The sequence below is a fragment of the Desulfofundulus sp. JL263-se genome (genome assembly GCF_056316025.1).
Genome location: NZ_CM149993.1, coordinates 2,510,515 through 2,567,395 on the forward strand (window position 1 = coordinate 2,510,515; position 56,881 = coordinate 2,567,395).

A 56,881-nucleotide genomic window follows, 5' to 3' on the forward strand; every position below is an offset into this window, starting at 1 on the left:
AGTAGGGTTAAGACTATCTGTCCAATTCAATTAGGGGGCTAAATAGATTCCTTATAGGTAGGCTACAAACTTCGCGAATGCCAGAGCATTCTGCCGGAGCGGTTCCGGTTTCAATTCCTTATAGGTAGGCTACAAACGGTGAGCCAAAAAATTTTTTATGTCTCAGTTTTTCTAGTTTCAATTCCTTATAGGTAGGCTACAAACTCCTCGTATTCCTATATCTATAATATATCAAGCTCTGTTTCAATTCCTTATAGGTAGGCTACAAACTTATTTGGTTTTTGGAGGAATTGACTTCCTCCGAGGTTTCAATTCCTTATAGGTAGGCTACAAACCTATCTGGGGCATGACAATATGGGGAATAAGTCCCAGTTTCAATTCCTTATAGGTAGGCTACAAACGCCCAATTCAATTCGAAACCCGCAGTCCGCGGTAAAGTTTCAATTCCTTATAGGTAGGCTACAAACAACCTACCCTTACTACCCATAGGACGATTAAACTTGTTTCAATTCCTTATAGGTAGGCTACAAACCATATCTTAAAAGCTGTATGTGACCTTGAGCTGTACTGTTTCAATTCCTTATAGGTAGGCTACAAACCATATCTTAAAAGCTGTATGTGACCTTGAGCTGTACTGTTTCAATTCCTTATAGGTAGGCTACAAACATGCCGTTCTGGAATACGACCCGGAAGAATACGAAGGTTTCAATTCCTTATAGGTAGGCTACAAACAAAAAAACGTATAAAGGAAATCGTTCGGCCGTTTTTTGTTTCAATTCCTTATAGGTAGGCTACAAACTTTTTTTTGAGCACTTCGTTCTCGAAAGATAACTGCTGTTTCAATTCCTTATAGGTAGGCTACAAACCAGCGGATTCGTCTGCCTGGCTCCGCGGAGCGGGTAAATGTTTCAATTCCTTATAGGTAGGCTACAAACGGTGTTTATGTAGCTTCTGGCTGCTGCATTTTTGCCGGTTTCAATTCCTTATAGGTAGGCTACAAACCTGCTTGACTTTATCCCCATCCCTCCACTGGATATGTTTCAATTCCTTATAGGTAGGCTACAAACCACTCCTGAAAAGCTGCGAAGATGGTGCCATGATATGTTTCAATTCCTTATAGGTAGGCTACAAACCGGATATATATTGCCAATTGCTGGTCATGCAGTATCGTTTCAATTCCTTATAGGTAGGCTACAAACTCTTAACAAAGAAAAATTACGTTTTGCGAAATAACCTGTTTCAATTCCTTATAGGTAGGCTACAAACTTTAATGTCACTTCTGATTATCTTCTTGGGCTTTCAGAGTTTCAATTCCTTATAGGTAGGCTACAAACGAAAGTTGAAGAGATAGCAAATGACCTTGAAGAGTAGTTTCAATTCCTTATAGGTAGGCTACAAACGCTTTTCAAGCCACTTTGTTATCCACCTACCAGCGGGTTTCAATTCCTTATAGGTAGGCTACAAACGCCCTACATCGGCGGGCGCAGCGCCAGCGGGGACGGGTTTCAATTCCTTATAGGTAGGCTACAAACCGCCTGGACCGCTTCGGCCGCCTTGATGGTTTCGTTGTTTCAATTCCTTATAGGTAGGCTACAAACGTGTCCTTGTGCACCCACCCGAAGATACTGCCCAGGAGTTTCAATTCCTTATAGGTAGGCTACAAACTGGCTATCCTGCTGGCTATCGCCTGCAGTAGTGTTGTGTTTCAATTCCTTATAGGTAGGCTACAAACTCTTTGCACTTACGTGGCTTCGGCGCTCGGTCAGAATGTTTCAATTCCTTATAGGTAGGCTACAAACCCCAACTAGGCATACCCAGACCCCCTTACAGATTTCAGTTTCAATTCCTTATAGGTAGGCTACAAACCTGATGCAATAATAAATGGTCATGCCGGCAAAATAGTGTTTCAATTCCTTATAGGTAGGCTACAAACCCTAGTTGGGAGCAGGAGAGGAAAAAGGTCTGGGGAAGTTTCAATTTCTTATAGGTAGGCTACAAACATGGTGGAGAAGTGGTTAAGGATGTGCATATAAAGACGGTTTCAATTCCTTATAGGTAGGCTACAAACCACCCCTGGCTTACTCAGTAACTCCTTTTCCGCTACCCCGTTTCAATTCCTTATAGGTAGGCTACAAACTATGGGGTGATATTGTGTCTGTTTATAGTGTAGGAGTTTCAATTCCTTATAGGTAGGCTACAAACGGCAAAACAAATTATTATTTATTCGCCGCTCTAAACGGTTTCAATTCCTTATAGGTAGGCTACAAACATGGCTGCAAGGCCGGGCATAGGGGCATGAAAATACGTTTCAATTCCTTATAGGTAGGCTACAAACAAACGTGGCTAAGAAACTGCCGGAAGTTTTAGACCGGGTTTCAATTCCTTATAGGTAGGCTACAAACGGGCGGGCGTTGATGAGTACCCCACACGGGGGCACCTGTTTCAATTCCTTATAGGTAGGCTACAAACCATATCTCCCAACCCAACTCATCCGCTATCAACTGTAGTTTCAATTCCTTATAGGTAGGCTACAAACGGGTGTGGTGTGGTGTTGATGATGTTGAGCATGTGTAGTTTCAATTCCTTATAGGTAGGCTACAAACGTAACCCGGTCGGCACCAGGCCGGGGAAGGGAAACTAGTTTCAATTCCTTATAGGTAGGCTACAAACGAATACCGAAAATGTGTATTTTAGGCATTCTATAGCCGTTTCAATTCCTTATAGGTAGGCTACAAACTCGGATTCGGGGATAATTTCGCGTTCCCGAATCCCGTGTTTCAATTCCTTATAGGTAGGCTACAAACGCTATTAGTGTATCTGTCTCCCTACCAGCAGGCATGTGTTTCAATTCCTTATAGGTAGGCTACAAACCGGGTTTACAGGGGCGGTCGCCTATACGGCGATCCGTCGTTTCAATTCCTTATAGGTAGGCTACAAACTACAATGTGCGGGCCGGGGAATAACAAAGGAGGTAAGTTTCAATTCCTTATAGGTAGGCTACAAACAAACACAAGGTTATTAGAACGCGGTATTTATCATTAGTTTCAATTCCTTATAGGTAGGCTACAAACAACCGATCAGCCCTGTTATACCAGCTCCAGCACCGAGGTTTCAATTCCTTATAGGTAGGCTACAAACCGGAAAAGCCGGAAACTGAAGGCGCGCTCCGTGAAGGTTTCAATTCCTTATAGGTAGGCTACAAACGAACGGAAACTACGGCGTTCAGCGGTGGAATCAGCCAGGTTTCAATTCCTTATAGGTAGGCTACAAACTTATCTCACCCTCCGTTCATCTTTGTTATTTATATTTGTTTCAATTCCTTATAGGTAGGCTACAAACTAAGTTTTTCGTGAAATTCAATGCCTTTTTCTATTAAAGTTTCAATTCCTTATAGGTAGGCTACAAACTGCTTGCTATAGCTAACTTTATTGCATTAAACCTCATGTTTCAATTCCTTATAGGTAGGCTACAAACATAGCAAGGCTAAAACCGTTGGTGCAGTTTTGATAACGTTTCAATTCCTTATAGGTAGGCTACAAACTTTATCGTGGTAGATGTGTAGTTCGTATTCCAAGTCGTTTCAATTCCTTATAGGTAGGCTACAAACCTAAATAAAGAAGTTAAACAAAAAATTATGGAATGGGTGTTTCAATTCCTTATAGGTAGGCTACAAACCAATAATCCTGTATCCGGACAACCCCAAATATGAGCCGGTTTCAATTCCTTATAGGTAGGCTACAAACGGTCAACCCCTTCATCGGCAAAAAACACAACCAAACGAGTTTCAATTCCTTATAGGTAGGCTACAAACTTTTGTTGAGTAACATCAGGCCCACCTATTCTAAAGCGGTTTCAATTCCTTATAGGTAGGCTACAAACTAAAAGAGTGGGAGCCGACGGCATAGGGATTTACCAGTTTCAATTCCTTATAGGTAGGCTACAAACCTACACTAGCCCGGCGCCGCTCTTCGCGCAGCGTATGTTTCAATTCCTTATAGGTAGGCTACAAACGACTTTTGGGCACCAATTTGGCACCAGTGCCTGCGGGTTTCAATTCCTTATAGGTAGGCTACAAACTATAATCCCGCGAAATTTCAACCGTAAGTTTCAGGCATGTTTCAATTCCTTATAGGTAGGCTACAAACGCTCATATTTTCGAATGGCAGCCACAATGCGGGCAGTGTTTCAATTCCTTATAGGTAGGCTACAAACAAAATGATCGGCGGATGGCTCAAATCGGCCCGCCGGGTTTCAATTCCTTATAGGTAGGCTACAAACCCATACTGGCCATGGACTTGGCCGAGCAGGGACGGAGTTTCAATTCCTTATAGGTAGGCTACAAACCCCCCATGGAGCAGACGAACACCATTCTGGGCTTGCGCGTTTCAATTCCTTATAGGTAGGCTACAAACTCATCGAAAAGGCGCGGGCCCGTGATATCCTTCCAGTGTTTCAATTCCTTATAGGTAGGCTACAAACGCCTTGATTAGCTCGCCTGCCATGTGCAGGTGGAGGTTTCAATTCCTTATAGGTAGGCTACAAACGCAGTATAAACATCACCAGCACCGGCACCCTGGCCAAGTTTCAATTCCTTATAGGTAGGCTACAAACTGGGTTTGTCGTTCCACCCGTTTCACCTCCTTGGCATCGGTTTCAATTCCTTATAGGTAGGCTACAAACTCGGCGGCCTCCTGGAACACACCCTGGGGGTGGTTAGTTTCAATTCCTTATAGGTAGGCTACAAACCCTGTCCGCCGCCCGGTGGGTCCCGTAGCCCACCCTGGTTTCAATTCCTTATAGGTAGGCTACAAACCCCGGCCCATGCAAATAACCTCATCCGGCGGAGGGCGTTTCAATTCCTTATAGGTAGGCTACAAACGACCAGAACATGGAGATGAAGCCGAGTGGCCGAGGAGTGTTTCAATTCCTTATAGGTAGGCTACAAACTCAGCCTGGCCAGCGCCGGGGAATGCCCCTCCTAAGTTTCAATTCCTTATAGGTAGGCTACAAACGATAGAGCCGGTCCTGCGCACCCGGTACCCATCCAGAGTTTCAATTCCTTATAGGTAGGCTACAAACGTGATCATTGCTTTGGACGGAACGTGGCACAGGCCTCGTTTCAATTCCTTATAGGTAGGCTACAAACTGGTTTCGCAGCACTCCACCACGGCTCCGTTTACCTGCACATCGAAGAGTTGTTTCAATTCCTTATAGGTAGGCTACAAACGCTTGGAGCGGGAAAAACCTTACGAGGCGCAAATTAGTTTCAATTCCTTATAGGTAGGCTACAAACCCATACTGGAGCCGGTCAAGTTCCCCGGCCTGGCGCTGTTTCAATTCCTTATAGGTAGGCTACAAACTTGTTATCCGGTATTTTGGCTTTTATTTTTCTTCCGGATGTTTCAATTCCTTATAGGTAGGCTACAAACCTTTGGTAAACTAAGTATAACAGTTTCCAAATTTCTGTTTCAATTCCTTATAGGTAGGCTACAAACGTCGTTTGAGAATTTAGATTCGAAATAGTTGTACTTGGTTTCAATTCCTTATAGGTAGGCTACAAACTTTTTAACTAAATGCCGATTTTAAGGCCCTAATGAGTTTCAATTCCTTATAGGTAGGCTACAAACTTTATAGTTATCAGGGCACTAAAATCGGCATTCAGTGTTTCAATTCCTTATAGGTAGGCTACAAACTTACAAAGGCCAGGAGCGGCCAAACTGATTTAAAAAGGTTTCAATTCCTTATAGGTAGGCTACAAACCCGTTTAAAGCTCATTTTGGGGGTTATAAAGATCGATTTTTAGGTAGAAAATCACTAAACAATATGCTTTTTGGGATTTTTTATACCTATAATTCCCCCAAAAACCATCAAAAAATATATATTTTTTTCCGTCGACCTCCAGGGGTTTTTGCATTATTGGGGGTCGACGGAAAAAATTTCTATAAGAAAATTTCTTCCCCGCCCTTTTTCACACCCATGGTTTCACGACTTGAATACTGGAGCGTTCGAAACACATAAATAATTATGGAGTCTTCCTTAATATTTATTACGCGGCGGAGCTCGGTTTTTAATTTTTGATAATTGGCCTTGGAAATTTCACCTTCCAGCACAGAGTTCTGAACCCAATGAAGATATTTGCGAGCGGTTTTTAAAACTTTTGATACACGTTTTACATTAACATCATATACCAAAATTACAAACATGTCTACCCCCGCCTCGATATTGGTCCGTGTCAAGATTCAGTAGGTATCTTTTAACATGAGACCTCACCGCTTAAAACATTAGTTTTACGGCGGCGGCCTTGACAGCCACCCCGCATGTGATATAGTTTCAGTACCGACGGGGCGGTTCCGGGGAACATGCTGCATACTTTAGCATACCCCGCCGGCTTGTACATTTTATCACATGCGGGGACCCCGGCTGTCAAGGCTACCCTCCGGCGCCGCCTGAAAACCTCAAAGGCTCTCCAAGAAACATGCTTTTACAAAAGAGCAGAAAAGCTGGGACGGCTAAGTTCACGTAAAACATACTTAATCCACAGCCGGTCAGCAAAAGGACCCTTTAAAGCCGGAACAGACGCCTGCAGCCATTTTTCCACATCCTCTGTTTTTTGTTTTTCGACTGGCTTTAACTGCGCAATTTCTCTCAATTTCCGGTGTTTCACCGGCCAGCGCAAAGTATAATTGCTAAGCTCCCCGTTTGCCTTAGCAGCCAAAACACGGGCCATCCGGTCTCCTCCAGGGATTGTCCACCTGGCTCCCAGGCGTTTCATCCGCCGGGCCACGTTGTGTTGAATCTGCCCTTCAATGGTGCCCAAACGTTTTGCTCCCGGCGAGGCAGCGATCCCCGCCCAGTTTTCCTCAAGATAATGCAGAAGTTTGGTGATCCTCTTCTTCCGGTTGCCCCTGGTGTTTTTTGCTGCTTCCGTAAGAACTCTTTGGGTCTCCTCCCAGTTACCCTGGGAAACGGCCAGGGCCACCTTCCGGTAGGTTTCTTCGTCGTACCAGAGGGCCTCGGTTAAATGCCTGCTCAGGTGGTATGGGTCTAAGCGATACACAGCGCCGGGAAAGTAATCAATTCCCTGCTTGGACCAGTCTGCCCCGTCGCCGCCGATGAAGATCCTTTCGGTTTGGCTCAGGTCCCATTTTCCCCCGGCTACGGCATAGTTTTCTTCCCAGGCTGCCTTACCGTCATTTAGGCTGCTTAAAACAAGCTTGTTTTTCAGGGCGAAGCGACCTTGGCCAATTTGTTCCTTCCCTTCGTAGGCGACCATATGCTTAATTTCTCCTCTTTTCTCTTTTGTCTTCTGCAGGCGGATTATCACTCCGTCGGCTTCGATACACAGCTCCGGGGTTACCTCTTTTCCGCCGGGAGCTTCGCCCTTTTCAAAAACCGCTGCCCTTTTTTCTTCTCCTTCTTGCTGCAAGACTTCTCCCACTTCTTGGGTAGCCTGCCAGACGGTCATGGGACTTAGGCCGGAAACAAGGTGGTTTAAGATCTCGGCGGCACGGGCAAAGGAAAGTTCGGTGCTTAGTTTGACGGCCAGTTCTTTTAAACGGGGGGTGATCTTGGCCCGGGCTGGCCAGCCCAGCAGCTCGTCTAAAAAGAATTTGGTTTCCCCGGTTTTTTGTTCCTGTACAGGCGCCTTTTGAAGAGAAATTCCCCAAAGGTGCTTACTGCTGTTTTAGCCCGAAAGCCGACCACTTCCCAGGTGCTCCGGTCACGTTCATTCATCAGGCGGGTATCGATCTGTTCCAGGGCCCAGGTGAAAATTTGGTTGCAGACTGCCTGGCACAGCTCATGGATGCCTTTTTCAAGCTCATAAAAGTCTTTGCACTCGCCAATTAATTTAGTTAGGCCAGAATCGAATAGAAGGACTGCCCCCACTATGTGGCGAATATTTAACATGAGACCTCGCCTTCCTTTAATTTCCGTTGGAGTGTTTTTGGGGTGTTTTTGGGGTGAGGTCTCATTTCTATTTCTAGGAGGTTGATTTCCTTCTGGTGCCTACTGAAATTTTACACGGCCGGAGAGCGTACAGTGCTGACGCACGAAATATTTTATAAAGTCCCTCAGGTCCTTTTTCGACACCCGGCAGTATAGTACGCAGGCAAAGAAATGTTTTTTACTGTAAACCTGGCAGTGGTCTGGATATTTATGTGATTGCCTGGATAGAATTGACCCAAGCAGGATTAGGCGAGGTGGCCCTCCCCTGAAGTGGTTTTTTGTTTGGCAGGTAACTCGCGTGACTAAATTACCAGACGAAGCTGAGCTGGTTTATCGCGCAACCTGCTCAATCTGGAAATATCGAGTCATTTGCCCGTGAATGTCTGCCGTAAAAACCGCAGAGTGCCGCGCATGCCCAACGTTTGAACAGTATCCCATAAGGCTACGGTGTGTAAGGTGAGAATATTTATCAGATGGGCCAGGCGCATCAGGGCATGCCACTCCTTCAAAGCGTTCCAGTTATACGAAAATGGATGTTCATAGTTGTATCTGTGGCGTTTTTCAATCAGGAAATTCTTTTCAATGCCCCACCGGTGGCGGGCAGCCCGGTTGCAGTGGTTGATTACGTTTTTCCGGGTAATCGGGGTGCCCGACACCCACGCCCAGGTAGCCTGGCGGACCTGTCCATTTTCCTCCCATATCTCGGTGCAAACCACAAAATGGATCAATAGGCGGTGATGCTGATTCCCGGCATCCCGCCAAACGTAACTAATGTCGTTAGCCCACCAGAAGACCTGCATCCGGTCGCCCCACTGGTGAGTCCGGGTTTGCTCCGGTTCCAGTTGATGAATTCCTAAAGCATCCTCCCAGACCGATTTAAGACAGTTCGAGGGCAGAACGATCATGAAATCCCATTTGTTCTTCCGGCATATCTGCATTACTGGGCCGTTGGGGTAAAGACCGTCAGCCACGATCAGAAGAGGAAGTTTGCCCATCAGTTGCTTGATCCGGGGAGCTAAACGTCGAAAGGCCTTTAATTCGCAGTCCTGTTTTTCTTGTGAATTTTAGCCGGCCTGATTTTCACAAAATTCAGCCAGCAACGGAATGACAATCCCTTGCGGACTCACCAGGGCGGCTTCTAAAAGGTAAACGCTGTAGTTTACTTGGTCATCCCCACTCTTCTTGCGACGAAGTGCTTCCGCTGCAAAAGGAATAGTCCGGGTGAACTTTTGGGTACCATCAATGGCAACCACATAACGTTTCTCTACCAAAAGCGCTTGCAGCTTCTTCGACCGCAATAGCTTACGAACGGTGATGCCTAAAATATCTTCAATCTTGTCGGCTGGAATCCTCTCCAAAAGCCGGGCCAGGGTGTCCATATGGGGAATACTGTCTATTTCAGGAAAGATGGTCTGTAGTGTGTCTAAAATACCTGGACGGGTCAACTCCCGGTTGGCTTCGCGCCGGGAATTATACTGAAAGATAAACAAAAGCAGACCAAAAACCATGAGCACGGTAAGTTTGTGCCTTATACTCCCAGGCCGGCGGGGGTCCTTTATACGGGCAAACTTTTCCAGCAAGCCGGGCAAGATCGCTCGCCAGGCATTCACTTGTGCCTCCACGGTCGACTGCCGGGCTTCTTGTTCTTCCTCCACCGTCTTCCAGGGGCTTTTGCAGTTGGGCAAGGTAGCCGAATTTATTGCCTCCGGATTACGCATCAATCTCATCTCCCTCACCTGCCACCGGCGCCGGCGCGCAAAGCTCCGCCCGCCAGTCCCGAACCAAAGGATAAACGAACATCATTTTGACCACAGGATGACTTTTTTTCTTCCGGGGTTCTCTGCCCAGGCCGGCTGTTTCGCCTATGTACTCCCAGTTGGCCGCCCGGTAGCAGGTCCCCCGGTACGGCGGGGTTACAAAGGTCTCTAAAAGCACCGGGGCGTAACCGTACCGTTTTTGCCAGTCCGCCCGGATGCGCCGGGCCACCAATGCCAGGGCATGGCTGGCCAGGTGCGGAATTTGCACTCCCGGCAAAATGAGAAAACGGCTGTTGTTGACGATCCGGTAACGAAACCGGTTGCATTCCAGCGCCGTCCACCCAATCCAGGCTTCCCGAACCGCTACCTTTCTGGCCGACGCTGCAAACAGCATGGCACCTAAAACCCGTACTTCTCCTCCAGCCCGGCTGTGAATCCAATAACGCTGGTGGGCGCCAAAGGGCTGGCGGTAACCAAGCGGGTGATAAGCCGCTATCGTTGCGTTCCAAAGAGGTTGTTCTTTTAGCGGTACCGGATCAACCGTCACCGGAAGATACTGTTTTAAAGAACCTTCCATGGAAATGCATGGTAATGGCGCAGCCTTCTTTGCGTTTCTTCTGGGCGGATTCTTTTTGGGGGGCAGTTCAATTAAACCTGAAGCCTCCATCTGTTCCAGTAACAAACGACATGCATCCAATTTCAATTTACCGTTCGGTGCTTTCCAGGGCAGGTTCTCGCAAATCGTGGCGAACAACTCCCGGCGACTCAGCCGCTTGAACTGCCGGACAGTTTCTTTGATTAACGCCAAATCCTCTGCCGTAAAAAGACGATCACCAATCCAAAAGGGTGGGTCCCATGAACGCAAAAATATCGCCATCCTCTCTTTATTCATTCCCACCCTATTATCTCATAACGCCCTGTGCATTGTTCACCCCTATTTGCAACGAAATTTTCTTCCTTGTGCCCCCAATCGTTGGATTGACGGGGGGTCTTTTATTCATGCGTCAGCACTGTCGATATTTACCAATGAGCAACAAAGGGCTCGTAGGTTTGTTCGCCAATAAGGTGTTTTTCCAGCTTGTACAGTTCCATTCGGATGATTCTACGGTAGGAAACCGGACGTCCTATTCCTTTATGCTTAATGGTTGTTTTTAATTTAGAATCAAGTTCTTGTACAAAAATCTTCCTGGCCCGTTCTTTCATCATTAAACCTTCTCCCACTGTCTCAAAATCGTTTACATTAATCATCTTCTTACCCAGGACGTTAAATATTACCCGGTCAACAATTATAGGTTTAAAAATTTCTGCTAAGTCTAGGTTTAAAGAAAATCTTCGGAAATTGGTTGCATGAAGAAAACCTATTCGTGGATCCAAGTGAGTTTTATATATTTCACTTAAGGCAATAGTATACATCAGGCTGTTTCCAAAACTTATTAAAGTATTTAAATGGTTCCGGGGCGGGCGTCTGGACCGTTCTTCAAAGGGGAAATCAGGATTACGGGTTACTCTATCGAAAACTTTGTAATAATGATCTCTAATGTTACCTTCTGCTGCCATCAACTTGTTAATATCATTGTAGTCATCCAACGTCATTATGATTTCGTCTATCCTCTTCAGGGTTTCACTTAAGCCGCCCACCCGGTTATTGTAATAGCGAAGCACCTGTCTTATATTCCTGGCAGCCCCACTAACAATTTTACGAGCAATGCGAATTCGCTTTTCTTCATCCAAGTAATGCTCGGCCTGCCTTAAAATCATAAAACCTGAATTTAAGTGTTCCCTGGGATAGAAAGTACCCATATAATAACCGTAATAACTAAAATAGTGAATGATAATTTCCTTTTGGGACGCAAATTCCAGAAATTTTTTATTCAGGGTAACCTCACCGAAAACCATAATTTCCCCGACATCTTCCACGGGAAGGTATTTTTGTTTCTCCTCGGTCTCAAAATATAAAGTGTTTCCCTTACGCTTAAGCTGGCCATTATTAAATATATAGATAGTTTTTTTCAATCTTACCCCTCCTTAAGACCAACAAAACTCTACATAAGCACAATTCCGGCAAACATTCTTTTTTTCAGCTTTAGGAGGGATGGGCTCATATATAATCCGCAATATGTCCCTTTTTGCCTGCTCCAATTCGTTAATCAACTCACTGTCTAACTCCAGTAGTTCTCGTCTCTTTTCTTTCGGAAAGAGAAGTTCTCCCCTGGCGGTGATTCCCTTCTTTTGTAGTTCCAACAAGTAAAAAGCCAACTGCATCCTGGCGCTCTTGATGTGTTTGCTACTCTTTTTGACTTCCGCCACCACTAAACCATGCCGGTCTTGCCTAACCACATCGAATTTCATGTTTCCCAATGCCACTTCTTTTTTATCCCTGCTATATGACTGCTGAGCAAAAAAGCGGCCCAACACAACATTCGGATCGTCTTCATCAGGGGTAATTTGACGGCCCATTAGCCAAACTTCACGTTTACAAACATAGTAATACCAGATGAGGGTTCCGCCAATATGAATGTCATTATCCGGCATAAAAGTCCCCTCCAGTAGTTTTCAACAAAAGACTGCAAACTTACAGACAGCAATCAAAAAACTCATCTTCCCCATCCCCGTTTACATGGGCAAGGCCGGTTTCCTCCGAGTAGATATCGGGATCGACCAGGCAGGGAATAGGAGCATTAGTCAAAGAAGCAGCTAATTTAATTGCCACTTTATCACTTACCGGAACTGTAAAGTATTGTAAAAGGGCCAAAAACCTTTTTTTATCCAAAAAGTTTAACTGTAAGTGCTCCCGGGCAACAAATTTTTCATAGAGTTGTTCTGCCCCATTAGGAGCAAATTGGTATAAAAGCCTGGCTAAAGTTTCTTCCATATATTCCTCCCCCCACGGTACGAATAGGTTAACATGAGGAATATCCGCACCGAAGGGACTTATACCGGAAATGGCAGACCAGTTTCCGCAGGCTGCCTCAATCAAAGCGTCCATGGTTGCCGTTTGGGTGTTTCGGGCGAGACAATTTTTATAGAATTCTTGTACCAGTTGTGTTGTTGCGGGTTCTTCCCATGAAGGGCAGCGTGAAATACACAAATCGGTTTCTTCCCTTGGTATACTGGCCTGGTATACGTAGCGACGAGTATCGTTTTCTCCATCCCGAAAAAAAGGGAAAATAATGACCCTGGCTCTTGCCCCTTCGGCGTGCCTGTTAGCCCTTCCCGCAACCTGGGCAATAGAAGGCATTACAGGCAGAGCCCTCATCAAAGTGCGAAAACTTAAATCAACCCCGGCTTCAAGAATTTGGGTACAAACTACCACCGTGGGCTCGCCGGACCGGAGTTTATCCGCAATTTCCCTAATCCTCCGGCCCTTATGTAAAGGAGTCATGGAGCCGGAAAGGTTATAACAGTGTATTCCCAAAGGAACTAGATTTTTAACTTCGTTATAAACCAGCGCGGCATCGCGAATGGTATTCATTACAACTCCCACTGAGGGTGATCTCATAATTTCCTCCAATACCATTTTCGCAACGTCATACTGGTCCAGCGGCTCCTTAAGGGAAGCTATTTGATAACGATTGGGAGTGTCAAACTTGGGGGCCAGAGGAATAAGATTCTCCGGTAAGCCCATTTCCACCGGCGGGAGAGTAGCCGTGGTAAATAGCACCTGAAGGTCATATTCTTCGGCAGCGGCAGACAGCATTTGCAAAAACACGTTCCAAACGGCCCCATCGATAATTTGAGGTTCGTCGATAATAACAAATGCCCTTTCCAAACCCTTTAATCTCAAAGTATGTTGGGCCCGCCTGGGGAAAAGGGCCCGGAAAAGCTGATTAAACGTAGTGGTTATTACCGGGGCGGCTTGCCAAGCATCCAGGGCCAGGTAAAATATTTCATTGGCATGGTCATCCCCCCTGGTATCATCCATAACCGAAAGATGATGATGTTGAACCACTTCTAGCCCTGTAAAGGCCTTGATTTCGGCGGTAGCCTGGGACAGTATGGAAAGGTATGGTGCCACATATATTATTTTTTGGCTGCGCCCCCCGGCACAAGACGCTAGGGCCAGTTTGAGTGATGTTAGCGTTTTCCCCAATCCAGTGGAAAGTAAAAGGCTAAAAAATTTTGCCTCCCAATTCCTTTTATAGTTCTCAAATACGGCATCCTGGAGCCACTGCCTGAGCTTTACTAAATCGCGGGAAGCACTACTTAAGCGGATCGCTTCCCTTCCCTTGGCTTTACACAGTAAGTTCAAGTTCTCCAGGGCCTGCTGTGCCTCACCGGCGGCCAAAAAAGTGGCACGCAGGCCGGAAACATGATACCGGTCGCCAGCTATCAGGCCGGAAGTGGCAGAGCGCAGGGCCTCTCGGGCCGCTGCAGAATATTTATTACTTCCCTTTTCCAACCTTCGCTTAATAAAACCAGACAACTTATGGTACCAGCGCTCCCAAATGGCAGGAAACTCCCTTAACCACTGTTTAAAACCTTCCTGACCGGGATTACACACGGGAACATAACGAGCAACCAAGGTAAGAAGCCCGGGCAAATCAATCTCACTGAAAAAATCGTAAGATAAAGTATTAGCCCACGGCACTTCCTGCTCAATATTATCCAGGGTGCCATGATGATCATAAATATCCCTGGCCAAACGCATTATAAGAAGCCGCAGTTTCCTTAATTCTTCCCCCCGCGGACACCATTTTTCCATCAAGTCTACAGCACAATAACAAAAAAGGGCGGCACCGGCAGGAGAGTGCGCCGGGCCTTTCCTACGCTTCTCCTCCGGCGTATTGATATATTTTTGCCATCCCGCATGGGCCTTACCGGCATCATGCAAGAGCCCGGCAATAAAGCGAAGCACTTCTTCTTTACCGCCGTCAGGCCTTCCCCAGGCAAAGCCTACTGCTTCCAAATGTCCAACCAACGAGTGCTCTGTGCCGTCTGCATCCGCCGGCCTAGCAATACAATCTCCCAATGGAATTACCAAAGACAAACCACCTCTTTTTCTCTAAGAAAACAAAACCGGAAGGGCTTATCCGTAGAATTATTTTTAAATTTAAAAATAATGGGCTTTCCTGTAGTTTCATAAATTATATTTATTGTTCCACGAAATCTTCGCTCCCCCATATATTCATAGTGCATTCCACCTACCCTCCCGTATTGGGCGCCATCCACGGGTACCAGACTACCAATAGCGTGACTGGGGATAACACTCTTACAAGTTAGCTGCTGGCCGGGACAGGGATTTAATTCTTCCGCATCTGTACATTCAATAAACCTGGGAAAAGTTAGGCAATAAGCGCTACCAAGGTAAGTGAGATAACAACTTTTACTCTGCTGCAACATTTCATTGAGTTTTTCCAAGTGATCACCGGTATAATAAATACGATAATAGGGACTAACCACCAATTCCACTGAAGTAGGTCTATTAAAGGTGCTCTTCGCTTCCCCCAGCCAACCTTTGCCGAGCATGGACATCTCCTGGGAGCAGGTGCGTACCGGAGAAAGCAGTTGTATTCCCAACCAATTTTTGCCAGTTAGTCGCTTTAGACCCAAGACAGAGCCGACAAGTCCCTGTAGTGCTGTCCTGGTGATGAAAGGGTAAGTGGCATGGGTCCCTGTAGTATCGGGGCGGCGAAAATGCCCCAACTTCCCCCGCAGGTCAAATATAAGCAGTTTCAGATACATCACCCCCCCCCCGGGAACTTTGATTTATATTACTCCATCTTACACTTGTCACCGGGCAGGTCTCCTATGATTTTCAGCCCAGAATGCACCCAGTAACGCAGGCGGGCAATTTTTTTCTTATTTTCAATAAATAGTTCTTGCAGCCTGGATACATCCAGTTCCACCTCGGGTAGTGACGTCGGCGGGTTTCCGCCCAGCCAGGCCTCCCACTCGGGTTTTAAGGAAATAAAATCTTCCAGGTAGCCAATGCGGAAAAAGGGATCTTTATATTCCACGTGGACCATTAAAAGAGGTTGCTGAATACCCCGCCCCCGAGCTTGACGGTGTCGGGTACCCTTCCACAATCCTTCCAATAGCAGCTCTACGTCCTCATTATCCATTTTGGTTTCAGCGGCAATACTGGCATTTATTACCGCTGGCATGGCAAATATAGCAAAAGGAAGAGTATAGGTAGTCCATATTGTCCCCTGCTGGCTCCCCTGCTCCCCCTGCTCGGTAACCTTAATGTCTTTGCTCGGCATCACCACGGTTCCCTGTACATACCTGGTTTCAACGGGGTGCAACGAGTGAGCCCAGCCGAACTGCACGGGGCCGGTTTGATTAAAGCTTTCCTTATCAACACTATATACCGCCCCGAAAACCCGCATATCAAAACTGGATGCTAAAAGGTCCTCACGTTTATTTTTTGACGACTTTTTACCCGCAGCTTCCAGAATTGCTTCGGCCAGTTTTTGCCGGCCCAACAATTTTCCGTCCTTTGTCCGCTCCTGGCGGCAAAAAATGAAATAGCGCTTCTTTTCCCCGCCATCGGGATATTTAGCCAACACAAAATCCCTTACGTCCCGCTTAATACTTACATCAGAAAGGGATATTCTACCGTCGTCTTCTCCAAACAGTCTTCTTGCATCACTTTCATTTAACGGGTCCCTGTTAGGAATACCGTCCTTTACACACTTGACAAATAGAATTTCACCGCTGTTTACACTCATAGTGGAAACCTCCTTTAATTTGTATCACTATGGTCACCGTTATTGTCTTTTCCGGTTCCCGCAAGGGCATAACCGGCCCAAAAGGCAGCCATAAAGGCATCCCTCTCCCTTGCAACCTCATCTTTTAAACGGCTGTATTCCATAAGCACCACCGCAAACCGTTGTCTCAAATCGTCAGAAATGTGCATGTCTAGCTTTCGGGCATACTCGTCCACGCGGGAAAGGGCTCTCTTCCATATGGAATCGGGTGTCAAATTGCTCCCAAAGGTCATTACCCGGTGTTTTAAAAAGTCTTTACCGTTACTGGCATGCCAGTATTGCCTTGCAAACACCCGAATAAGATGCCCGGCTGCAAAACCCAATTCCTCCGGGTCCTTAAAACAAAGCTCGTTAATTGGCCCTTCCCTTACAAAACTTTGTAATTCCCGCCAATCTCTCATCATTTTGCACCTCCGATTTCCGGCCTTCAATGCAATGGCATCATTATACCTTCTCAGAAATTCACCAAAGGACAGGTAAAAAATTACCTCGCCGCATAATTCAGGGTAATTATCAGGAAGCCCGCGGGCCAGTTCACTCATGCGGCAAGCTGCGTTTGACAGGAACCACCGGCGAGAAATATCCCCACGGTGGAAAACTGCGCTTAGAACCTTCCAAGTATACGGGGCACCGTAGGCAGTAGTTATTAAATAAGGAAGCGAACTATAACGACTTCTAAGAAAGACGCTATACTTATCTGAAACTTCAGCATATAAGGCAGCAGCCAAATCTACGGCAAATTCCCCTATATCCACCACAATTTTTTTTAACTCCCTGGCTACTGAAGGTAATACATCTTCTATGGTAGCTCGCAAGTGAATATCTCCACGGCTGGAGTCACCTGAGTAATAAATTATAGTCATTCGGTAATCATCTGCACTGATTTCCTCAGGCAATGAACTTTCAAACCCAGTAACTTCTTGTAAGTGAATTTTTATTTTATCACCCCGGGGTTTTTCTTCCAACATATGGGTCATTCCATCAACAAAATCAAAACGATCTTCTTCATCGTCCAAAAAATTATCCAAGACCGGCAGTACGTAAGCACAGCCGTAAATTTTATCCGGAGCATTGCCCCTGCGTGATAACTCCTTGCCCGCAGCAGTTGAAGAAGGTGAAAATAATTCTTTAGTTAACCAATTATCCAAGGGCTTTGTTAATTTATTGAAAAGGTTGGCCCCGTAGGTGAGGGCCTCGTAACAACCGGGACAAACTGCTATGGTTTCTACTAGTTCCTTAGGTTTGAGCGTTACCGGCAAAGGACAATTCCAGGTGGTGGTAAACCATGTCCAGGCCTTACAGTACGTAGAAACCACTTTACCCTCTTCTCCGCAAAAATAACATATGGCCCCCTCGCCTTCCCGCTCACCCATTTCAGCTCCCTCTGCCAGCTTGGCCTCCCAAAATCTTTCCTTAATTAAGTCCAGCTTGGCCACCAGGTACTTACCTTTGCGAAGCATACTAGGACCTAAATAAGCCAGAGACGCATCACCCACGGGAGCCGTATCATTTAATTGATAAGGCCCACCTTCCTCAAGCACCGCCAGAACAATCAGGCCCAGCAATTTTTCCTTAGAATCCTCTTTAATTTTCCTGAAAACCCCATGTAGCTGAGAAGCTGTTTCTTTGATTTCTTGGTCTGTTAAACTTATCCTGATTGTTCTGCTCAATCTACCTGATAAGAATTTTTCTACTTCTTCAGGACCTTTTACAAATTGTTGAAAATGCTTATCATAAACCAAATAAGAAGATACACCATAACGCCCCTGCGGCTTCAAAGGATTCCCCGAGGGAATAACGAAAGGTGCCCCTACCGCCCGGCTCACATCTTGCTCAAACACTTGCTTTTTACTTTTGGAACCTTGCGAACGGTATTCGCCCCACTGCTGCACAGGTAAAGCCGCTATAGCTGTTTTATTCCCCTTTTTGTCAATTTCTACCACGAAAACCCGGGAAAGAAACCCGCTGGCCGAATTGACCCCTACGTCGGACACCTGGCGTAAAATTGCCCGGGAGGATATTCCCCCCTCCACCATGGGCTTACCAAGTCGAATGAGGCTTTCAATTAGCAGATTAATCCCTCCCTTCAAAAAGATGTTTTAATTTTCTTTTTCTAACTGTATACATCCATAGCCCTGAGAATTTTTGGCTCCCAGACCGGCATCAACAGCTACCTGCAAAAGTTCTCGAGGCGCGCAGAGCCTTAAACGACAAGTATAACCTTTTATAACCGTTTGCTTGTAGATGGTGATATTCATCCGGGGTCGGTTTAGCGGCTCCAAAATAAAATTCCCCTCCGGGGCAGCCCGGCCATAGTAAGCCGCATACTTTTTGCGAAGATTATCCTCCACCAGCCTGGCGAATTCTTTTTCACCGGGCTGGAAATAACATGTATATTTATCCCCTTCAAGATTATAAAAGGTGCTATAAACCACCACGGGCGAAATGAGATTTACCGTGATAACATCCCGGGCAATTACTGGCTTTTCGACATTGATACTAGTTACCTCCACCGGTACATTGCCTAAACGAATTTCGCCTTCACCCAATATACATCCCATAAGGGAAGCGCAAAACTCCTCTATGGGAGAAGAAATATACAACCGCGCACCTTCCTTAAAAAATATTTGTTTTTTGCTCTGGTCCAAGTGATATTTTCCCAACAACCGCGAAAAAGTAAAAAACTTAAACCGGCGGCTTCCATAGACATATCCCCGGTCATGAAGAAAGACGGCCAAATCTTTAGAAATATTTTCATAAATGGCTCCCTGAATAAGGCGATTATAATGGATTGGCAAGAACAAGCCACCATTCTTTCCCCGTAGGGACAAACAAAGACGCAAAATGTCACCCCCCTTCAACGGCTGAATACTTTCGGAAACTCCCAAACATTGACTGCCAAGCCCTCCAGCGAGGGCTTTTATCTTTTCACCCCAAAAAACATAGGGGCAAAAATAGCTAATATCATTAGAAATCCAAAGCATTTCTTAAGTATATCATCTTAATACCCAACAATACCCAATTACGGAACTTGATTTTTTGAAATCACCCCAAAATAGACTTGTATGGTATTTTTTACCATAGTGCTGTTTTGGGTGGTGTTTTTTATATGCTTTTGTACTGTCGCCGTCATTCTGAGTATCAACATTTCCTTCGCAAATGGGTTCCACTGCTTTGGGCGGAAGACCCGAAAAGATTGGAGTCGTTTAGTAAGTCTTTGGCTAAACTATGGCTCTTGGATTTGGACCCGGCCATACCTTTGTTGTTACCATACTTCCCGGATTGCGGGCGGCCTGTGGAATTTGACCCCGTAGATCTTTTGCGCTCTCTCATTTTGATGACTGACCGGAAGGTGTTTAGTATCACCAAGTGGGTTAAAGAGCTGCGTTCCGATAAGGTTCTGGCTGTACTGTCCGGCTTTGAGCCGAAAAAAACTCCCAGTGTGGGTACTTTTTATGATTTTGTTGACCGTTTCTGGCTTGAGGATAAGGATGTACAGCGCAGCCGGCGCTGGCGTTTAAAAACACCTATGCGCAAACCGCGCAAGAAGTTTAAGGCCGGGGAAAAATTGCCGCCAAAGCAACCGGCATTGTAAGTAAGCTTGTTAAGCAGGTTCTAAAAGGTCGTGAGCCTTTCCCGGTCCGGGCTGAAAGGTTGCTCCAGGAGGTTTTCGCCCGCTGTTTTGTTGACCGTTCGGTGGAGCTGGGGTTAATACCCGACCCGCTTGATTTGGTTCTTTCCGGTGACGGTTCTTCTGTCCGCACCGGGGCGCCAGCCCTTATGGCGTTAAGGTTTGTGATTGCCGCAAAAAGGGCGTTTTTAATTGTGATTGCAAGCGCCGTTTTGCCGACCCCCGGGCCCGGTGGGGCTGGGATAGTTACCGCCAGGAGTATTTTACGGCTATATGCTTTATGAGTTGACTTCTGCCGCCGGCCGTTATGATTTGCCGGTTTATCTCCGCTTTACCCAGGCTCAGCGGCATGATGCGGTGATGGGTGTGGTGTCTTTGGCTGAGTTCAGGCAAGTTTATCCTTACCTGAGGACCGGCAAGTTCTTGGGCGATTCGGCCCACGATGTGTACCCTTTTTACGAGCTTTTGGCTCACTGGAACGTTGAGCCTTTTATTGATTTAAACCCCAAGAATAAGGGGCATTTTCGCCATGCTCCACCCGTCCAGGTTAATGACTATGGCATTCCTTTATGTCCCAGGGGCTTTTCCATGGTTTTCTGGGGCTACCAGAAAACCCGTCCAGCACTCAATAAATTGAGTGCTGGAACGTAACCGCTTTAAATGGCGCTGTCCCAATGTTGCGGGCAGTAAGTTGGTTAAAAGCCGGGTTTGTTGTGATACACCGTGTTCGCCGTCCCCTTACGGCCGCACGGTGTATACCAAACCCCATGATGACCTGCGCTTCTTTACCCCTACGCCGCGCAATTCCGAGGCCTGGAAGAGGGTATATAATCTGCGGTCCAGTTCGGAGCGGTCTTTTAGCCGCAAAAAGAAGGATTATGAGCTGGAACGCTGCCGGGTACTGGCGCGCTCATTTTGTTGCTATGAATCAGCGCCTGGATGCATGGGTGGAGCATGCTGTCAAAGGACAGGCCTTTGATATCTGGACTGAAGTGCTGGGCACTTCAGAAGCTGCAGCGTAGTTTTTTAGAATTTCAATTTTCATATTCCCATTTATTGCCTTCGCAAAGGCTTAGTCTCTTGTTGTCTTTTTAGGTTCCATAATTTGGAATTCGAGTTTGGTTTGTTTGTCTTCACTAATAATGTGTAAATATTTTCATATTATTGGGTTATTTAACATTATGGCTGTTTTTTACCTGGGAGCTTTTAACTGTTTCCGAGATTACTCACAGCTACGGCCAAAAGAACAAATGCAGGTGTTTTGAACAATTCGCCACTAATCCCGCACTTCCTGCATTTTTTTGCAGCTTTTATCTTTTTTTACCAATTTCAAAGAAGCGGGGCATTCTCATCATTAACCGGTGCCGCCGCAGGCGACATGAACACCCTGGTCAAAAAAATTATAATCAATCCCCCCGGCAAAATTTTTTCAAAAAGGTAAGCGGAGAACCATTTCCACGGTTCCCCGCTGTATTTACCTATTCCGCTGCCTTTAACCTACTCCTCATCCTTTTTCGGCTTTTGCTTTTCTAAATCCTCCAGCCTTTTCTGGATCATATCCAGCTCAGTTTTCAGCGCATTAGCCCTGCCTTCCAAAAAATCAATTTCTGACTGATAATCCGGAGCATACGGCCAGGGCCCCCACGGAGCGTAATATGCCCACCTCCAGCCGGGGCACCAGGGAGAGCGCCCAAAGAAGCCACGTCCCCAGCCCCTGCCGGGACCCCAGGCATGCCACCCGTACCCGAGACCAAAACCCCAGCCTCGCGGCATATATACATCCCCCTTTCTTAAAAGTTTTGTTAAAAATCCCTTATTCCTTTAATTTTCTTTTCTATGGAGTTTAATTGTTCCCTCAAGAACCTCAGCTGGCCGGTTATATCGTCTACACTCCTGTTCGTCACGTTCTGGCGTGGTTGAATATTAGGATTGAACCAGCGCCAGCCCCGGCCGAACCAGCCGCCAAACCTGTTCACAAACCCGGGTACCGAATTGCCGGAACAAAAACCGGCACCCCGGCCTGTTTTAGGACCTTGACCCCAAGGCCCGGTTCTATCTCCTCTGGGCATAAAGCACACCTCCACACCAAAGATTATTTATGATGGTGGCAGTGACCGTCCCCATGGCCGCCATGACCATCATGGGGATGATCACACAGGCTTTCGCCGGATTTAAGCTGCCCATTTACAAAAGATTGAATTACCTGGTCAACATTACCGGTTACCCCCACAAAAGTCTGGATATTATGTTGATTAAACAGACCCTGCGCCCGGGGACCCATGCCCCCTGCAATAACGCAGGAAACACCCATCCTGGCCAGGTAACCGGGCAGGAAGCCGGGCTCATGTCCCGGATTGGGAATAACCACTTTGTTTTTAACTTCACCGCCGGATATGTCGGCCAGGGTGTACTCCGGGCAGCGCCCGAAATGCTGGGCCACTGAATTGCCATCCGTTGCTATAGCGATCTTCATTGTTTATAACCTCCCAAATAATGAACTTATGCTCAAAACAATTATATCCTGTTTATGAACATATGTCAATAATTAAACAGGCTACTTTTGCAAAAAAGTAACCCGTCCCATTTTCATGTTTATTTTGCCTTCCATTGACTAATACTACCGTTAAATACTGTTTAAGGAGGTCCAGAGCATGAGATTTCCCAAGCTTTTCGAAGAAGGCTACATTGGAAACATGCGTATCCGCAACAGAACGGTAATGCCTCCCATGGGAACAAACCTGGCCAATGAAAACGGCGCGGTGACCCCGGCCATGATCCACTATTACCGGGAAAGGGCCAAGGGCGGGGTAGGTTTAATTATTACTGAAATTAATTGTATAGATGCGCCGCTGGGTAACGCCATCGCCAACGAGCTTACTATCCACGATAATTCCTATATCGCCGGCCATAACGAACTGGTAGAAGCCGTCAAGGAGCACGGCGCTAAAATAATTACCCAGCTCCATCACGCCGGACGCCAGACCACTATGGAAAACACCTTTGGCCTGCAGCCGGTGGCACCGTCGGCAATACCCGACCCCTACCTCAAGGTAATGCCCAGAGAACTTTCGGTTCCCGAGATTGAGGAAATCATTGAAAAATTCATCAAAGCTGCTACTAGGGCCCAAAATGCCGGGTATGACGGTGTGGAGCTTCACGGGGCCCACGGCTATCTCATCGGCCAGTTCATGTCCCCCTTCAGCAATAAGCGCACCGATCTCTACGGTGGCGACTTAAGCGGGCGCATGAAATTCCCCCTGGAAATTATCAAAGGAATCAAAAAGGCCGCCGGGGAAGATTTCCCCGTAGTATTCCGCTTTAGCGCCGATGAATTCGTGGAAGGGGGCATCCACCTGGAAGAAGCCAAGCAAATAGCTCGCATGCTCCAGGATGCGGGCGTGGACGCCCTGGATATCTCCAGCGGCACTTACGCCTCCATGCCAACCATTTTGGAGCCCATGAGCTATCCCGAAGGGTGGCGGGCATACCTGGCGGAAGAAATCAAAAAAGTAATTCATATTCCGGTAATAACCGTGGGTGTTATCCGCAGCCCGGAAACGGCAGAGGGCATCCTGGCTGAAGGTAAAGCGGACTTTGTGGCCCTGGGGCGGACCCTTATAGCCGACCCGGAATGGCCCCTTAAGGCAATGGAGGGCCGCACGGAGGATATACGCAAGTGCATCACTTGTAATGTCTGGTGCATCGGCGAGCGGGTATTTAAAAATTTGCACATACGCTGCACAGTTAACCCGGCGGCCGGCCGCGAACTGGAATTCCCGTCCATCACTTCCACCTTGAGCCCCATGCACTTCGCTGTGGTCGGCGGAGGTCCCGCCGGAATGGAAGCAGCCAGGGTGTTGGCCGCTGCCGGGCACAGGGTCACCCTGTTTGAAAGGGAACCGGAACTGGGCGGGCAGGTAAAATTGGCCGCAGTACCGCCGGGGAAAGAAAAAATAAAGTGGTCCATTGATTACCTGCAAACGCAAATCAGGAAACTGGGCGTGGAGATACACTTGAACACTGAAGCCAATGCCGACATGCTCCATGGTATGGACATCGCCGCCGTTATCCTGGCCACGGGGGCGGTACCGCTGATTCCCGACATTCCCGGTGTACATACCCCCAACGTAACTACGGCCTGGGACCTGCTGGCCGGAAAATACCAGGTGGGCGAAAAAGTGGTAGTGATAGGTGGGGGAAGTACAGGCTGCGAAACGGCCCTCTTCCTGAAGCACCGCGGAGTGGACGTAACGGTGGTAGAAATGGAAGACGAATTGGCTGCGGACACAGAACCTATAAGTAGAATATCTTTATTGAAAGAACTGCGTAAAAGCGGAGTTCGCACACTAACCGGCTTAAATGTTCGGGAAATAAAGCCCGACGGAGTGATGGCCCTGGATCGCAAATGGAAGGAATACTGGTTCCCCTGTACCCACATTGTGCTCTCAGTGGGATCGGTGTCTTTAAATTACCTGGAGGGGGAGCTAAGACAAAGGGGTATGCGGGTCTTTGTAATAGGTGATGCCAAAAAGCCCCGCAAGCTTAATCACGCCATCAGCGAAGGCTTCCTAACGGCACACCGCATTCTCCAGGCAGAAACCCTGGTCCAGCCTTACCGCCCCTTCCCGGTGCAGCAGCCTTACCGGGAACAGCAACAACAACCGGTATTACAGTAAACCTGCACCAATTTGCCCGGCATTCCCTCTGCCGGGCATTTATTAAAAAAAAAGAACAAGGGCTTCGACTTTAAAATATCGAAACCCTTGTTCTTTGGTGAGCCATCCAGGACTCGAACCTGGGACACCCTGATTAAAAGTCAGGTGCTCTGCCAACTGAGCTAATGGCCCGAAACCGGCCGCATGCGGCCGTATTTTTAATGGCTGGGGCGGCTGGATTCGAACCAACGCATGGCGGGTCCAAAGCCCGCTGCCTTACCGCTTGGCTACGCCCCAACATAAATAATGGGGTGGATGATGGGACTCGAACCCATGACCTCCAGAGCCACAATCTGGCGCTCTAACCAACTGAGCTACACCCACCACATATTATTGAAATATTAATTTCTTAAAACCTGCAAAAAATATGTTACCAAATACACGGCCTTATGTCAAGAAGAGATTTTTAGAAGTTTTTGGGATATTACTTGCCACTTTCCTTCTTTATAGCCTCTTTAAGCTTTTTATAGGTTTCGTCCAATCCTTCCGATATTACCCGTACATCACCTATCACAGGCATAAAGTTTGTATCCCCATCCCACCGGGGCACAATATGTATGTGGAAATGGCCCGGTATACCGGCACCGGCAACTTTACCCAGGTTTATACCGATATTAAAGCCGTGGGGGTTGTTAAAGGCCAAGCGTAACACCCTGACCATCCACTGGGTCATTTGAAACAGTTCCAGGGATTCTTCCGCACTGAGCTCTTCTATATCACCCACATGCCGCTTGGGTGCCACCAGCAGGTGCCCGTTATTATAAGGAAAAACATTCATTATAACAAATGTCTTATCCCCCCGGGCCACCACATGGTTTGCCTCATCCTCAGTAGAATTTAATTTTTCACAAAAAATACACTCTGAGCCATGGTCTTTACCTATATAAACCGAGCGCCAGGGCGCCCAAAGTCTTTCCATAGCCCTTACCTCCCGACTTCATAAATCTTTATGACCGCATTTAAAGATTTTAACAAGACTTCATTCAACAATAAAAGGTTTAATTCCTTCAATAGCTTTCCTCTTAAAACAACAAAATTTTCCTTAAATTAAGAAAGGATTTAAAAGAAATTTATAGAAGAAATTGTTTTGTAAATCTTTTTTTACAAAGCATTTAGGTAGAAAAATGATAGCACCGCTTAAAAAACTTGCAGGAATACTTGCCCGGGAATCGAGCATTTCTGGTATTGCCTGGGATAAGGACGTTATTTACTATGGCCTGCAATTCGTTATTTACAACCTTATTACGTTCTGTACCATAATCCTTTTAGCCTGGATGCTGGACATATTACCTTATACTCTCACCGTATATACAACTTCACTGTCCCTGAGAATTTTCACCGGTGGGCGCCATTCAGCAGGCCCCGTAGCTTGTTTTATTTACACGGTGGGCACAATTTGCCTGGCAGGAGCCCTTTCCATATATCTCGGACATCTGTTGCCCCTCTCGTCTTTATACTTTTTAGCTGCTTTTGTTGTACTTGCCACCTTTTTCTGTATCATCAAATACGCCCCGGTAGTTGTTGCCTCCAAGTCCCTTAGCAAAACAAAACTGAAACTGCAGAAAAAACTATCACTGGCAGTCTGGGGAATATGGGTCACCGTCTTAATATTTTTATTTGCCGGCTTTTTTAAATTAAGTTCGGAAATGGTGGTTGCCGTTTCCATGGGAATGCTTGTTCAAGATATTTCATTACTGCCTCTCTCTAGAAATAAACAGAGCAAAGAGGCGGAGAGGAGGTGAAAAAAGATGAAAAGGATACTTTTGACGGTGTTATGTACCGTGCTTTTCTGGCTGGCCCAGGTAGGCGCTTCCTGGGCATGTTGGGGCCATTGGTATGAACCCGATATTCCCGATGCATTAAAAAAATAGCTTAAATGAGGTGAGCACTTAATTTGCTTATTCAAGGTCTGTTCCAAGGGTTTCCGGAAATCATTTCTCTAATGCTGGTCATGCTCACACTTATGGGATGCCGCCTGCCGGCATCCAAATTTCTTCTTTTAGCAGCCTTTATGACCGGCCTCATCGGTTTATTGCGCACGCTGCCTCTAACATTCGGCTTCCATGTTATAATCGGCATTATTGTGCTGGGCTTTTCAATTTCCTTGCTAACTCGTAAGTCCCTGGCAAAAACCTTAATCCTCGCAGCAACATCATATGCAATCCTCGCTTTCTATGAAGTAACAATTCACTTCTTGTTTCTTAAATTAAGCGGTTTAAAAGTTAGTGATTTAACTGGAAGCACTTTTTGGATATTTTTAGGCTGGCCGCATATAATCGCCATGTTGCTAACGGCGTATGTTTTATGGAAAAAAAATATCAAGCTTAAATTTTAATCAAGCTTACTATGGTTTTGTCCAGAAACACAGGGGGGAATGGCATTGGAAAAACTGGATTCCTATACGAAGAAAATACAGGAAAATTTTATTATCAGTCACTTTTTCTTATGTATGCTGTATATGGCCATGTTAATGCTCTCTTCAGATTATAATATGCAAACTATCTATACCGGTTCAGGCCTGCTATATTTAACACTATTCCTGGGTATATTTGCCCTAACCCCCCTGCAAAAAAAAATTTTAAAATTCAGACTGACAGCTGATAACAAACTTAAACAAATCAACCTTATCTATATTTCCATCATTTTATTAATTACCCTAATGGTTTTAGCATTTGCCGGGCAAAGATTGGAATACAGGATGTTTTTTGCTATTTCTGTAGTATTGGTTGCCATTAATTGCGAATGGCGCCCGGGCCTGGTAGTGACTATTATAATAAGTGGCTTTATTTTTTTAAATGACTACCGGGCAGGCAATCTTCCGGACCTGTATGAATTGGATTTTATTATTACAGCACTATTCATTTTACTGAATTACACCGTCGGGAAAATAAGCGAAAATAACAACCGCCTTGTAAAAAAATTATTATGGGAAAGGGCATTTTCCAGTAACCTTTTGGATAACTTACCCCTGGCAGTAATAGTAAGTGACACTTCCGGCCGGATAATTAGCTGCAATAATATCTGTCGCGAAATGTTTAACCTCCCCTTCCGGAAAATAACCGGAATGCCGGAAAAAGAATTTTGGAAATGTGCAGGGTTTAATGACGAAATCTTCTCCGCTCAAGAAATATGTAACAAAGAAATCAAGTTCAATAATAGATACTTCCTGGTAAACAGGAATCACTTGCAAACCAAAGGTAAAAACCATGCGGGGACGGTTACCCTGCTTCATGATATTACCGAAAAGCGAGAATATGAGGACAAAATGAAACGTATTGAAACATTATCAGTTGTGGGTGAGATGGCAGCCGCCACCGCCCACGAAATTAAGAACCCGCTAACCACCATTCAGGGTTTCATCCAGCTATTCCTGCAAAAACCCGAGAAAAGGATTGCTGAGCTTAAAGAACACTTTGAACTTCTACTCGAGGAAATAAACAGGATAAATAAAATCACAACTAATTTTCTCCAGCTGGCTAGGCCCCGCAAGCCAGAGCCCACCAGGTTAAATCCGCATTCCCTGCTATTAAATACTCTCAAACTGGTTGAAAGTGAAGCCACATATAGAAACATAAAATTAATACTGGATAAAGCGGTTGATTTGCCGGAAATATACGGTGACGCCGACCAGCTAAAACAGGTACTGTTAAACCTTATTCAAAATGCCATACAGGCCTGCCCTCTGGGCGGTTGTGTCAAAGTTGCAGGAAGAGTGAGTAATGACTCCAGACTACACATATCAATTGAGGACAACGGTGACGGCATACCGGATGAGTTTGTAGAAAAACTCTTCCAGCCCTTCTTTACCACCAAGGAAACCGGTACCGGGCTGGGTCTTCCTATTTCAAGACGTATTATTGAAGAGCATGGGGGCGAGATCGAGGTCGACCGTTCTGATCTCGGGGGTGCAAAATTCACCATAAAGCTTCCTTTATATAAAGTTACTTGAATTTTAATTTTAAATTTTTTTGCCTCTCACATATCGAACAGCGTATTTCCGCAAAAATTCCTCTGCCCCCCGGCGGGTGGTGACTTTCCCCTCGGCCTGGGCCTCCATTAGAGCATCTTTTAGTTTTCCCACCAGGGGGGAGGGCTTGAGGTTAAAGATATTGCAGATGTCTCTGCCGCTTAACAGCGGCTGGGGGTTCAATACCCGCTCCTTTTCCTCGAAATACCGGTTTAACAGGTCCAGGATATAACCGGCATACATTCGGGCCAGGTCAGCCCGCCCTATGGACATCCTGCTGCTGCTTACGTCCGCCAGGCTCAAAAGGAGGCAGCCCGGCGTTTCTTCGGGGAGGTTGCGGAAAAAGCGAATAACGGCCCTGGTTGAGGGCGGGCTTTCCTTATAGAGAAAGAGGGGTTGCATATGCCACTCCACCAGCAGGCGTAAAAGCTTAATCTCCCGCCTGCTGAGCCTCAATCTCCGCCCCATTTTTTCGACCAAAGGCCCGCCGGCCTTGTGGTGGCCGTAAAAGGTTATGCGCCCGTCCTTCCCCTCACCCCGGGTTTTCAATTTACCCACATCGTGAAACAGACAGGCCAGCTTAATAACGGGAAGACGCTTTCTTTCCCCGGTGAGCAATTGCCCGAGGTATTCCCGGACAGCTTTGTTTAATTTACCGGGCAAAAGGTTATCCTCCAGCATGCGCTCAAAATAAACTAATGTTTTAAGGCAGTGCTCCCATACATTGTCGGCATGATAATAATTTTGCTCCACCTGGCGCATGAGCCCCGCTTCGGGGAAAATTTGCTCTAAAATTTTCGTTTCCCGGTCCAGAAAGCGAAGTACCCCGGCAGAGCCGGGCAGTTCCAATATGTGCCGCAATTCTTCCCATACCCGTTCCCCCGGTACCGCATTAAAGGGCCTTTGCAGGCCGCGCATTAGTTGTACGGTACCTGGAGTAATGGTAAACCCCAGCTGCACCTGCAGGCGCAGCCCGCGGAGAACCCTTACGGGATCAGCCTCAAAAGCACGGGGAGAACAGGCCCGGATAATCCCCCGGCGCAGGTCTTCCCATCCTCCCAGGGGGTCAATAATCTCCCGGCACCGGTCCCCGTCCCGCAGGTAAGATTCCAGGGGCAGGGCCATGGCATTTATCGTAAAGTCACGCTTTTTAAGATTTTCTTCCAGGCTACCCCCGCCCAGGCCGGCAATATCCACGTGGCCGCCGGGGAAAACGGCCCGCATGACATCGTGCCCGGCGTCCAAAACCACCGGCCTGATCCCCGCTGTCTCCGCCAGGCGGTGAAGAACCTCCCGGGCGCTCCCGGCAACCACCAGGTCCATATCCCGGGGCCCGCGCCCCAGCAAAAAGTCCCTTACACTGCCGCCTACCAGGTAGACACTGCCGGGCATTATGCGGTTGAATAATTGAAGCACGTACTCTACTTGCATATTGAAACACCTTTGCTTTCTTATGCTTAAGCCTATTCTACTATTATCATTTCCCCTTGTACAAAAGGTTTTCTTTGCTGTTCTTCAGCGGAGCGCCTGTCTACCATGGCCACCGTGGTAATTTCCCGGCAGTTCTCCAGATTTATCTCAGTCAGCCGGGAAACCATATGCTGCAAAAGGGTAGTTCCCCCGGTAAGATTGACGTATAAGTGAAACGGCGGCAGTTTTTCAAGGTAAGATACCAGCTCTCCCATCACCCGGGACGACTCTCCAAAACCTGCAAATGGATCGCCTACCTCTACAACCTCAACGGTGCCCCCGTAACCGGCCTCATCCACTATTCTTTCGAGGCTGGCTTTACCCTCGGCAGAGGTCACCACCAGCATATGCCGGGGGCTTATACGGGTCAGTGCGGTATATAGGAGCCCTGGAGACATGCCCAGGGGCGTAACTAGTATTTTTACAAGCGACGCTTTTTCTTCTTGAGGCTCTCCGGGATATGTAAGCTCTTCCCGGGTGAATAGTGCCTCCAACAATTCCAAGCATTCCCTGGTCTCCTCCATTACCTTGGAAGAAGACCTGACACCGCCTTTCCTCCAGCCGGAACAAATTTTAAATAGGCCACACTTAAAAAGCTTATCAGGGGCAGGGAGCGAAAGCTATGGGTTATATCAAAAGCCACCCTGTCCTCCCCCTGTACTCTCTCAACCAGGATATTAAATATTTGTCACAGTTCCTCTTTGCTTTTGCCGTCCGGTATATCCACAGGCACGGGTCGTGGGAAACCCTCGTTCTTTCAGCTCCTGCCGTAAGGGTTTCCAGTGCTTATCGGTGGCGGCCCGGGTCTTAACCACCAATATCTCGCCGGGCCGGCAAATGGCTGCTGCCACCACCGGGAAATAGCGGGTTTTAATTTTAAGTTCATCAAACTGGTAAGTAGTTTCTTTATAATTGCCCGTGCCGATAAAAGAAACCAATTTAAACATTTGCCCACCTCCCGACACCGCAAATTTCTTACCGCATCAATACCTTGAAACAAACTTTGGTTCCGCGGTAACATTTTAAGACGCTTGACCGGAAAAATTTTTGCAAAAAGTTTCGATACCCAAAATACGTATTATTTAAATGTCTCAGGGAGCCAGAAATTCCGGCTCCCTGGTTTGCTTTCCTGAACTTTCAATTCCCCAAGGGGAATTATCTTTTTTTGAGCTAATAGAACTTATTTTTGAAAAAAAATTCTCCCGGCTGACCAGTATAATTTTCTCATATTAACCTAGAGCTTAATGGAGGAATTTGATAATAATATAGCTAATTTTGTAAGTATAGGAACATATTTGTTAAAAAAATGCGCGACCATTTGAGGTAATTGTTACCGGGTCTCAAGGAGGGATAAAGTGTTTAAAGTATCCTGGGAGGGCAAAATTGCCTCTTTCTTACACGACCCTCCCCATAAAGTGATAAATAATATATGGACACACCGAAAAGATCACGAAAAAGAAGCAGAATTTTGGATAAAGGAAATGGGAATAGATATAAGTCCCCAGGATGAGAACATCAGGCTGGCGGATCTCCTGTCTTCTGCCTTGAGCCGCGTTATTCTGGAGAATTTCCGGGAAAAGGAATCATCCATCGGCCGTAAAATACGGGAAAGCGGAAAAATAGAGGTGGTGGACCCGTTCCATAAATGTTACCGTCAGGTGGCGGTTCCCCAAGTGGATATGGATGCAGCAGTCCGGGAATCCCTAAAGGACTGCTCGGACCTGGCAGGAAATGATTCCCGCCTTAAATTCCTCGCCCTGTGGCGGTTGCTCCCCGAATTCATAAAGGCGAAAACCGGCCTGGATGTAATGATGGAACTCCCCGCAGATACCAGAGCACCCAACCACAGTATGTACTCCCACGCGGTGCAAACTTCGGCAATATATGCTTCCCTGCCCTGTCCTGGTTTTTTGCTCTTCACCCTGGGCCCGGTGCAGGAATTCATAGCCACGGCCCGCAAAACGGCGGATTTGTGGAGCGGCAGTTACCTGCTTTCTTACCTTATCTGGGAAGCCATGAAGCCGCTGGTAGAAGAACTGGGACCTGACCATATAATTTTCCCCTCCCTTTACGGCCAAACTCCGGTAGACTTGTGGCTCCGGGAACAACTTTCGGTTGGGGCAGAAGAATACCTGAACCTCGATACCGGCGCCCTTTCCACTGCCAATTTCCCCAACCGCTTCTTAGCAGTGATTCCCTTTTACCGCCGGGAAGTTCTGGCGCGCAAGGTAACGGATAACCTGCATAAAGCCTGGCGGGAATTGTGGCAGAAATCCCTGGACCTTTTCTTTGGTTTCGCGCAAGTTGAAGACAATAAGGACTTCCGCAAAGTTTTAAAAACCCAGGTAGAAAATTTCTTTGAATCCTATTGGGCAGCGGTGCCCTGGAGCACGGCTGGAGAAGATGTGATCTGGAATAGTCCTAAAAAAAGTCTCACGGGAAAAGAACAGGTTCAGGCCCTGCTGGAAGAGTACGAGAAACTCAGTACCCCTTCCGGCGAAAAAAACCCGCGGGTGGAAGCAGTACGCCGCTTGATGCAAAACGCCTACTACAAGAAGCCCGTGGTTACCTCAGCTTATGCTCTTCTTTACGACCTCACCGAGCGCCTTTTGGGAGCCTGCAAGGGGTGGCGCTGGAATGAAAACGCGGTGCCTGCCATGCAGCCGGGCAGAAAGTGCTCTTTGTGCGGAAAGCGAGAGGAATTGGGACATACCCTGGGCAGACACGGCGGAGCGGGGAACGACTACGATACCCTGTGTAAGATATCCGATGACCTGTGGAAGAAGGTGAGAAACAGGCAAAAGGGATTGCTGTCCGAAGCGGAGCGCTTGTGCGCGGTGTGCTGGACCAAAAGGGTAGCGCCGTTCCTGTTCCATAAACAGTTAGATATCCCCGCTGAATACCCTTCCAATGTAGAGGTGGCGGGGGCCCTGGCGAAGTTGAAGCTGTCCCGCATGCTGGAGAAGGATCCGGAGCTTAAAGCCGATTTCAAGCGCTTTGCCTTGGAGGTGGACAACACCTGCAAGAAAAATGGGATTTATGACGGGATAAAAGACGTCCCGGCAGTAAAACTCGTCCCCGAAATATCCGCCCAGTGGCTGTGGGAGGAAACTTACCGGGCCGCGCCCAGGCTGGCCAGGGAAAACGGGCTGGTGGAAGAGAGAATAAAAGACCTGCAACGGAATCTTGACGAATTACTCAAAAACCTCAAGGAATTAAAGTCCAAGCATAAAAATTTCCCTGTACCGTCAACCTATTACGCCGTACTGATCATGGACGGGGACGAAATGGGCCGCTGGTTGGGAGCGGGGGACCTGAAAGGCGCAGAAGAAAAACCAGAACGCAAGTGGATCACCGTCAGGGAAAGTATACACCCGTTACTGAGAAACGGCGATAACAAACAACTTGAAGAACTGCTGGCCGCGTCCCACCCCATGTCCCCCTCCTGGCACACCGAGCTTTCACGCCGCCTGTCCCGGTTTGCCACGGGCCCCACGCGGCGGCTGGTGGAAGAAGAATATTGCGGCAAGCTGGTATACAGCGGCGGTGACGATGTGCTGGCACTACTACCGGCAGAACACGTCCTGGACGCGGCTTATTCCATTCACCTGGCCTTCCAGGAAGAACTGGGCAAGCGCGCTTCCATGAGCGCCGGCATGACCATCGCCCACTTTATGGACCCGCTGCAGGCAGCATTGGAAGAAGCCAGGGAAGCGGAAAGGCACGCCAAAAACATTCTGGGGCGCCGGGCCTTCTGCGTAAAGGTGCTTAAGCGCTCCGGAGAACAGCTGCTCTTTGGCAGTTCGTGGGAAGAGGGGCAGATCTGCGTTACGGAACTGATTGCCGAAGTAATGGAAGCCTTTGCCGACGGCAGCATTAGTTCCAGGCTGGCCCAGCAATATGCCGAGGCCGTAAACCCCCTGACCTGCAAATATAACTTACTGGATGGAAATACCAGAAAAGAACTGAACAAAGTGGCCCTGGCAGAACTCCGCCGGGTTTTCAAGCGCAAGGCAAAGGGAAGTGGAAGCAGCACAGGCCGCCTGCTGGCTAAACTGGAAGAATACTTCAAAATAACCGGAGACTTGAAAAGGCTGGTAAACCTGCTTCTTCTGGCATCCTTCTTGACAAGGAGGGCTTAAAGGGTGAAACAATACCGGTTCTTTCTTGAAGTGGTCACTCCCCTGGCTATGGCCGGAACTAACCAGAAAAAGGCAGAGTGGCGGGCTCCTTCGGTTGAGGGAATGCTGCGCTGGTGGTTCAGAACCGCCGGGGGAAGTCACGAAGACGAAAACAGGTTGTTCGGTTGTGCCGGAGATAAAAAAGCCGGGGCGGGGCTGGTATGGGTGAGGGTGAAAGAAAGCCGCTCTGATACACCTTTTTCAAAGGACTTTGACCGCGGAGATAATATGGAGCAGAGTAACGGCTGTAATTACCTGGGCTTTTCCCTGGACCAGCGAAGTATTATTTCCCCCGGTGGGCAGCATCTTGAGCTGGATCTGGTTTTCCACCCCGCCTGTTGCCCCGAAGACAGGAATAGGGTACTGTCTTCCCTCTGGCTGGCAGTAAACCTCGGCAATTTCGGCGCACGCAACCGCCGTTGCTTTGGCTCCCTCAGGGTGGCCAAGCTGGAGCCCAAAGACACTCCTTTGCCGGTAAACTTTGCTCCCCCTCCGGGCGAGCCGTGGGAAGACTGGCTGCGCCTCGGCGTCCTGGAAGCCGTTTCCCGCATTCAAGGAAAAGAGAAAGAAAAAGGTTTTGATGTTTACGTAGTTAGGCCCTTTGAACTGACCCCTGAATGGCTGGAAAAAATGAGGCCGGATTATAAAAAGTACAAGCATTTTCCCCAAAAACCACCGGCCATAAAACCGTTCAATTCCGGTTTCCGCCACTGGGAAGACGCGACTAAGTGGATAGGATATACTATGCAGGCCTTTCGCTCATACCGGGAAAATGATTACTCGCTGGCCAAACAGCTGGTTATTAATGGAATTAAAAATATAAACCCTGAACACACATTTGAGCGCGCGGTCTTTGGGCTGCCCCTTCCCTTTTATTTTTCTTCTTTGAAAAAGGGTATAGCAATAAAGGCCATTGACGGGAAGAAGAAAGTAAACCGCCGCCCCTCACCGCTCATTATAAAAATACTGAAAGCCGGAAACTGTTTCCATTTACTGCTGGTGCGCCTCAAGGATAACTTTTTGCCCGGCACTGCCCGCCTGCAAGCCCGCAAAAAAACCTTCAAACTGCCGCCAGCAACCGTACTGGATGATTACATCAAAGCCGTTAACGGAAAGAAAATCATTTAGTTTATAAGGCTGGTGATAATGCGTGAACGGGACAATATGGCTTTTTTTCAAACCTTTGGATGTTCTTTTATTCAGGGACGCTAGGCCTTTTACCGCCGGCCAGGATAACAGGGCACAGAGTATCTTTCCGCCCCTCCCCTCCACCGCAGCGGGAGCCTTGAGGACGTACCTGGGCGAGAAAGTTTTCAAAGGAGACTTTTCCCTGCTGGGAGACTCAGAAAAATCGCCCCTGCAGTTCTGGGGCCCCTTTCCCGCCAGGGAAGCCAGCAAAAGCGCGGCACCTTATTTTCCCGTCCCCGTGGACCTCATGGTTCCCCGTAAAGGAGAAAAGGGGCCGGCAGTAAGATTGACACTGCTGGGAAAAAAATCGCCGCTTATTCAAGGTGTTAACAGGCCGGTTTTATGGGCCCGTTCTTATCAGCCGGTGGAACCTGCCCAGGGATTTATAGAAGCGAGCGAGCTGGCACGGTGGATAAAAGGAAAAAATCCCGGGCCGGCAGCAATTAAGACGAGAGAATTTTTCCTGGAAGCCGAGGCCAGGCCGGGTACCGCTATCAACCCCGGTACCTCCACGGTATGGCAGGACAGGGGAGGATTTTTCCACGTGGGATACCTGCGGCTGAAACCCTCCTTCGGCCTTCTGGCGGGAATCGGCCCGGGCCCCCGTAAATCCGAAGCGTGGGAAAAGGTACAAAACCACTTCTCCCGCTGTAAAATGGGGAGGCTTTTTCTCGGCGGCGAAAGGCGCATGGTAAGTTTTAAGGTCCTGCAGGAAGATCCCCTGGCACTCCTCAGGGAAAACCCGCCAACAAAAAAGGATAATAGCTTTAGATTGTACCTCGCCACCCCTGGCTTAATTAATGTGAAACACCTCGGCAGTAATACGGGAGTTACTGGTAAGCCCCTTTTTGCCGGCGGGTGGGACTACCGGAATAATACCCCTAAACCCATGCAACCCCTCATGCCGGCTGGAAGCGTGCTTTTGGCAAAAGGAGAGCCGGAAATTGTCCACCTCCGGCATATTTCAATATCAATGCCTACCCTGGGTTATGGTTTGGCAATATGCGGCAAGGAGGTTTAAAAATGAAAAGACTGTTGTTTTTATACGCCCAGACACCTGTACACATGGGCAGCGGATCCAGCCTTTCTTATATCGACCTACCAGTGCAGAGAGAGCGCATCACCAACTTTCCGGTATTCCAGGCTTCCGGCATCAAAGGAGTATTGCGTGCCGGCGCCTTACGTCGAAAAGAAAGCGGCTGGAATAAAGAAGAAGTAGCTGCTGTATTTGGACCGGGACGTGATTTGGAAGACGCAGAGCTTGCCAACGCCTCGGAACACTCGGGCTCGGTAGCCTTTACCGACGGTAAGCTGCTGCTGTTTCCCGTGCGCTCCTTTGCAGGAGTGTTCGCCTGGCTGACCTGCCCGCTGGTATTGAAGAGACTGTCAAGGGAACTGGCCCTTGCCGGTGTTAACGATCTTGATGATGTAGTTGGAGAGATTAAACCTTCCGGGGAAGAACAGGCCCTTTGCACTGGAAAAGAGCTGTTCGTAAAAGAATTCGTAAAAGAAAAAGAGAAAAAAGGGACTGTCATACTGGAAGAGTTTGTCTTTTCCGGCGTGGTAAACAATAAAGTTCGAGAACTGGCAAGTTGGATACGCGAAAACGCCCTGGGTACGGAAGAACCCTTCCGCGACGATATTCTTGAAAAACTGGTGGTAGTTCACGACAATACCTTTCGCGACTTTGTAACCTTCTGCACCGAAGTGGTAAACCGAGTGCAAATCGACCAGGGCAGCGGTACTGCCAGGGAAACAGGGCTTTGGTGCGAAGAAATGGTTCCCGCAGAATCTCTTTTCTGGTCTTTTATTGATATTGGAAACCCCCGCCGCAAGAATTTGGAGAATATGAAGAACGCCCGGGCGGTGAGTAAAAAACTGAAAGAGCTTGTTGACGGGCAGGTTTACCAGTTCGGCGGCAATGAAACCCTCGGCCGGGGGCTCTGCTCGTTAAAACTATTGATGCCGGAAAACGGGGGTAGTAACAATGAATGAAAACATGGATAAGAAAACCTTGGAACAGCACCGGGCAATATATACTTTAAGTAAAGTTAATAAACTTAAAAATGAAAGTAATGATATTAAAAAGAACTATACCTCTTACGCTAAAAAACTGCCTACCCTCATTATTACCAACGGCCTGGGTCCCACTGTGGCCTATTTAAAATCACGGGGCAAAAAAAACAAAGCTTATGCCATTCTCCTGGAACATTTAACAGAATGGCTGTTATACGAAGTGCCCGTTCCTCTTCTCAAATCTAAGACGAACTTGCTGGACTCTATTCTGGAATCCAACTTCCGGGTGTATCGCGCCGCCACCGTAGAGGCCCTGGCCCTGGCCGGCTGGCTGAAGCGAATGGTAGAGGCAGAATTGGAGGAGACAGCCGATGAAAGGCAAGCATAAAAAATTTATTACAATTAGCTGGAAAGTGCCCCACCCCGGCATGCCCCTCTCATTTAAGAAAAGTGTACCGAAAAAGAAAGAAAGCAAAGAGGAAAAAAAGTCACTGAAACTGCTAAAGGATATAAGCAATCCCGGGCTCTTCCTGGAAAAAATGGTCCCCTTTTTTGGTGAAAAGTACAGCGCACTGGACGAGAAAAGAAAATCGTATATTTATAAAATCTTTTGCGAAAAGTTCGCCAGCGAAGCGGAAAGAGAAAAATTCAAACAAATTTCCGGCAAGTTAATTGAAAGACAAAGAAAAATGGCCTCTTCCCTGGCACAGCAGGACTATACTACCTTCTTTAATAGTGGCAGGCCGGAAAGCATTGACCTGTCAACCCGGGCCCCCTTGATTGTAGGTCTGGGTGGAACCACCGTGCTGGAAACCGGCATCACCCTGCACCGCATCTTCGGCATCCCCTATATACCAGCTTCTGCCACCAAGGGAGTTGCCAGGGCCGGCGCGCTGTCGAGGCTTATAGCAGGCCGGGTGAAAGGAGATTCCCAAAGCCGCCTGTCCCTGCTGGGACAGCTGCAAAAAATGGCAGAAGAGCCCCTGCCGGCGTTCAACAAATTTGAAGTCCCGGGTGAAAAATCATGGGAAGACACAAATATAAAGGAATGGCTTTATAAGGAGATACGCCGTCTGCAGCTGGTTTTCGGCACCAAAGAAAGCAAGGGACTGGCCATGTTTATGGATGCCTATCCCCGCAACTTTAAATTCGAAACCGATATCATGAACTGCCATTATACCCAGGACAGCGAGAACGGCGAGTGGCAGGACCCCAACCCGGTATATTTCCTCACTGTTCGCGAGGCAACCTTTGCTTTTTTCATACTAGTAGATACGTGCAGGGCATCCCAGCTGGAAGGAAGCCCGGAACCGGAACAACTTTTAGAAACTGTATGCCAGTACCTGGCAGAGGGCCTTTTCTTCCCGGGGGTAGGCGCCAAGACACGGGCGGGCTATGGTGTTTTGCTGGAGGGAGGAAATTAGATGCGCGACGTTCTCGTCTCCACGGTGGGTACCAGCCTCCTGGGCCAACTTAACCAGCTACCGGAAGGTGACCCGTTAAAAACTGCCCTGCAAAAGAAAAACTGGATTGGCCTTGCCAGGATGCTCTTCGAAAGGGCTCCCAGAGACAGGCTGTGCGGGGCGGAGATAAATTCCATCTACAGCATTCACCTCAGCGGCAGACTGAGACCCGGAGCAGTAGGGATTTTCCTGGTATCGGACACCCCTGACGGCTATAATATAGGGAAACTTTTAAAACACTATTATTCCATCGATAAAAATCCCGTTTTTTCCCAAGTGGAAGTAACGGTTTTGAAAGGACTTACCGATAGTAACGTCAAGACCTTTCGCAATCAGGGCTTAAAAAACCTGGTGCGGGAAGTAAGCAAAGTAGTGCAAAAATACGGGGCAGACAGGGTGGCCATCAATGCCACCGGCGGCTACAAAGCGCAAATTTCCTTTGCCGGCCTTTTGGGACAAGCCCTGGACATCCCGGTATATTACCTGTTTGAGCGCTTTCAGGAAATAATAGAACTGCCCCCGCAGCCGGTGGCGCTGGATATGGAACTGTGGCTAGAAAATTACGAACTCTTCAGGAATTTTGAAACTGAAAGCATATTGCTGCGAGAAAAGATTAAGATTAGTTCCCAGATGAACTCCTTGATAGACGAGATCAAAGATGATGACGGCTCGACCTGGGTTGGTTTAAATGCCATGGGCGAGCTGTTTAACACCATGCACCGCTTCCGGTTTGCAAGGATGGCAGAGAATTTTTTACCTCCTCCGGTAGAGGAACCCGCGCGCAGGCCGCCCAAACATAACAAGCACACCCTTCATGTCAACCCCCGGGGTTTTCTTGATTTTGTAAGACAGGTGTGGCAGGAAACACCTTATATCAAAGGCTTCCACTTTTTCTATACCAATCCCGATCTCCCCGGGCGTACCTGCTTTAAACTGGCCCATCAAGGTGAGCGTCCTTATATACAGTTGATTTACTCCGACGGCAGTGAATCTGTGTGGGGAGAGGTGGAAGTAAACTCCCGGGATCCACAGGTATTAAAGGCGGTGGTGGTAGACTTGAATGAAAGATATATTGAATAATAATACAAAGTTACCCAATAACGGCCCGGCTTTATAAAGCCGGGCCCAATTTTTTATTTGACGGAAAAAGGAATTCCTTATGAGGTTTTTGAAAAGATAAGCCAGCATTTCTATTCCCGTAGGGAAATTATTATCTTTTTGACTTTAAGTTAACATGTCTACCAGGGACCCTCGGGATTTATCTGCCCACTGGAGATTCCCGCGACTATATAAGCTTATACCTGCAGCTCGGGAAATACTGGAATTTCATCTTCAGTTATGCCGCAAATCTCCATAACTTTGGCCATAAATTTTTTGTACGGCTTGGCGCCTACCGGCTGAATACCATGGGCCAGGATAGAATTGTTGCGGGTTGCCAATATTTGATCAATTTCCTTTTTAAAGCTCATATATACTTCTCCCATTGCGTCACCCAATGCATGCAGCAAACCGTACGAGGCCGCCAGCGGTAACTTCAGCACTTCACCCTGGCCATATTTTGAAACGTATAATTCTCTCATTTCTTCAGGTACCTTTTTTGCAGGCACTTTTGACGTGTTAATACCGTGGCCCGCCAGTAATTTCCACTGGGCACACATTTCCAATGCGCGGTACAACCTGGCCACAGCATCGTCATAACGCCCCTCTTCATGTCGCCGGTGGGCATTGCCCAGCAAGTCTAGAATATGCCAGCGAGATAATTGATTAAAACCCCTGGTATCGCAGGCAAAGTTATTCAAGTAATCAAGGTTGGCAGATAATCCCACCACAAATTTCCTTAAATCCTTATGACCCGTCAGCCTGACAAATATATCTAGAATGTCACGCCCTTCTTTCAAAAGCTCACGGGCCTTTTTATGTTCAAATCTGTCCCATTCGTAGTAGCCATTTACAATACAATTTAAACCCTTAAACAATTCTTTCTCTTGAGAATTAGGCCTACAATTCTCCAGGGCCTCATTGATTATTTGCTGGCAGGCAGCAAACTGGTAGCGGTTAAAATACAGGCAAAGCTTTTTCCGGTGATCAACCGCATAGAGGTTCCAGGGATTGGGACCGCGAATAATTTTTTCAGAGCCTGTTTTTACTACCCCAAGGCTGTTTTTATCCCTGGCCGTTCCGCCTACATAAGAGAAATTATAACCTTCAGCAAGGCTAACGGAAAGGAGCGTCCCCGACATGGGCTTGGTGCCGCCTGTAAAATCCACCAGCACTTCGCCGCTTTTGTAACCGGCCTCGCGGACACGCTCTATACATTCCAAGCTTTTCCTATAGCACTCAAGTAAATCCTGCGGGTCGGTTACCAGCACTTTCCGATCCGTAAAGGAGTGTTCGACGCCGTTTTTTATTTCCCATATTTTATCGACGCTTTGCTCGGAGGCAAAGAAACATATAAGCTCGGGACGGTGTTCGTTTATCGTAACGATAATAGGTTCCGGTGAACCGCCGACGGAAATTATCATGGCTTTAATCTGTTCGGACATTTCAACCAACCCCCGTTAAACCATAAACATGCTCATTTATCACCCTTGCCTGGCCCATACCCATGGTAATTTTGCACCCCACTCCAGCATAAAAGGCATATTCCGCCAGCATATACAACACGCTGAGCATTATGTCGTCCCCCTCCCGGCGAGCCACAAAGGTGCAGGTTCCCGTGAAGCCCACCTGCTTGTACCTGTCGAAGTGTATGATAAACAGAAAAATAACTCCAGAGGGATTTTCAGGATGCAACAATCTGTAAAAACATAAGCGGCTTTTTCAACCCGTTAATAACCACGTCCATCTCGCTCTCAATCCTGAAGCGTAAGGACTTTTTATCGGCTCACACAATCTTGATATTTTATGACGAAACCATAGGAACCGGCGGCATCTCTATCAATATCCATTTCAAAGTAAATGCGCGCGGGAATTTCCGGAGGCACATTGTCACCTGACACGGGCCCGCCGTCTCTTGTTATAAAATACAAGTATTCGGCACGCTTTTCATAGCTATCAAGGCGGTGGGGGCTTGGTCACCGTAATGTGCTTATCCTGAGCCTCAATTAGCAGGTCATTACCACCAAGCCCCCAACATTATAGAGTTTCAATTCCCGCATTCCCAAAAAGCTTTTCTAGTTCTATGATTCACCGCTGACGCGACTTTCCTGCTTGCCTACAGGGATTTTCATGCTGCCAAATCATTCCCTGTCAGGATTCTTTTTATCATCCCTGTCCCCGACAGCATCTATGGGTTCGGATTTTTCACCGGTCAGATCCTTGTTGCAGTAAGGGCAGTACCACTTTCCCCTGTCAGCAGCACTGAAAGATGCTTTTCCGCAATTAGGACACGTTTTTTTAAACATCTTCCCCCCCTGTCATCATTTAGAACACAGAAATTTTAAATATAGTCTTTTTAGAGTTAGAGCAAAAAATTTTTCAAAAAATTCTGCCCGGCGGAAATTATTTTATAATTCTTCCGTTCCCGTACAGCCGGCACCAACCCCGGGCAATTTCAACCATTTCCTTTCTCAGCCATTCCGGCTCCAGCACTTCGGCCGAAGAACCAAAGGACAGCACCCACTTGGCAAAGTTGTAAACCCCCAGAATCTCGCCATGGTACTCCAGCGAACCGTCAGGCAGCCGCGCGGGCTCGGGCAATCCCCGGCATCTAAATTCCCTCAGCACTTTTTCTACAACATTGGCCTCGTTATAAAAACGAACTTTTACAACCTCCGGAGGGCTCATGTCCATGCCCCAGCGCAGCCGCAGGTACTGGCTCAGGGAAAAATCCTCCGGATAAGTAAATTTTTTGTCCAATACTTCTACCCTGTGTATTCTTTCCAGGTGACAAACTACAATTTCTCCCGAATCTTCCCGCCGGGCCACCAGGTACCAGATACCGCTTCCAGTATGAAACACCAGCCCCAGAGGCCAGAGCAGCCATACTACTTCCTCACCCAAGTTTCTGGCGTAATATTTAAGTTTAATTTTATTTTCCCCCAATACCGCTTCCCGGAGCAAATCAAGATACTTGCTTTCTACTAAAGTGACTCCGCCCTGAGTATGTAAACTGCGAAGCATTTCTCTGGCCATGGCAATTTCTTCACCGGGCAGAAGGTGGGCAACCAGTTTATCCCGTAAATCATGCAGCCGCCCCGGCGGGGGAAACTCCTCAAACAGCCACAAAAGGGCCATGGCTTCCCGGGGGCTTAAGCTCAGAGCGGGATACGGGTCGACGTTAACTGTCAAATTCCACTTAATATGAGGGTCATCAATCATATAATCTATCGGAGCATCCACAGGTGCATCATATTCACCGTCTTCCCCGGAGGCATCTTCCACTTCGTCAGGGTAAAGGGTAAAATGGCTGCCCATATCGGTATACAAAGATATCTGGTTGAGGTCCTTTAAAACAAGGCCCTCCGAGTAGCCCGTTATTTTTGCCAGCTCGGCGGCGCTGAGCCCCTGGGGATGGGCCTCCAGGGTGGTAAGGATAGCTATGAGACGCTGCAATACTTTACTGCTCACCGGCCATACCTCCCTGGCCGTATCTCTTAAACATTTTTTCGCCCGTCCCGGCCATCATTCGGCGCAAAGAATCGGGATTCAGCACTTCGGCGGCATCACCGTAACTTCTAAGCCAGGCGGCAAATTCCGACAGTCCTGCCACTTTATCATGTAAAATTACTGAGCCGTCAGGCTGTTGTTCCAGCCGGCAGTATTTATGGCAGGTCAGCCGGCGGGAAACATCCCCCCGCAGTTTATCCAGGGCAGTAGGATGCCAGCCGGTGTTTTTAAACCGTACCGCGACTTCGATTTCTCCGTCACTGCTGATTCCCCATCGGCTGGCCAAATATTTCTTCAGGTCGAAGCCTTCGGGCCAGTTAAAAGTTTCACCGCCTGTTTTTACTCGGGAAAAGCGGCTTAAGAGATAAGCCATTATTGTTTTGTGGGCAGGGTTTTGAGCAATGACGTACCATTGTCCCTTTTCCCAGTGGTAAACAACACCCAGGGGACAAAGTTTTATGCGGCGTCCCCGGTAGACAGCGTAAATAACCCGGCGGCTGAAAACAGCCTCTTCCACCAGGGCCATAACTTGCAGAATATCACAGTTCTCTCCCGCCCCCCTGCCGTGCACGATAACGCGCTCCACCAATTTAACCAACTCCTCCCGCCACCGGTCGCGCCGGGGCATCACCAGCAGAGGGGCCAGCTTGCTTTTCAGCATCGCCAGGTCAGGGGGCAGCGGCACCAAACCGGAAACGGTGTTCAGGTACTCATAGAGCATGCGGGCATTTTTACCCTCTACAGAAAGCGGGCGCGGGAAGTCCGGGCCCAAGCGCCAGCGGTCACCTTCCTGCACCACCAGCCCTTCCCCCGCCATTTTCTGCAAGATGTCCTTAACCGTATCCTCACTACCCATACCCTCCCGGCGGGCAATTTCCCTGGGCAGCAAGCCCTTTATACCTGCTCTCATTTCGCTGTCATAGAGAAATTTGAGTATGGCCACCTGTTTAAGATATTTTTCTTTTATTCCTTCTTCAGGAATGTCCCCTGACTTTAAGAAATTTCGTCCTTCTCCGGTTATGGCCACCCCTTTTTTCACTTTTACCGCCAGTCCCTGTTCAATCAGGCGCCTGCAGTCACCCCGTACACTTCTCTCCCCCACCTTGTACCCGCATTCGTTAAGTTTTTTTGTGATATAGCCATAACCGGCCTGTCCTTCACCGACTGCTAAAAACTCCAGAATTTTTTTGCGCCTTTCGGCTATCCGGTCACTTTTTTTAACGTGCTTATCCATAAAAACCCCCCGCCGAAACATCCTTCCAGGAAATATTTCAACAGAGGGAAATCTTTTCCTCTATTAATGCCCGCTTTAAATGCACCTGCCAGCCGGCGGTAATGGATTAAGCCCAGTTCCTTGTTGCCCCCCATGCCCAACAGCACGGGGAGATCCCACAATTCCACCGGGTCAATTTGCATGGGGATAGCGGTAGGCAGTCAAAACCCACGGGTCTTTTTCTTCAAATATTTAACAGCCTCAGCAGGTTGTCGGGGCGATTACCTTTTTTATCTTTTTAATTTTTTCCTTATTTTTCTTATTCGGCTTTCTCCACTGGCCCGGCTTGTATTCCATATACCAGCTGGCCAGGAGACAAGCGATCTCCGCCCGCTCTCCGGGCGGAGTTTCCCCAGCCTCCATACGGACCAGCCACTTTGTGGTCAACTTTTCCATGAAAACGTCGGGGTCCGTGCTATAGCCATCATCCTCCATTTCCCGGCGCAGGGGACTCATGGCCCGGCGGCGCACTTCTTCCCTTTCCCTTGCTTCCCTTTCCTGCTGCTTCTGCACCAGCTTCTTTTCCGCCTTCTGCCGGCGGGCAAATCGGCCGTAGCCGGCCGCCGTTTTTGCACCGGCTCCCGCCGTAGACAGGGCACTTTCCAGCCACTCCGCCGCCACATCCACATCCCTTAAAGATTCCTCCCGTTCCGGAAACCGGGGCGCCAGAGTAAAGAGAAAATTCTGCCCCGGGGCCACGGTTAGAAACTGTATGGGCTCAGGGCTTAACCAATCCCCGGGCGGCCCTTCGCCCCGGTAATATTTGGAATAATGGGGCGTCATTACATCAACTTCCAACTGCACGGGAGATAAAGGCAGGGCATCAAAAAATATAACACTGCCCGCCCGCTTCTCGCCTTTATTGGAGCCGAATATGCGGTTAACGGTTATGTTATCAGCATCTTCCATCCATTCTCGGGCCCAGAACCGCACCAGTCCCTTTACGGATGACCCGGGCAGATAAGGGGTGCCCAGGGTGGGGTGCCAGGCAAAGCCGTTTTCCACCGGATGCTCCCGCCCCAGGCCAGTAACAAAACGCCACACAGTGACGAAAACGCGCACTTTCCCTCTCAAAGCCGATACCAGGCCCACCTGGCGGGACACTATTTCTCCGATGCGACCGGCGTCACCGATTCTAGCCCCGGTTACAGTTTTAATCCACCTGGCCTTGGGGTTTTTATTTTTATCCCGCCTCTCAGGCTGCAACGTCCAGAAGCCCTTTTCCTGTCTCCAAGCATGGCAGAACTTATCATACCATAGCCCGGCGTTAAAGCCTGTGTTAAACTTTTCAGGAGCGCTATGATTTCTGTACAGGGGAAGAGTCATTCCAAATCACCTTCCGGCGGCTTCAAGAAAGCCGAGGCAAATTTTTTAAGCCAGGTAAGCCAGGCCAGGGCCTCGGCCCGGGCATGAAGGTAAGCCTCCCTGTCCTGGCCAATAATGGCTTCCATTAAATTCCCCGCCCCGGGATATGGAGCCTGGCTATCTTCCCGGCACAGCCACGTTTCAAGGTGTTTGTAAAGCACCAAGTGGGCGTCATCATCTTTTCCTTTGGTGGCGGCCAATAAAGTTGCGGCCGCCTGGCCCAGGCCGTTGGCCAGAATAGTGGCCGGTAGGCTTTCAACGTAAGAGGCATAACTTTTTTTAAAATTAGCATCTTTTTCCCTTTCCAGCTGTTTAACCCTTTGGTAAGCGTCCGCCGCCCTTTTCTGTTCCAAGGTCCTAGGCATTGTCGCCCACCTCTCCTTCAATCCAGGCCACTGTACACCAACCTTGTCCCACGGTTTCGTTACCCCCCACTTGCAAATAGGGCCGCCCGGTAAACAGTTGCTTGATGTTTTCCAGGACACCTTCTTTGCCCGGTCGCGGCATTAACAGGCTGTAAAACAGAGTGTCGGGAGGCAAAGTCTCCTCGTACCAGAGATTTTTACTGATTTTCGTATCCTCTTCCAGATTATTGCGGGCATTAACTTGAAGCCCGTAAGCGGCAAAATGGCTGAATTCGTCGTCGCTGAGAATGGTTAGCTGCCCGGGCAGCCGCTCCCGGACTGCTTGGTGGCGAATCAAGGGCTCAATGGCCTGTGCCACGGGAGAAATATCTTCGACAACCATCTGAAAGGAAATTTCTTCCAAGAATAGGGGCCCTTCGCCGACCCCGATTGCCTGTTCCTTTTTAGGGCCAGGTATTTTAAAAGAAACAGGCAGGCCCACCAGCTCCCGGTCTCGCTGGAAACGCTCCAGGAGATAGGGGCAGGTTACCAGTTTAAAATGGCCGGTAAGGGAGCGCACCGGCAACAACAGCAGCCGGGCATCGGTGACGGCCACACCGCCGGCCCCGTCCGGTGACCCGAATACTTCATCTATATTTTTTAACTTCCGCTGGCGCGCCATATCCCGCAGTGCACCTTTCAGGCTGGAACCCACAATAACCGGGTAACCCGTAGACGATTCCCGGGCCACCGGCAGGTCTACCGCCCCTGTACTTTGCTCAGCACCGGGATGCAGGCTTGTCTCGGCCAGCAGGCCCAAAATCATATTTTTCATTTTTCATCCCCCCAGCGTCCAATAACTATTTGTCCGAACCCGTACTCGGTTTTTGCACCAACGCACTGGCCATGTAGCGAAATAATATTTTCCAATTGCTCCTCCCCGGCCTCAAAAAACCACGTGCTTCCCGCAGGAACCACCGGACAGAGCGGGCGGGGGCGGCGGTTTACTATGTCCCAGCCCCCCACCTGCTGCACCCTGCCCGTGCAGGCAGAAATACACCGGCCTGGAACATCCGGTGGGCCGTTTCTTGCGGCAGAAGAAACATCATCATAGTATCCCGGCGTAATTAATATAACGGTAAAATGAATCTTACCCTTCACCGGATGCAATTCGGGCGCGGGCGGTAAACCTATTTCAGTATCTGAAATTTCAACCCGGGCCAGGCGCCCTTCACCTCCCAGGGGTACCAGGGGCGGCACGTCCCGGTACCAGTTTTCCGGCACCCCGGAAACTGAAACGGCCAGGGTGACACTTTTCTCCGGCCTGACATGCACGCAGGAATAGAGTTTACTGTCTTCTGCCGTGCGGGAATTTTCATTTAGTTCTATACCCACCCGGCTTTCCCGGTGCCACAGCCGGTCCTGGTGTACGATATCATTCTTACCAGGCAGGCCCCCGGCCAATATGGCCTCTAGCCCGGCCCGCCTCAGCCACTCCCCCTCAGGCGGGCCGGCCCCCTCCAGGGGAGGCCGGGGCTCGGGCAGGCGCACCCGCCCCAGGTCACAGTTAACCTCTTCCCCCGGTACCAGTCGGGTTAAAGTAACGTCTTCTCCATCTCCTTTCTGTAAAAACAGAAGGGGGGCCGGAAATAGCACTTCTTTATCCCGGCACAAGTAAGGCCCTCTTAAGACAAGCCGGCCCAGGTCCTCCGGGCCCCCCAATTCCGCCGGCCACTTTTCCGGACTGCCCGGTGTCCAGCCCTGCCCGGCTGCCAGTGCCGCCCGGACAGCCCCCTGCAGGGTGGTTATAAAGGGAGGAAAATTGGCGGTAACATCTCCCCGTCCTCCTTCCCCGGCGTTATAAGGCGTGCCGTCTCGGAAGAAAAGAGAGTCTAAGGCAGTAAATTTCCATAATTTAGATTTCATTAACTTGCCCCCCTTCCAGCCAGAAAGCGCACCAGCAGTGCACCAGCCACAGATAGCCCTTCCGGCTTTATTTCCGGCTTAGTCCCTGGTCTCGGGATTACCCGTCGATAGCGCCGGCAAATTTTCATCAGCCGCTTAATTCGCCTTCGCGCTTCGTTAATATCCACTTTGTCGCGCTCCCGGCTGCGCATGTATTCCGCGGCAAACAATTCCACCGGATCTACATCAGCAAATACCTGGTTCTTTTCCCCCATAAACAGGGAAAAGCGACGGCGCAGGTTATAAAAGAAAGCACTGTTATATAGGCCTGCCCGGGAAGAATCACTAAAATCTCTTACCAACTCGTCCACCAGATTGGGCTTCCCCTCAGCCACTACGTTCCAAGGGGCCGCCCAGCTCAAGCCGGGACCGGCGCTGTTCCACACCCTTACCGCCAGGCTATCCCGGCCGGTTCTGTCCTTGGCCACTTTATCCAGCTGGCGGTGAACCTCTTTCAGCACGGACTTGAGAGGGGCATGGTGGTGGGCATAGACCAGCCCGGCGGAAATGGTGGCCAGTTCTTCCGGCACTCCGGAGTCCTTAAAGGCGCTCCTGTAAGCCTCGCGCAGATCCAGAGCCAGCTTTATGCCTCCTTCCGCCGGCAATAGCGCCAACACGTCGTCCCCCCCGGCATAAATAAGCACCCCGTCATGCTTTTTAACTATTTCCGGCACCTGGCCACTGAACCGGGCCAGTGCACTGCTCACCGCACTTTCCTCCACGCTCCGGAGCAATGCCCCCAGCCTGTCTCCGTCCATGGACAAAACCGCGTAAAAGGTATCGGGCAGCTCTTTGAATTTCTCCAACTCGCAGCATAAAGTCTTACGTTGTTTTTCGGTGTTCTCCGGCCATAAGCGGTTGTTGGCGAGGGTGGTATCATAGAAAAAGTTCCCGTCACACTCCGCCAGGCCGGCAGCCCGGGGATGCTCTTTTTTAGCCCGCTGTATACTATAAATTTCCGTGGAAGATTCCAGGTAGGTTCTTTCCTTCAACCGACCCTGGCGGGCAATTTCCACAAACTTAGCGGCAAGTTCTTCATTATCCCGTATATTTTTCCTCAACCAGGGAACGGCCGCTATATAACTGGTAGAAGGGTAGCCGACAGTAACAGGCCATCCTATAGCCTGTTCCGCCACCCGGGGAAAGAACCGCTTAATGATGGCCACGGCACAAAGCCGCTCGTCATCCCTTAAGTCCATCTCGCCTGTTATTTCCCGTAAGGTCTTCCAAAAATCATCCTGTCTGCCGCGCTCCCGGGCCCGGATATAGCCCGATATTTCCTGCAGGTTTCCCATGATGGTACACTTATCGCCGGGCTCAGGCGGGGGTACGTGGCTGCGCCAGTTCTTGCGCCGGTCCAGGTAGCTATCCTTATCACCTACCACCCAGGCAATTTCCCAGAAATTCTTCACCTGGCGCTCCCAGATACCTGCTGTATCCCTGCCCCTGCCCGCCACCGGGGCGATAAATTTGTTCCACACTGGACGGGCAATTTCTTCCCATGCCTGCTGCACCACCCGCCCGCAGTAGCGGGGATTAAAGCCCGGAGGAATATGCGCCTTGAAGCGGTTGGGGAGGGAACCTACGGCAGGACCTTGCCCCACCTTATCCCCTTCTTTATGTCTTTTAATTGCCGCCAGCAGGGGATCTGCAATATTTCCTTGTTTATCCTTTACGGTTGGAAAGATTATCTCTCCCCCCACGTCCAGCACCGTATACATAGCCTGCCCGGTAAGATAAGAAAGCAAAAACGAGCCTGCCCAGAGGTCCCGGGTACGCCGGGCCTGGGCAATAAAGCCCTGTACCGGGCCCAGGGTGAAATGGAAAGTCTGCTTTTCTCCCATTACGGCAGCACCTCCAAACGATCGGGGAAACGGTTCAAAAACCGGTAGATATCTTCGTACTTTACTCTGGGCGCAACTTCTACCGAAGCAGCCCCCTTGGCCTTCATTTCAATTTGGTCGCCGCACGGCAGAAAGCGGGCCGGCAGGACGGTAAATACGGCGGTACACCCCCCGGTCACCTGGTGAATGTGGATAAAGAGCGGGCTTGCCCGGCGCTGAGATCCTTTGGCGTTGACTTCCACCCTCTTATTCGCAGAGAAGAAAAAATAATTATGGGGTAGACCAAAAACCACCCGCCGGGGGTGGGAATCCGGCTCCCGGCCCTGGGCTATACTCCAGGCCAGGTCGTGATCACCAGCAAAGTTTTGCTCCGCCTTCTCACCCCAGGGTAGCACGTGTTTTCTCTTGTTCTCCCTCCCGAAACTGCGGTAGCGAATCATTTCCCTGCCCACGTAGTCCAGAAGGGACAAAGCATCGGATTTCGACGTCACCATGGAAACACGGCTGTGGCAGCTGAAGGCTGAATATTCCGGCAACTCATCTTGCAAGGATACTTCTTGCAACAGAACTTTCATTTTGTCTCTAAGTTCATTTGCATCCCGGGGAGCGGCCCATATCTCCCGATCATCCTCCTGCAATGATTCCAGAGCAAGAGAACCAAAGCCCCTCCGGGAGCGGGCCCCCAGCCCCCCGAACAAGCCCAGGGCTATTAAGGCCCTTTTAAGACCAGCCAAGTCCGCTTCTTTGACTCGCCTGGGGCGCAAAGTAAGGATTGCGATGAAGCAGAATCCCTGTCTCAGGTACGCCCTGGTTGTAATGCCAACCTTTCCGGGCCTAATCAAGCCGTAGCCGAGATAAGTGCTGCCGGGCCCCTGCCACTTATACCCCGGTAGCACGACCTCCGGTTCCTCTTTCGACTGTACTTTAAGCAAAAACGCCGCTTGCCCGCCGGTGCTGCCAAACAGCTCCCGTTCAGCTTTCCGAACATTTTCCCATGTTTTATGAAACGGCAGCGCCATGGCCCGGTACCAGAAGCGAAGCGCCCCCTTAAAGGCTGGCGCGCGCAATTCCGCCGCCTGTTCGGAACCGGCCCCGCCGGCAAACAAGGGCGTGACAACCCTGTATATAGCCTTAAGCGTAATCATAAACCTCCTCCCCCAAAACAAAAATATGAGCCTATTCGTTAAAAACTTCCAACTATGACACATTATCAAACACAAGATACAAAAGGTGGTATTGTTTTATTTATTTCTCTAAAATGGTTGCATTTTCCTGCAATAAATTTCTTTTATTAACATCCCAACCCCTGCCGGCATTCGTTAAAAAAACTTTTTTATTTACACCTCCAACTCACCGCCCGAAATTTTTACGAGAATATAATAGCCCTCCGGCCCCGAAAATTTTTTTCAAACCGCCTGTGTGAAAGCGGGGACGGTTTTTGACTTTGAATTGAGTCAAAAACCGTCCCCGCTTGAATTTTTTTAAAGATATGATTACCCCCATGGTCGCCCACTTAAAAGCCCTGAAATTGCCAGTAAAATCCAGCAAACAAAAAAATCACCGTTTTCACGCCTGGCAAGGTGTAACAACTGGCGGGACAATTCCCGACCCGTTCCGCCCGTAATACACATTTCATAGATTTCCACCGTCAACGGCTCCCACACGGGATATGACAGCTTATATCTTTGAAAAGCAACCTGCTGTAATTACGCCTTCATAAAGTGAATATGAGAATGATATAACTATCATAAGAATTTGATGGATTCGTGTATAATTTAATTATCATTAAAAAAAGATTGGGGGAAACAAATGAAAAGAGCAGTTGTAGTTTTATCCGGCGGGCTTGACAGTACTGTTTGCATGTCAGTGGCAAAAAAAGAGGGGTATGGAATTTTTCCGTTAACCTTTGCCTACGGCCAGCGGCACAGCAAAGAAGTGGAGCAGGCTAAAAAAATAGCTGACTTTTACGAGTGCGGCCACAGGCACCTTGTTGTAGATATCGGCTTTTTCCGGGACATTGGCAGCAGCGCCCTTACCTCGGACGACATTGACGTGCCCACCAATAGGGACCCGGAGCAAATGGATAAAGACATTCCCGTGACTTATGTCCCCTTCAGAAATGCCGTATTTTTATCCATGGCTGTAGGATATGCGGAAGCCGTAAAGGCAGAAAAGATATACATTGGGATTAACGCCCTGGACTACTCCGGGTATCCCGACTGCCGGCCCCAGTTTATTAATGCCTTCCAGAAGGCTGTAAATTTAGGGACAGCAGCTGCCGACAAGGGGATGGCCATAAAAATTGAAACCCCGCTGATATCCCTTACAAAGGCTGAAATTGTTAAGCTGGGCGTGCAAAACGGCGCCCCCCTGCACCTTACCACCAGCTGCTATCAGGGCAAAGAAAAAGCCTGCGGCCGGTGCGATTCCTGCCGGCTCAGGCTCAAGGGATTCAGGGAGGCCGGAGTTGAAGACCCCATTGAATATGAAAATGCGGAGTAATTATTACTTTATGCCAATCAGCACGTGCAGCTGGGGCAGTATTTTAACATTATCCCCGAAGTCGGGGTCGGCGGAAATCCTGTCAACAAGCCATCTCAAAATTGGCAGAGGATCTCCCTTTGTGCAGGCCTGTAAAGTAAATGGATAATTTTTATATTTTTGATATACTTCTTTGGCGTACAGATAGTCCTCTTCATTACTGACTACTATCTTCAGCTCTTTTTTGGTCCCGCTGTACATAAATTTATCAAAGGCTGAAAGATTAGTAGTGTTACCGGAACTGGGCGGCTTGGGCGACAGGCATACATGGTCAACTCGCGCAAGCCACAGCGGTATTATTGACCCCTGGGTTTCAATGTGTATTTTGTAATTTTCCCGGTGAAGCAAGTTTATAAGTCTATCCAAATTGTGAATACAAGGGTTGCCGCCTGTAATGGTTACCCTTTGGGAGATTCCTTGAGATTTTTTGTTTATTAATGATACAATCTCTTCCTCGGACAGTAACTGCTTGGCCTGAAGTATACTCTGCGCATATTTTGTATCGCACCAGGAGCACCTGTAGTCACAGCCTGCCAATCTAAGGAACACGGTGCGCTGCCCGCAATACAGGCCCTCTCCCTGGATAGTGGGGCCAAAGATTTCGTACACTGGCAGTTTAGACATCGGCAGCATATACCTCCACATAGCATGTGGGCGTTTCCCAGAGCTTTACTTTATAAAGGGTTGGTAATTTATGTTTTAGTGTCCGGCAAATCCATACTGCTATGTTTTCTGCAGTGGGTGTAAACGGCAATACATCATTTAGGCAACAGTGGTCTAGCTTATCAACGATATGTTCTTGAACCAGAAGTTTTAAATCTTCAAAGTCCATAACCATGCCTGTCTCAATATCTATGGGGCCCCGTATTGTCAGCTCCAGCTTGTAAGTGTGCCCGTGCATACTCCTGCATTTGCCCGGATGATTCGATAAATAATGCGCGCTGTTAAAGGTAAATATTTTGGTGATAGATGCGACAGTTTGACCGGTTGTAGATGTCACAATTGCTTCATCCTTTCTTACCCATTACATATTTTGATTATACGGAAATTAAAGGATTTTTAATCCCAGTTGCGAATTTCGATATGAGCCACAACTTTTATATCTTTAAAATGGGAGCTTCCTATAATAATGGAAAAATTAATCTATCATCAAAATAACGGCTGGACTTTTAACGCGCCTGATGGTTTCCGTTATCTTTTCAACCCATGTTATTCCTCCAAACTGCGACGTGCTTCTTCAGGTAAGTTCGCCGTATATAGTACACCGGAGAACCAACAGCGCAAGCTCATGTATTTTTGTGCTGTGCCCGCACGGCACTTTAATTTTATGCCAGAACTCCAAATCCCAAGCCTTTACTTTTCCCTGTACTTCACCCACTGGGCCTGCTCTATAGCCGTATAGGCAAAAATATTGGAAAAACTGAAGCTGAAAACTTCTATGCCCGTACTTTTATAATTCAGCTCAAATACCTTCTCCGGGCGGAAAAGGAAATAGGTGTTTGTTTTGGCAGCTTTGCTGTGGGGTCCCTGGTCCCGGTAAAAAACTTTAAATTTCTTCATATTTTGGCCAGAGCCATTTCCCGCGCCATTAAATACCTTAGGGGCAAGCGGCCAGCCCCTGCACGCCTTTGGGGCAGGTGATAATAAGGCCGCCATTCTATAACGGTTTGCCGGGAATGCCCCATGTTCCCCTTTATAATGTCACTCTCAATACCTGCAACAAATTCACCGAGAGTGGAATTTTTTCTCTCCATATTATAATTTCGCCATTATTTAATAGATTTTGTAAGGGGCGCTTAAGATTTTTTGTCTGCTCCTTAGCTGCCCCTGTACTTGCAATACATGATAATAGAGGTATCCTTCAGGGGCAAGACGCACTGTCTATGCGCCTGGTATTCTTTCGAGGCGAAATAATACGCTTTCCCCTGTACTGGCGGTTAAGTTAGCAGGAGTTTTTTTCAAATTGCAGGCTAAGGCACGTTCCCGCCCTACACAAACAAAAAAAGAGCAGCACGGCCGTGAGAAGGTATTTTTTCTAACGAACTCTCTCCTTTCTTAATTGAAATCAGTATTCTTGCTCCGCATTCCGTCAACCTTGCCAGGACGTGGCGCTACTCCAAATTATACCAAACAGGCCTTTGATTTACCACTAACTTCCTAAAAAAGCCACCACCTGCACAACGAAAATGCTGTATTCGGGCAATTGTTCTGCACTTTAATTACTAATGCAGTCGCATTAGTTGTATCATAATTAACGGGCCTGCTTTTCGGCAATAAAAGGCCTTTGCCAAATTTGCTTGACAAATTGGCAAAGGCCTTCATTTTATGCGCTAATCTTTTTCACAACCACTGTCATCAAATGAAACCATTAAGCAGATCGTTTATAAGAACCATATGTATCCCCATATCCGCTCCGCGACGTAAACCCATATCATTGGTAATAAACGTTGTACAATAACTCTCCCAGGCGGTAGCGAAGTGGATAGCATCTGGTAACTTCATTCCCAGCTTGGCACGTAACCGGGCGGCTAAAATCAAAATATTCCTTGAGATGGGTACCTCAAAATGATCCGTACTGTTTAAAGCTTCCTGGTAGGCTTTTTGCCGTTCAGTATCACCATCCATTATTGGTTTTACCAGCAGTTCCGCTAAAGTTAATTCACTGGTAGCAGCGGATAACCTACCTTTATCAATGGCTTCAAATAGCTTAGTTAACTCCTTTGTATACCTATCATAACCTTCAAGTGCATAGATGAAATATGTTTGTGTCTAAATAAACTTTTCGACCGCGAATATTATCTAAGATTTCCATGTGTCACGCTCCCGGCGAATAAACGCATCGGCGTCCTCGGGGGTAGCAAAACCCTCCTTAACAGAACCGATAATTTGGGACAGTGACTTCATCTTTTTCGCGGTTTCATTGACAATGATAATAACATCTGCCACCGAACCCGGAGATAACTTAGGAACATGAATTTCAACTATGCTCCCCGGTTTGACAACCGTCTTTTTCCTTATAACGCCCAACATATCGCCTCTCCTTTTATTAAAGAAAAACAAGGTTTTTCTTTAGTATACTACATCCAGGTAAAACTAAAATCTACAATTAAACCCACAAATAAATCCACAAAAACAGATAAAATACCTTTCCCCGTTGCTGCAAAATTTCTATAAGCTGGCATCCACCGTCACAAGCCCCTGCAAAGCGTTCAGCCAGGTCCTCTATCTCCTCAAAGCGAATTAGCTTGCGGGCCCAGTCTTCCGGGATACTGCCATACCCGTTAAGGAGTGAACTGAAATTTTTTTGCCATTACCTTTGAAACCTGTTCCTCTACATCACGAAAACAGCTTTTCTTATTCCATGCTTCATAATCTGCACTACCGATACCTATTATCGCTGCGCCGACAAATTTTCCAAACATGCTCGTATTCTTACTTCCCCTCATGTGTTCCCTCAACCTGGAAGGTAACCGGTTGTCTTTTTTATGTGTGCTCACCCGTACGATGCGCTTCATCTTGTTTACGTACTCTCCACCGGCATCTTCCCAGTGCAGTACTTTTAACGAAGCATAAGGGTATATCTCCATTTCCTCCTGTACCCACTCCCAAAATTTGCGAGCATGATATTCATAATCTTTGATAGTTCTGGCGGCGCACCCATCGGATTTTTTTGCGTTTAGAAACCTATTGAGCAATATATTAAAATCCATTTTTCTTTTCGTTCTCGGCATTAATTATCTCCACTCCTACGGACTAAAAATTTCGAGGCTAACGGATTTTTGCATAAAAAGAGCGGGCTTGTTTAGAAATACAAGCCCGCTCAAGCATTGAAAATACTGCGTCTGGCCTTTTTCTGGCCTCCCGGGAGGGATTCGAACCCCCGACCGACGGATTAG

General features: G+C 48.2%; 57 protein-coding genes, 3 tRNA genes, 1 pseudogene and 1 CRISPR repeat array. Of the genes and pseudogenes, 17 read left to right on the plus strand and 44 right to left on the minus strand.

All coding sequences use genetic code 11. The features are described from left to right. The first annotated feature begins 40 nt into the window (after positions 1 to 40). A CRISPR array of direct repeats spans positions 41 to 5,760; the repeat unit is 30 nt; unit sequence GTTTCAATTCCTTATAGGTAGGCTACAAAC. Positions 5,761 to 5,939: 179 nt separating this feature from the next. The 13 genes and pseudogenes from cas2 to cas6 (ACX4JR_RS13065) form a co-directional block, all read right to left on the minus strand. Further along, the gene (gene cas2 / locus ACX4JR_RS13005) at positions 5,940 to 6,203 is read right to left on the minus strand and encodes a CRISPR-associated endonuclease Cas2 (protein ID WP_476060564.1); all 264 of its coding nucleotides are present in this window, start codon (positions 6,201 to 6,203) and stop codon (positions 5,940 to 5,942) included. Positions 6,204 to 6,253: 50 nt separating this feature from the next. Continuing rightward, positions 6,254 to 6,427 carry a hypothetical protein gene (locus ACX4JR_RS13010; RefSeq protein WP_476058455.1) on the minus strand — a complete coding sequence of 58 codons (174 nt, stop codon included), beginning with the start codon at positions 6,425 to 6,427 and terminating at the stop codon, positions 6,254 to 6,256. Positions 6,428 to 6,481: 54 nt separating this feature from the next. Then, positions 6,482 to 7,908 (minus strand): annotated as a pseudogene (locus ACX4JR_RS13015) (ISLre2 family transposase). 404 nt (positions 7,909 to 8,312) lie between these two features. Beyond that, positions 8,313 to 8,942 carry a hypothetical protein gene (locus tag ACX4JR_RS13020; protein WP_476058456.1) on the minus strand — a complete coding sequence of 210 codons (630 nt, stop codon included), beginning with the start codon at positions 8,940 to 8,942 and terminating at the stop codon, positions 8,313 to 8,315. Between the two features lie 69 nt (positions 8,943 to 9,011). Further along, positions 9,012 to 9,665: a transposase family protein gene (locus ACX4JR_RS13025; RefSeq protein WP_476058457.1), complete on the minus strand. Its 654-nt coding sequence runs from the start codon at positions 9,663 to 9,665 to the stop codon at positions 9,012 to 9,014. After that, positions 9,658 to 10,569: a Druantia anti-phage system protein DruA gene (locus ACX4JR_RS13030; RefSeq protein ID WP_476058458.1), complete on the minus strand. Its 912-nt coding sequence runs from the start codon at positions 10,567 to 10,569 to the stop codon at positions 9,658 to 9,660. Before ACX4JR_RS13030 ends, ACX4JR_RS13025 begins: the two co-directional genes overlap by 8 nt. 155 nt (positions 10,570 to 10,724) lie before the next feature. Further along, on the minus strand, positions 10,725 to 11,717 hold the full coding sequence (gene cas1b, locus ACX4JR_RS13035) for a type I-B CRISPR-associated endonuclease Cas1b (protein WP_476058459.1): 993 nt from the start codon (positions 11,715 to 11,717) through the stop codon (positions 10,725 to 10,727). Between the two features lie 12 nt (positions 11,718 to 11,729). Further along, entirely contained in the window at positions 11,730 to 12,236 is a 507-nt protein-coding gene (gene cas4 / locus ACX4JR_RS13040) for a CRISPR-associated protein Cas4 (RefSeq protein ID WP_476058460.1), read from the minus strand. A gap of 40 nt (positions 12,237 to 12,276) precedes the next feature. Further along, positions 12,277 to 14,685 carry a CRISPR-associated helicase Cas3' gene (cas3, locus tag ACX4JR_RS13045; RefSeq protein WP_476058461.1) on the minus strand — a complete coding sequence of 803 codons (2,409 nt, stop codon included), beginning with the start codon at positions 14,683 to 14,685 and terminating at the stop codon, positions 12,277 to 12,279. Beyond that, positions 14,679 to 15,386 carry a CRISPR-associated protein Cas5 gene (gene cas5, locus ACX4JR_RS13050; RefSeq protein WP_476058462.1) on the minus strand — a complete coding sequence of 236 codons (708 nt, stop codon included), beginning with the start codon at positions 15,384 to 15,386 and terminating at the stop codon, positions 14,679 to 14,681. The genes cas3 and cas5 overlap by 7 nt, the downstream gene beginning before the upstream one ends. A 29-nt stretch (positions 15,387 to 15,415) precedes the next feature. Next, a complete protein-coding gene (locus ACX4JR_RS13055) occupies positions 15,416 to 16,375 on the minus strand; it encodes a CRISPR-associated protein (protein WP_476058463.1) in 960 nt (319 codons plus the stop codon). 14 nt (positions 16,376 to 16,389) lie between these two features. After that, positions 16,390 to 18,504 (minus strand): TM1802 family CRISPR-associated protein, encoded by a 2,115-nt coding sequence (locus ACX4JR_RS13060; RefSeq protein WP_476058464.1) that lies wholly within the window; start codon positions 18,502 to 18,504, stop codon positions 16,390 to 16,392. Between the two features lie 9 nt (positions 18,505 to 18,513). After that, a complete protein-coding gene (gene cas6, locus ACX4JR_RS13065) occupies positions 18,514 to 19,212 on the minus strand; it encodes a CRISPR-associated endoribonuclease Cas6 (protein ID WP_476058465.1) in 699 nt (232 codons plus the stop codon). Between the two features lie 419 nt (positions 19,213 to 19,631). Between cas6 (ACX4JR_RS13065) and ACX4JR_RS13070 the strand changes: the two genes are divergently transcribed. The 3 genes from ACX4JR_RS13070 to ACX4JR_RS13080 all read left to right on the plus strand — a co-directional run bounded on the left by ACX4JR_RS13070 (position 19,632) and on the right by ACX4JR_RS13080 (position 20,696). Next, a complete protein-coding gene (locus ACX4JR_RS13070) occupies positions 19,632 to 20,009 on the plus strand; it encodes a transposase (protein ID WP_476058466.1) in 378 nt (125 codons plus the stop codon). Between the two features lie 101 nt (positions 20,010 to 20,110). Next, complete coding sequence (locus ACX4JR_RS13075; protein ID WP_476058467.1) at positions 20,111 to 20,329, plus strand: hypothetical protein; 219 nt, start codon at positions 20,111 to 20,113, stop codon at positions 20,327 to 20,329. Next, positions 20,319 to 20,696 carry a hypothetical protein gene (locus ACX4JR_RS13080; protein WP_476058468.1) on the plus strand — a complete coding sequence of 126 codons (378 nt, stop codon included), beginning with the start codon at positions 20,319 to 20,321 and terminating at the stop codon, positions 20,694 to 20,696. Before ACX4JR_RS13075 ends, ACX4JR_RS13080 begins: the two co-directional genes overlap by 11 nt. An 87-nt stretch (positions 20,697 to 20,783) precedes the next feature. On the opposite strand, the gene ACX4JR_RS13085 is transcribed toward ACX4JR_RS13080, so the two are convergent. Continuing rightward, positions 20,784 to 20,912, minus strand: coding sequence for a hypothetical protein (locus tag ACX4JR_RS13085; RefSeq protein WP_476058469.1), 129 nt, complete (start codon positions 20,910 to 20,912; stop codon positions 20,784 to 20,786). A gap of 11 nt (positions 20,913 to 20,923) precedes the next feature. Here ACX4JR_RS13085 and ACX4JR_RS13090 point away from each other — a divergent pair, with 11 nt between their 5' ends. Then, on the plus strand, positions 20,924 to 21,067 hold the full coding sequence (locus tag ACX4JR_RS13090; protein ID WP_476058470.1) for a hypothetical protein: 144 nt from the start codon (positions 20,924 to 20,926) through the stop codon (positions 21,065 to 21,067). A gap of 475 nt (positions 21,068 to 21,542) precedes the next feature. Here the strand turns inward: ACX4JR_RS13090 and ACX4JR_RS13095 are convergent, their stop codons facing one another. From ACX4JR_RS13095 to ACX4JR_RS13105, 3 genes are read right to left on the minus strand one after another with little or no spacing between them, the layout of a single operon-like run. After that, positions 21,543 to 21,818: a DUF5320 domain-containing protein gene (locus ACX4JR_RS13095; protein ID WP_476058471.1), complete on the minus strand. Its 276-nt coding sequence runs from the start codon at positions 21,816 to 21,818 to the stop codon at positions 21,543 to 21,545. A gap of 29 nt (positions 21,819 to 21,847) precedes the next feature. After that, on the minus strand, positions 21,848 to 22,114 hold the full coding sequence (locus ACX4JR_RS13100; protein WP_476058472.1) for a DUF5320 domain-containing protein: 267 nt from the start codon (positions 22,112 to 22,114) through the stop codon (positions 21,848 to 21,850). Between the two features lie 23 nt (positions 22,115 to 22,137). Then, positions 22,138 to 22,518, minus strand: a complete 381-nt coding sequence (locus tag ACX4JR_RS13105) for a NifB/NifX family molybdenum-iron cluster-binding protein (RefSeq protein WP_476058473.1) — start codon at positions 22,516 to 22,518, stop codon at positions 22,138 to 22,140. Positions 22,519 to 22,696: 178 nt separating this feature from the next. Between ACX4JR_RS13105 and ACX4JR_RS13110 the strand changes: the two genes are divergently transcribed. Beyond that, complete coding sequence (locus tag ACX4JR_RS13110) at positions 22,697 to 24,721, plus strand: FAD-dependent oxidoreductase (protein WP_476058474.1); 2,025 nt, start codon at positions 22,697 to 22,699, stop codon at positions 24,719 to 24,721. A 95-nt stretch (positions 24,722 to 24,816) separates the two neighbouring features. Here ACX4JR_RS13110 and ACX4JR_RS13115 read toward each other — a convergent pair. The 4 genes from ACX4JR_RS13115 to ACX4JR_RS13130 form a co-directional block, all read right to left on the minus strand. After that, a tRNA-Lys gene (locus ACX4JR_RS13115) sits at positions 24,817 to 24,892 on the minus strand. 30 nt (positions 24,893 to 24,922) lie between these two features. Continuing rightward, a tRNA-Gln gene (locus tag ACX4JR_RS13120) sits at positions 24,923 to 24,997 on the minus strand. A 10-nt stretch (positions 24,998 to 25,007) separates the two neighbouring features. After that, a tRNA-His gene (locus ACX4JR_RS13125) sits at positions 25,008 to 25,084 on the minus strand. Positions 25,085 to 25,184: 100 nt separating this feature from the next. Further along, complete coding sequence (locus tag ACX4JR_RS13130) at positions 25,185 to 25,679, minus strand: HIT family protein (RefSeq protein WP_476058475.1); 495 nt, start codon at positions 25,677 to 25,679, stop codon at positions 25,185 to 25,187. A 205-nt stretch (positions 25,680 to 25,884) separates the two neighbouring features. Between ACX4JR_RS13130 and ACX4JR_RS13135 the strand changes: the two genes are divergently transcribed. From ACX4JR_RS13135 to ACX4JR_RS13150, 4 genes are read left to right on the plus strand one after another with little or no spacing between them, the layout of a single operon-like run. After that, on the plus strand, positions 25,885 to 26,502 hold the full coding sequence (locus tag ACX4JR_RS13135; RefSeq protein WP_476058476.1) for an accessory gene regulator B family protein: 618 nt from the start codon (positions 25,885 to 25,887) through the stop codon (positions 26,500 to 26,502). Between the two features lie 6 nt (positions 26,503 to 26,508). Next, complete coding sequence (locus tag ACX4JR_RS13140) at positions 26,509 to 26,631, plus strand: cyclic lactone autoinducer peptide (protein ID WP_476058477.1); 123 nt, start codon at positions 26,509 to 26,511, stop codon at positions 26,629 to 26,631. 23 nt (positions 26,632 to 26,654) lie between these two features. Continuing rightward, on the plus strand, positions 26,655 to 27,095 hold the full coding sequence (locus tag ACX4JR_RS13145) for a hypothetical protein (RefSeq protein WP_476058478.1): 441 nt from the start codon (positions 26,655 to 26,657) through the stop codon (positions 27,093 to 27,095). A gap of 45 nt (positions 27,096 to 27,140) precedes the next feature. Next, positions 27,141 to 28,709: a two-component system sensor histidine kinase NtrB gene (locus ACX4JR_RS13150; RefSeq protein ID WP_476058479.1), complete on the plus strand. Its 1,569-nt coding sequence runs from the start codon at positions 27,141 to 27,143 to the stop codon at positions 28,707 to 28,709. Between the two features lie 9 nt (positions 28,710 to 28,718). Here the strand turns inward: ACX4JR_RS13150 and ACX4JR_RS13155 are convergent, their stop codons facing one another. Genes ACX4JR_RS13155 through ACX4JR_RS13170 form a run of 4 tightly spaced genes read right to left on the minus strand, consistent with a single transcriptional unit; the run spans position 28,719 to position 31,144 of the window. Continuing rightward, positions 28,719 to 30,158 carry a CCA tRNA nucleotidyltransferase gene (locus tag ACX4JR_RS13155; RefSeq protein WP_476058480.1) on the minus strand — a complete coding sequence of 480 codons (1,440 nt, stop codon included), beginning with the start codon at positions 30,156 to 30,158 and terminating at the stop codon, positions 28,719 to 28,721. Positions 30,159 to 30,190: 32 nt separating this feature from the next. After that, the gene (locus ACX4JR_RS13160; protein WP_476058481.1) at positions 30,191 to 30,721 is read right to left on the minus strand and encodes a hypothetical protein; all 531 of its coding nucleotides are present in this window, start codon (positions 30,719 to 30,721) and stop codon (positions 30,191 to 30,193) included. Continuing rightward, positions 30,721 to 30,840, minus strand: a complete 120-nt coding sequence (locus ACX4JR_RS13165; RefSeq protein WP_476058482.1) for a CRISPR-associated DxTHG motif protein — start codon at positions 30,838 to 30,840, stop codon at positions 30,721 to 30,723. Before ACX4JR_RS13165 ends, ACX4JR_RS13160 begins: the two co-directional genes overlap by 1 nt. Before the next feature lie 34 nt (positions 30,841 to 30,874). Continuing rightward, entirely contained in the window at positions 30,875 to 31,144 is a 270-nt protein-coding gene (locus ACX4JR_RS13170) for a hypothetical protein (RefSeq protein ID WP_476058483.1), read from the minus strand. 408 nt (positions 31,145 to 31,552) lie between these two features. On the opposite strand from ACX4JR_RS13170, the gene cas10 (ACX4JR_RS13175) reads away from it, so the two are divergent. From cas10 (ACX4JR_RS13175) to ACX4JR_RS13205, 7 genes are read left to right on the plus strand one after another with little or no spacing between them, the layout of a single operon-like run. Then, complete coding sequence (cas10, locus tag ACX4JR_RS13175) at positions 31,553 to 34,339, plus strand: type III-B CRISPR-associated protein Cas10/Cmr2 (protein WP_476058484.1); 2,787 nt, start codon at positions 31,553 to 31,555, stop codon at positions 34,337 to 34,339. A 3-nt stretch (positions 34,340 to 34,342) separates the two neighbouring features. Further along, the gene (gene cmr1, locus ACX4JR_RS13180) at positions 34,343 to 35,506 is read left to right on the plus strand and encodes a type III-B CRISPR module RAMP protein Cmr1 (protein WP_476058485.1); all 1,164 of its coding nucleotides are present in this window, start codon (positions 34,343 to 34,345) and stop codon (positions 35,504 to 35,506) included. Positions 35,507 to 35,528: 22 nt separating this feature from the next. Beyond that, on the plus strand, positions 35,529 to 36,587 hold the full coding sequence (cmr3, locus tag ACX4JR_RS13185) for a type III-B CRISPR module-associated protein Cmr3 (protein WP_476058486.1): 1,059 nt from the start codon (positions 35,529 to 35,531) through the stop codon (positions 36,585 to 36,587). Between the two features lie 2 nt (positions 36,588 to 36,589). Beyond that, entirely contained in the window at positions 36,590 to 37,561 is a 972-nt protein-coding gene (cmr4, locus tag ACX4JR_RS13190) for a type III-B CRISPR module RAMP protein Cmr4 (protein ID WP_476058487.1), read from the plus strand. Further along, positions 37,554 to 37,970, plus strand: a complete 417-nt coding sequence (gene cmr5, locus ACX4JR_RS13195) for a type III-B CRISPR module-associated protein Cmr5 (protein ID WP_476058488.1) — start codon at positions 37,554 to 37,556, stop codon at positions 37,968 to 37,970. Before cmr4 (ACX4JR_RS13190) ends, cmr5 (ACX4JR_RS13195) begins: the two co-directional genes overlap by 8 nt. After that, a complete protein-coding gene (gene cmr6, locus ACX4JR_RS13200) occupies positions 37,954 to 39,006 on the plus strand; it encodes a type III-B CRISPR module RAMP protein Cmr6 (protein ID WP_476058489.1) in 1,053 nt (350 codons plus the stop codon). The genes cmr5 (ACX4JR_RS13195) and cmr6 (ACX4JR_RS13200) overlap by 17 nt, the downstream gene beginning before the upstream one ends. Continuing rightward, entirely contained in the window at positions 39,007 to 40,125 is a 1,119-nt protein-coding gene (locus ACX4JR_RS13205) for a putative CRISPR-associated protein (RefSeq protein WP_476058490.1), read from the plus strand. Between the two features lie 215 nt (positions 40,126 to 40,340). On the opposite strand, the gene ACX4JR_RS13210 is transcribed toward ACX4JR_RS13205, so the two are convergent. The 12 genes from ACX4JR_RS13210 to cmr1 (ACX4JR_RS13265) form a co-directional block, all read right to left on the minus strand. After that, positions 40,341 to 41,588 (minus strand): TIGR02710 family CRISPR-associated CARF protein, encoded by a 1,248-nt coding sequence (locus ACX4JR_RS13210; RefSeq protein WP_476058491.1) that lies wholly within the window; start codon positions 41,586 to 41,588, stop codon positions 40,341 to 40,343. 1 nt (position 41,589) lies between these two features. After that, complete coding sequence (gene cas6 / locus ACX4JR_RS13215; protein ID WP_476058492.1) at positions 41,590 to 41,838, minus strand: CRISPR system precrRNA processing endoribonuclease RAMP protein Cas6; 249 nt, start codon at positions 41,836 to 41,838, stop codon at positions 41,590 to 41,592. Positions 41,839 to 42,284: 446 nt separating this feature from the next. Further along, on the minus strand, positions 42,285 to 42,449 hold the full coding sequence (locus ACX4JR_RS13220; RefSeq protein WP_476058493.1) for a hypothetical protein: 165 nt from the start codon (positions 42,447 to 42,449) through the stop codon (positions 42,285 to 42,287). Between the two features lie 97 nt (positions 42,450 to 42,546). Further along, positions 42,547 to 43,614 (minus strand): helix-turn-helix transcriptional regulator, encoded by a 1,068-nt coding sequence (locus ACX4JR_RS13225; RefSeq protein ID WP_476058494.1) that lies wholly within the window; start codon positions 43,612 to 43,614, stop codon positions 42,547 to 42,549. Next, positions 43,604 to 44,887: a helix-turn-helix transcriptional regulator gene (locus ACX4JR_RS13230; protein WP_476058495.1), complete on the minus strand. Its 1,284-nt coding sequence runs from the start codon at positions 44,885 to 44,887 to the stop codon at positions 43,604 to 43,606. Before ACX4JR_RS13230 ends, ACX4JR_RS13225 begins: the two co-directional genes overlap by 11 nt. Then, positions 44,854 to 45,069, minus strand: coding sequence for a hypothetical protein (locus ACX4JR_RS13235; protein WP_476058496.1), 216 nt, complete (start codon positions 45,067 to 45,069; stop codon positions 44,854 to 44,856). Before ACX4JR_RS13235 ends, ACX4JR_RS13230 begins: the two co-directional genes overlap by 34 nt. A gap of 58 nt (positions 45,070 to 45,127) precedes the next feature. Beyond that, positions 45,128 to 46,252, minus strand: coding sequence for a type III-B CRISPR module RAMP protein Cmr6 (gene cmr6 / locus ACX4JR_RS13240; RefSeq protein WP_476058497.1), 1,125 nt, complete (start codon positions 46,250 to 46,252; stop codon positions 45,128 to 45,130). Further along, complete coding sequence (gene cmr5 / locus ACX4JR_RS13245; protein ID WP_476058498.1) at positions 46,249 to 46,656, minus strand: type III-B CRISPR module-associated protein Cmr5; 408 nt, start codon at positions 46,654 to 46,656, stop codon at positions 46,249 to 46,251. Before cmr5 (ACX4JR_RS13245) ends, cmr6 (ACX4JR_RS13240) begins: the two co-directional genes overlap by 4 nt. After that, positions 46,649 to 47,470, minus strand: a complete 822-nt coding sequence (cmr4, locus tag ACX4JR_RS13250; RefSeq protein WP_476058499.1) for a type III-B CRISPR module RAMP protein Cmr4 — start codon at positions 47,468 to 47,470, stop codon at positions 46,649 to 46,651. Before cmr4 (ACX4JR_RS13250) ends, cmr5 (ACX4JR_RS13245) begins: the two co-directional genes overlap by 8 nt. Further along, positions 47,467 to 48,561 carry a type III-B CRISPR module-associated Cmr3 family protein gene (locus ACX4JR_RS13255; protein WP_476058500.1) on the minus strand — a complete coding sequence of 365 codons (1,095 nt, stop codon included), beginning with the start codon at positions 48,559 to 48,561 and terminating at the stop codon, positions 47,467 to 47,469. The genes cmr4 (ACX4JR_RS13250) and ACX4JR_RS13255 overlap by 4 nt, the downstream gene beginning before the upstream one ends. Continuing rightward, a complete protein-coding gene (gene cas10 / locus ACX4JR_RS13260) occupies positions 48,561 to 50,444 on the minus strand; it encodes a type III-B CRISPR-associated protein Cas10/Cmr2 (RefSeq protein WP_476058501.1) in 1,884 nt (627 codons plus the stop codon). The genes ACX4JR_RS13255 and cas10 (ACX4JR_RS13260) overlap by 1 nt, the downstream gene beginning before the upstream one ends. Next, positions 50,444 to 51,589, minus strand: a complete 1,146-nt coding sequence (gene cmr1 / locus ACX4JR_RS13265) for a type III-B CRISPR module RAMP protein Cmr1 (RefSeq protein WP_476058502.1) — start codon at positions 51,587 to 51,589, stop codon at positions 50,444 to 50,446. Before cmr1 (ACX4JR_RS13265) ends, cas10 (ACX4JR_RS13260) begins: the two co-directional genes overlap by 1 nt. 664 nt (positions 51,590 to 52,253) lie before the next feature. Here cmr1 (ACX4JR_RS13265) and queC point away from each other — a divergent pair. After that, complete coding sequence (gene queC / locus ACX4JR_RS13270; RefSeq protein ID WP_476058503.1) at positions 52,254 to 52,946, plus strand: 7-cyano-7-deazaguanine synthase QueC; 693 nt, start codon at positions 52,254 to 52,256, stop codon at positions 52,944 to 52,946. A gap of 3 nt (positions 52,947 to 52,949) precedes the next feature. Here queC and queE read toward each other — a convergent pair whose 3' ends face one another. The 7 genes from queE to ACX4JR_RS13305 all read right to left on the minus strand — a co-directional run bounded on the left by queE (position 52,950) and on the right by ACX4JR_RS13305 (position 56,716). Next, positions 52,950 to 53,609, minus strand: a complete 660-nt coding sequence (gene queE, locus ACX4JR_RS13275; RefSeq protein ID WP_476058504.1) for a 7-carboxy-7-deazaguanine synthase QueE — start codon at positions 53,607 to 53,609, stop codon at positions 52,950 to 52,952. After that, complete coding sequence (gene queD / locus ACX4JR_RS13280) at positions 53,602 to 53,985, minus strand: 6-carboxytetrahydropterin synthase QueD (protein ID WP_476058505.1); 384 nt, start codon at positions 53,983 to 53,985, stop codon at positions 53,602 to 53,604. The genes queE and queD overlap by 8 nt, the downstream gene beginning before the upstream one ends. Before the next feature lie 353 nt (positions 53,986 to 54,338). Beyond that, the gene (locus ACX4JR_RS13285) at positions 54,339 to 54,545 is read right to left on the minus strand and encodes a hypothetical protein (protein WP_476058506.1); all 207 of its coding nucleotides are present in this window, start codon (positions 54,543 to 54,545) and stop codon (positions 54,339 to 54,341) included. Continuing rightward, the gene (locus ACX4JR_RS13290) at positions 54,542 to 54,739 is read right to left on the minus strand and encodes a hypothetical protein (RefSeq protein WP_476058507.1); all 198 of its coding nucleotides are present in this window, start codon (positions 54,737 to 54,739) and stop codon (positions 54,542 to 54,544) included. Before ACX4JR_RS13290 ends, ACX4JR_RS13285 begins: the two co-directional genes overlap by 4 nt. Before the next feature lie 601 nt (positions 54,740 to 55,340). Continuing rightward, complete coding sequence (locus tag ACX4JR_RS13295) at positions 55,341 to 55,739, minus strand: type II toxin-antitoxin system VapC family toxin (RefSeq protein ID WP_476060565.1); 399 nt, start codon at positions 55,737 to 55,739, stop codon at positions 55,341 to 55,343. 45 nt (positions 55,740 to 55,784) lie between these two features. Continuing rightward, positions 55,785 to 56,015 (minus strand): hypothetical protein, encoded by a 231-nt coding sequence (locus ACX4JR_RS13300; RefSeq protein WP_476058508.1) that lies wholly within the window; start codon positions 56,013 to 56,015, stop codon positions 55,785 to 55,787. A 251-nt stretch (positions 56,016 to 56,266) separates the two neighbouring features. Further along, positions 56,267 to 56,716: a hypothetical protein gene (locus tag ACX4JR_RS13305; RefSeq protein WP_476058509.1), complete on the minus strand. Its 450-nt coding sequence runs from the start codon at positions 56,714 to 56,716 to the stop codon at positions 56,267 to 56,269. Positions 56,717 to 56,881 lie beyond the last annotated feature (165 nt).

Bases quoted from the DNA above. Each gene is read 5' to 3' on its own strand.
- ACX4JR_RS13055 (WP_476058463.1), bottom strand. From the start codon at position 16,375: ATGAGTGTAAACAGCGGTGAAATTCTATTTGTCAAGTGTGTAAAGGAC.
- cmr4 (WP_476058499.1), bottom strand. From the start codon at position 47,470: ATGAAAAATATGATTTTGGGCCTGCTGGCCGAGACAAGCCTGCATCCC.
- queE (WP_476058504.1), bottom strand. From the start codon at position 53,609: ATGTCTAAACTGCCAGTGTACGAAATCTTTGGCCCCACTATCCAGGGA.
- ACX4JR_RS13160 (WP_476058481.1), bottom strand. From the start codon at position 30,721: ATGGAGGAGACCAGGGAATGCTTGGAATTGTTGGAGGCACTATTCACC.
- ACX4JR_RS13110 (WP_476058474.1), top strand. From the start codon at position 22,697: ATGAGATTTCCCAAGCTTTTCGAAGAAGGCTACATTGGAAACATGCGT.
- ACX4JR_RS13255 (WP_476058500.1), bottom strand. From the start codon at position 48,561: ATGAAATCTAAATTATGGAAATTTACTGCCTTAGACTCTCTTTTCTTC.
- ACX4JR_RS13305 (WP_476058509.1), bottom strand. From the start codon at position 56,716: ATGCCGAGAACGAAAAGAAAAATGGATTTTAATATATTGCTCAATAGG.
- ACX4JR_RS13135 (WP_476058476.1), top strand. From the start codon at position 25,885: ATGATAGCACCGCTTAAAAAACTTGCAGGAATACTTGCCCGGGAATCG.
- ACX4JR_RS13130 (WP_476058475.1), bottom strand. From the start codon at position 25,679: ATGGAAAGACTTTGGGCGCCCTGGCGCTCGGTTTATATAGGTAAAGAC.
- ACX4JR_RS13170 (WP_476058483.1), bottom strand. From the start codon at position 31,144: ATGTTTAAATTGGTTTCTTTTATCGGCACGGGCAATTATAAAGAAACT.
- cmr5 (WP_476058498.1), bottom strand. From the start codon at position 46,656: ATGCCTAGGACCTTGGAACAGAAAAGGGCGGCGGACGCTTACCAAAGG.
- ACX4JR_RS13300 (WP_476058508.1), bottom strand. From the start codon at position 56,015: ATGTTGGGCGTTATAAGGAAAAAGACGGTTGTCAAACCGGGGAGCATA.
- cmr1 (WP_476058502.1), bottom strand. From the start codon at position 51,589: ATGATTACGCTTAAGGCTATATACAGGGTTGTCACGCCCTTGTTTGCC.
- ACX4JR_RS13025 (WP_476058457.1), bottom strand. From the start codon at position 9,665: ATGCGTAATCCGGAGGCAATAAATTCGGCTACCTTGCCCAACTGCAAA.
- ACX4JR_RS13090 (WP_476058470.1), top strand. From the start codon at position 20,924: ATGAGCTGGAACGCTGCCGGGTACTGGCGCGCTCATTTTGTTGCTATG.
- cas4 (WP_476058460.1), bottom strand. From the start codon at position 12,236: ATGCCGGATAATGACATTCATATTGGCGGAACCCTCATCTGGTATTAC.
- ACX4JR_RS13080 (WP_476058468.1), top strand. From the start codon at position 20,319: ATGCTTTATGAGTTGACTTCTGCCGCCGGCCGTTATGATTTGCCGGTT.
- cas2 (WP_476060564.1), bottom strand. From the start codon at position 6,203: ATGTTTGTAATTTTGGTATATGATGTTAATGTAAAACGTGTATCAAAA.
- ACX4JR_RS13230 (WP_476058495.1), bottom strand. From the start codon at position 44,887: ATGGATAAGCACGTTAAAAAAAGTGACCGGATAGCCGAAAGGCGCAAA.
- ACX4JR_RS13155 (WP_476058480.1), bottom strand. From the start codon at position 30,158: ATGCAAGTAGAGTACGTGCTTCAATTATTCAACCGCATAATGCCCGGC.
- ACX4JR_RS13290 (WP_476058507.1), bottom strand. From the start codon at position 54,739: ATGGAGAGAAAAAATTCCACTCTCGGTGAATTTGTTGCAGGTATTGAG.
- ACX4JR_RS13285 (WP_476058506.1), bottom strand. From the start codon at position 54,545: ATGAAGAAATTTAAAGTTTTTTACCGGGACCAGGGACCCCACAGCAAA.
- ACX4JR_RS13220 (WP_476058493.1), bottom strand. From the start codon at position 42,449: ATGTTTAAAAAAACGTGTCCTAATTGCGGAAAAGCATCTTTCAGTGCT.
- ACX4JR_RS13235 (WP_476058496.1), bottom strand. From the start codon at position 45,069: ATGCAAATTGACCCGGTGGAATTGTGGGATCTCCCCGTGCTGTTGGGC.
- ACX4JR_RS13140 (WP_476058477.1), top strand. From the start codon at position 26,509: ATGAAAAGGATACTTTTGACGGTGTTATGTACCGTGCTTTTCTGGCTG.
- cas5 (WP_476058462.1), bottom strand. From the start codon at position 15,386: ATGTATCTGAAACTGCTTATATTTGACCTGCGGGGGAAGTTGGGGCAT.
- cmr6 (WP_476058497.1), bottom strand. From the start codon at position 46,252: ATGACTCTTCCCCTGTACAGAAATCATAGCGCTCCTGAAAAGTTTAAC.
- queC (WP_476058503.1), top strand. From the start codon at position 52,254: ATGAAAAGAGCAGTTGTAGTTTTATCCGGCGGGCTTGACAGTACTGTT.
- cmr5 (WP_476058488.1), top strand. From the start codon at position 37,554: ATGAATGAAAACATGGATAAGAAAACCTTGGAACAGCACCGGGCAATA.
- ACX4JR_RS13105 (WP_476058473.1), bottom strand. From the start codon at position 22,518: ATGAAGATCGCTATAGCAACGGATGGCAATTCAGTGGCCCAGCATTTC.
- cmr6 (WP_476058489.1), top strand. From the start codon at position 37,954: ATGAAAGGCAAGCATAAAAAATTTATTACAATTAGCTGGAAAGTGCCC.
- cmr4 (WP_476058487.1), top strand. From the start codon at position 36,590: ATGAAAAGACTGTTGTTTTTATACGCCCAGACACCTGTACACATGGGC.
- cas10 (WP_476058501.1), bottom strand. From the start codon at position 50,444: ATGGGAGAAAAGCAGACTTTCCATTTCACCCTGGGCCCGGTACAGGGC.
- ACX4JR_RS13100 (WP_476058472.1), bottom strand. From the start codon at position 22,114: ATGCCCAGAGGAGATAGAACCGGGCCTTGGGGTCAAGGTCCTAAAACA.
- ACX4JR_RS13020 (WP_476058456.1), bottom strand. From the start codon at position 8,942: ATGGGCAAACTTCCTCTTCTGATCGTGGCTGACGGTCTTTACCCCAAC.
- ACX4JR_RS13095 (WP_476058471.1), bottom strand. From the start codon at position 21,818: ATGCCGCGAGGCTGGGGTTTTGGTCTCGGGTACGGGTGGCATGCCTGG.
- ACX4JR_RS13205 (WP_476058490.1), top strand. From the start codon at position 39,007: ATGCGCGACGTTCTCGTCTCCACGGTGGGTACCAGCCTCCTGGGCCAA.
- ACX4JR_RS13210 (WP_476058491.1), bottom strand. From the start codon at position 41,588: ATGTCCGAACAGATTAAAGCCATGATAATTTCCGTCGGCGGTTCACCG.